The 57,516-nt window shown below is 59.2% G+C and carries 53 protein-coding genes (2 of these 53 cut by a window edge); 23 read left to right on the top strand and 30 right to left on the bottom strand.

The genetic code is table 11. The features are described from left to right. The 4 genes from ACU680_RS06270 to ACU680_RS06255 all read left to right on the top strand — a co-directional run. Positions 1–317, top strand: partial view of a cryptochrome/photolyase family protein gene (locus tag ACU680_RS06270; protein ID WP_448178961.1) — the 3' end only. 1,222 nt of this gene lie to the left of the window's left edge; the window shows 317 of its 1,539 coding nt (coding positions 1,223–1,539); its start codon lies beyond the left edge, outside the window; the stop codon is at positions 315–317. Positions 318–476: 159 nt separating this feature from the next. After that, positions 477–2,666 (top strand): ATP-binding protein, encoded by a 2,190-nt coding sequence (locus ACU680_RS06265; RefSeq protein WP_448178960.1) that lies wholly within the window; start codon positions 477–479, stop codon positions 2,664–2,666. Positions 2,667–2,725: 59 nt separating this feature from the next. Next, positions 2,726–3,169 (top strand): tryptophan-rich sensory protein TspO, encoded by a 444-nt coding sequence (gene tspO / locus ACU680_RS06260; protein ID WP_448179132.1) that lies wholly within the window; start codon positions 2,726–2,728, stop codon positions 3,167–3,169. A gap of 205 nt (positions 3,170–3,374) precedes the next feature. Then, entirely contained in the window at positions 3,375–5,780 is a 2,406-nt protein-coding gene (locus ACU680_RS06255) for a glucose/quinate/shikimate family membrane-bound PQQ-dependent dehydrogenase (RefSeq protein ID WP_448178959.1), read from the top strand. Here ACU680_RS06255 and ACU680_RS06250 read toward each other — a convergent pair. Next, positions 5,765–5,887 (bottom strand): hypothetical protein, encoded by a 123-nt coding sequence (locus tag ACU680_RS06250; protein ID WP_448178958.1) that lies wholly within the window; start codon positions 5,885–5,887, stop codon positions 5,765–5,767. The genes ACU680_RS06255 and ACU680_RS06250 overlap by 16 nt on opposite strands. On the opposite strand from ACU680_RS06250, the gene ACU680_RS06245 reads away from it, so the two are divergent. Together ACU680_RS06245 and ACU680_RS06240 are read left to right on the top strand one after the other, a co-directional pair. Continuing rightward, the gene (locus ACU680_RS06245) at positions 5,886–7,175 is read left to right on the top strand and encodes a carbohydrate porin (protein ID WP_448178957.1); all 1,290 of its coding nucleotides are present in this window, start codon (positions 5,886–5,888) and stop codon (positions 7,173–7,175) included. The two genes, ACU680_RS06250 and ACU680_RS06245, sit on opposite strands and share 2 nt — an antisense overlap. 164 nt (positions 7,176–7,339) lie before the next feature. After that, the gene (locus ACU680_RS06240; RefSeq protein ID WP_247841812.1) at positions 7,340–8,242 is read left to right on the top strand and encodes a bestrophin family protein; all 903 of its coding nucleotides are present in this window, start codon (positions 7,340–7,342) and stop codon (positions 8,240–8,242) included. Positions 8,243–8,292: 50 nt separating this feature from the next. Here the strand turns inward: ACU680_RS06240 and ACU680_RS06235 are convergent, their stop codons facing one another. The 3 genes from ACU680_RS06235 to ACU680_RS06225 all read right to left on the bottom strand — a co-directional run bounded on the left by ACU680_RS06235 (position 8,293) and on the right by ACU680_RS06225 (position 10,596). Beyond that, entirely contained in the window at positions 8,293–8,535 is a 243-nt protein-coding gene (locus ACU680_RS06235; protein WP_007967139.1) for a hypothetical protein, read from the bottom strand. 151 nt (positions 8,536–8,686) lie between these two features. Continuing rightward, positions 8,687–9,625: a LysR family transcriptional regulator gene (locus tag ACU680_RS06230; RefSeq protein WP_448178956.1), complete on the bottom strand. Its 939-nt coding sequence runs from the start codon at positions 9,623–9,625 to the stop codon at positions 8,687–8,689. Then, a complete protein-coding gene (locus tag ACU680_RS06225) occupies positions 9,622–10,596 on the bottom strand; it encodes a quinone oxidoreductase family protein (protein WP_448178955.1) in 975 nt (324 codons plus the stop codon). Before ACU680_RS06225 ends, ACU680_RS06230 begins: the two co-directional genes overlap by 4 nt. 321 nt (positions 10,597–10,917) lie before the next feature. Here ACU680_RS06225 and ACU680_RS06220 point away from each other — a divergent pair, with 321 nt between their 5' ends. Continuing rightward, complete coding sequence (locus ACU680_RS06220) at positions 10,918–11,187, top strand: hypothetical protein (RefSeq protein WP_448178954.1); 270 nt, start codon at positions 10,918–10,920, stop codon at positions 11,185–11,187. A gap of 178 nt (positions 11,188–11,365) precedes the next feature. Here ACU680_RS06220 and ACU680_RS06215 read toward each other — a convergent pair whose 3' ends face one another. The 4 genes from ACU680_RS06215 to ACU680_RS06200 all read right to left on the bottom strand — a co-directional run bounded on the left by ACU680_RS06215 (position 11,366) and on the right by ACU680_RS06200 (position 16,536). Continuing rightward, positions 11,366–12,400: a hypothetical protein gene (locus ACU680_RS06215; RefSeq protein ID WP_448178953.1), complete on the bottom strand. Its 1,035-nt coding sequence runs from the start codon at positions 12,398–12,400 to the stop codon at positions 11,366–11,368. An 83-nt stretch (positions 12,401–12,483) separates the two neighbouring features. Next, entirely contained in the window at positions 12,484–13,977 is a 1,494-nt protein-coding gene (locus tag ACU680_RS06210; RefSeq protein WP_103367087.1) for a DUF1254 domain-containing protein, read from the bottom strand. Positions 13,978–14,011: 34 nt separating this feature from the next. Then, positions 14,012–15,466: a DUF1254 domain-containing protein gene (locus ACU680_RS06205; RefSeq protein WP_448178952.1), complete on the bottom strand. Its 1,455-nt coding sequence runs from the start codon at positions 15,464–15,466 to the stop codon at positions 14,012–14,014. A gap of 398 nt (positions 15,467–15,864) precedes the next feature. Further along, positions 15,865–16,536 carry a lipopolysaccharide kinase InaA family protein gene (locus ACU680_RS06200; RefSeq protein WP_448178951.1) on the bottom strand — a complete coding sequence of 224 codons (672 nt, stop codon included), beginning with the start codon at positions 16,534–16,536 and terminating at the stop codon, positions 15,865–15,867. 456 nt (positions 16,537–16,992) lie between these two features. On the opposite strand from ACU680_RS06200, the gene ACU680_RS06195 reads away from it, so the two are divergent. Further along, positions 16,993–18,042, top strand: coding sequence for a 3-oxoacyl-[acyl-carrier-protein] synthase III C-terminal domain-containing protein (locus ACU680_RS06195; protein WP_103367080.1), 1,050 nt, complete (start codon positions 16,993–16,995; stop codon positions 18,040–18,042). A gap of 70 nt (positions 18,043–18,112) precedes the next feature. Here the strand turns inward: ACU680_RS06195 and ACU680_RS06190 are convergent, their stop codons facing one another. Beyond that, positions 18,113–19,543: an aldehyde dehydrogenase family protein gene (locus tag ACU680_RS06190; RefSeq protein ID WP_448178950.1), complete on the bottom strand. Its 1,431-nt coding sequence runs from the start codon at positions 19,541–19,543 to the stop codon at positions 18,113–18,115. A 122-nt stretch (positions 19,544–19,665) separates the two neighbouring features. Here ACU680_RS06190 and ACU680_RS06185 point away from each other — a divergent pair, with 122 nt between their 5' ends. Both ACU680_RS06185 and gabP read left to right on the top strand, forming a co-directional pair. After that, positions 19,666–20,568 carry a LysR family transcriptional regulator gene (locus ACU680_RS06185; protein ID WP_448178949.1) on the top strand — a complete coding sequence of 301 codons (903 nt, stop codon included), beginning with the start codon at positions 19,666–19,668 and terminating at the stop codon, positions 20,566–20,568. Positions 20,569–20,959: 391 nt separating this feature from the next. Beyond that, entirely contained in the window at positions 20,960–22,366 is a 1,407-nt protein-coding gene (gene gabP / locus ACU680_RS06180; protein ID WP_448178948.1) for a GABA permease, read from the top strand. Here gabP and ACU680_RS06175 read toward each other — a convergent pair. The 9 genes from ACU680_RS06175 to ACU680_RS06135 form a co-directional block, all read right to left on the bottom strand. Further along, the gene (locus ACU680_RS06175) at positions 22,357–24,216 is read right to left on the bottom strand and encodes an ABC transporter ATP-binding protein (protein ID WP_448178947.1); all 1,860 of its coding nucleotides are present in this window, start codon (positions 24,214–24,216) and stop codon (positions 22,357–22,359) included. The two genes, gabP and ACU680_RS06175, sit on opposite strands and share 10 nt — an antisense overlap. Before the next feature lie 107 nt (positions 24,217–24,323). Beyond that, a complete protein-coding gene (locus ACU680_RS06170) occupies positions 24,324–25,934 on the bottom strand; it encodes a gamma-glutamyltransferase family protein (RefSeq protein ID WP_448178946.1) in 1,611 nt (536 codons plus the stop codon). Between the two features lie 23 nt (positions 25,935–25,957). Next, positions 25,958–27,049 carry a polyamine ABC transporter substrate-binding protein gene (locus ACU680_RS06165; protein ID WP_448178945.1) on the bottom strand — a complete coding sequence of 364 codons (1,092 nt, stop codon included), beginning with the start codon at positions 27,047–27,049 and terminating at the stop codon, positions 25,958–25,960. Between the two features lie 20 nt (positions 27,050–27,069). After that, positions 27,070–27,849 (bottom strand): amino acid ABC transporter ATP-binding protein, encoded by a 780-nt coding sequence (locus ACU680_RS06160; protein ID WP_448178944.1) that lies wholly within the window; start codon positions 27,847–27,849, stop codon positions 27,070–27,072. Positions 27,850–27,851: 2 nt separating this feature from the next. Continuing rightward, positions 27,852–28,628, bottom strand: a complete 777-nt coding sequence (locus ACU680_RS06155; protein ID WP_007967116.1) for an amino acid ABC transporter permease — start codon at positions 28,626–28,628, stop codon at positions 27,852–27,854. An 11-nt stretch (positions 28,629–28,639) separates the two neighbouring features. Next, positions 28,640–29,446 (bottom strand): ABC transporter substrate-binding protein, encoded by an 807-nt coding sequence (locus ACU680_RS06150; RefSeq protein ID WP_448178943.1) that lies wholly within the window; start codon positions 29,444–29,446, stop codon positions 28,640–28,642. Positions 29,447–29,525: 79 nt separating this feature from the next. Beyond that, positions 29,526–30,194, bottom strand: coding sequence for a GntR family transcriptional regulator (locus ACU680_RS06145; protein ID WP_448178942.1), 669 nt, complete (start codon positions 30,192–30,194; stop codon positions 29,526–29,528). Between the two features lie 238 nt (positions 30,195–30,432). Beyond that, positions 30,433–30,741, bottom strand: coding sequence for a plastocyanin/azurin family copper-binding protein (locus tag ACU680_RS06140; RefSeq protein ID WP_007967109.1), 309 nt, complete (start codon positions 30,739–30,741; stop codon positions 30,433–30,435). A gap of 14 nt (positions 30,742–30,755) precedes the next feature. Further along, positions 30,756–31,724, bottom strand: coding sequence for a metallophosphoesterase family protein (locus tag ACU680_RS06135; RefSeq protein ID WP_448178941.1), 969 nt, complete (start codon positions 31,722–31,724; stop codon positions 30,756–30,758). Between the two features lie 153 nt (positions 31,725–31,877). Between ACU680_RS06135 and ACU680_RS06130 the strand changes: the two genes are divergently transcribed. Both ACU680_RS06130 and ACU680_RS06125 read left to right on the top strand, forming a co-directional pair. Continuing rightward, positions 31,878–32,390, top strand: coding sequence for a sigma-70 family RNA polymerase sigma factor (locus ACU680_RS06130; RefSeq protein ID WP_448178940.1), 513 nt, complete (start codon positions 31,878–31,880; stop codon positions 32,388–32,390). Next, positions 32,383–33,126, top strand: coding sequence for an anti-sigma factor family protein (locus ACU680_RS06125; protein ID WP_448178939.1), 744 nt, complete (start codon positions 32,383–32,385; stop codon positions 33,124–33,126). Before ACU680_RS06130 ends, ACU680_RS06125 begins: the two co-directional genes overlap by 8 nt. 31 nt (positions 33,127–33,157) lie before the next feature. Here ACU680_RS06125 and ACU680_RS06120 read toward each other — a convergent pair whose 3' ends face one another. Beyond that, a complete protein-coding gene (locus ACU680_RS06120; protein WP_448178938.1) occupies positions 33,158–34,072 on the bottom strand; it encodes a LysR family transcriptional regulator in 915 nt (304 codons plus the stop codon). A 101-nt stretch (positions 34,073–34,173) separates the two neighbouring features. Here ACU680_RS06120 and ACU680_RS06115 point away from each other — a divergent pair, with 101 nt between their 5' ends. The 5 genes from ACU680_RS06115 (at position 34,174) to ACU680_RS06095 (ending at position 41,453) form a co-directional block, all read left to right on the top strand. Further along, positions 34,174–35,034 carry a type 1 glutamine amidotransferase domain-containing protein gene (locus ACU680_RS06115; protein ID WP_448178937.1) on the top strand — a complete coding sequence of 287 codons (861 nt, stop codon included), beginning with the start codon at positions 34,174–34,176 and terminating at the stop codon, positions 35,032–35,034. Between the two features lie 165 nt (positions 35,035–35,199). Further along, positions 35,200–36,033 carry an oxidoreductase gene (locus ACU680_RS06110; RefSeq protein WP_448178936.1) on the top strand — a complete coding sequence of 278 codons (834 nt, stop codon included), beginning with the start codon at positions 35,200–35,202 and terminating at the stop codon, positions 36,031–36,033. A gap of 24 nt (positions 36,034–36,057) precedes the next feature. Then, on the top strand, positions 36,058–36,996 hold the full coding sequence (locus tag ACU680_RS06105; RefSeq protein WP_448178935.1) for an AraC family transcriptional regulator: 939 nt from the start codon (positions 36,058–36,060) through the stop codon (positions 36,994–36,996). Between the two features lie 176 nt (positions 36,997–37,172). Then, positions 37,173–39,794 carry a bifunctional diguanylate cyclase/phosphodiesterase gene (locus tag ACU680_RS06100; RefSeq protein WP_448178934.1) on the top strand — a complete coding sequence of 874 codons (2,622 nt, stop codon included), beginning with the start codon at positions 37,173–37,175 and terminating at the stop codon, positions 39,792–39,794. A gap of 348 nt (positions 39,795–40,142) precedes the next feature. Next, complete coding sequence (locus tag ACU680_RS06095) at positions 40,143–41,453, top strand: ArnT family glycosyltransferase (protein WP_448178933.1); 1,311 nt, start codon at positions 40,143–40,145, stop codon at positions 41,451–41,453. A gap of 134 nt (positions 41,454–41,587) precedes the next feature. Here the strand turns inward: ACU680_RS06095 and ACU680_RS06090 are convergent, their stop codons facing one another. Next, the gene (locus ACU680_RS06090) at positions 41,588–42,235 is read right to left on the bottom strand and encodes a hydrolase (RefSeq protein ID WP_123586383.1); all 648 of its coding nucleotides are present in this window, start codon (positions 42,233–42,235) and stop codon (positions 41,588–41,590) included. A gap of 179 nt (positions 42,236–42,414) precedes the next feature. Here ACU680_RS06090 and ACU680_RS06085 point away from each other — a divergent pair, with 179 nt between their 5' ends. Continuing rightward, positions 42,415–43,329, top strand: a complete 915-nt coding sequence (locus tag ACU680_RS06085; RefSeq protein WP_448178932.1) for a LysR family transcriptional regulator — start codon at positions 42,415–42,417, stop codon at positions 43,327–43,329. Here ACU680_RS06085 and ACU680_RS06080 read toward each other — a convergent pair. After that, a complete protein-coding gene (locus ACU680_RS06080) occupies positions 43,306–43,842 on the bottom strand; it encodes a P-loop NTPase family protein (protein ID WP_007967058.1) in 537 nt (178 codons plus the stop codon). The two genes, ACU680_RS06085 and ACU680_RS06080, sit on opposite strands and share 24 nt — an antisense overlap. A gap of 962 nt (positions 43,843–44,804) precedes the next feature. On the opposite strand from ACU680_RS06080, the gene ACU680_RS06075 reads away from it, so the two are divergent. The 4 genes from ACU680_RS06075 (at position 44,805) to ACU680_RS06060 (ending at position 47,626) form a co-directional block, all read left to right on the top strand. Then, a complete protein-coding gene (locus tag ACU680_RS06075) occupies positions 44,805–45,347 on the top strand; it encodes a redoxin domain-containing protein (RefSeq protein ID WP_367084505.1) in 543 nt (180 codons plus the stop codon). Between the two features lie 11 nt (positions 45,348–45,358). Further along, positions 45,359–45,898: a DsbA family protein gene (locus tag ACU680_RS06070; RefSeq protein WP_367084504.1), complete on the top strand. Its 540-nt coding sequence runs from the start codon at positions 45,359–45,361 to the stop codon at positions 45,896–45,898. Positions 45,899–45,996: 98 nt separating this feature from the next. Next, entirely contained in the window at positions 45,997–47,097 is a 1,101-nt protein-coding gene (locus ACU680_RS06065) for a low temperature requirement protein A (RefSeq protein ID WP_448178931.1), read from the top strand. 226 nt (positions 47,098–47,323) lie between these two features. Then, positions 47,324–47,626, top strand: coding sequence for a putative quinol monooxygenase (locus ACU680_RS06060; protein WP_025569629.1), 303 nt, complete (start codon positions 47,324–47,326; stop codon positions 47,624–47,626). Positions 47,627–47,715: 89 nt separating this feature from the next. Here the strand turns inward: ACU680_RS06060 and ACU680_RS06055 are convergent, their stop codons facing one another. The 3 genes from ACU680_RS06055 to ACU680_RS06045 all read right to left on the bottom strand — a co-directional run bounded on the left by ACU680_RS06055 (position 47,716) and on the right by ACU680_RS06045 (position 50,437). Further along, on the bottom strand, positions 47,716–48,699 hold the full coding sequence (locus ACU680_RS06055) for an LLM class oxidoreductase (protein ID WP_448178930.1): 984 nt from the start codon (positions 48,697–48,699) through the stop codon (positions 47,716–47,718). Positions 48,700–49,153: 454 nt separating this feature from the next. After that, the gene (locus tag ACU680_RS06050) at positions 49,154–49,540 is read right to left on the bottom strand and encodes a cupin domain-containing protein (RefSeq protein WP_448178929.1); all 387 of its coding nucleotides are present in this window, start codon (positions 49,538–49,540) and stop codon (positions 49,154–49,156) included. A gap of 72 nt (positions 49,541–49,612) precedes the next feature. Beyond that, the gene (locus ACU680_RS06045; RefSeq protein ID WP_367084501.1) at positions 49,613–50,437 is read right to left on the bottom strand and encodes an AraC family transcriptional regulator; all 825 of its coding nucleotides are present in this window, start codon (positions 50,435–50,437) and stop codon (positions 49,613–49,615) included. A gap of 195 nt (positions 50,438–50,632) precedes the next feature. Here ACU680_RS06045 and ACU680_RS06040 point away from each other — a divergent pair, with 195 nt between their 5' ends. Then, a complete protein-coding gene (locus ACU680_RS06040; protein WP_448178928.1) occupies positions 50,633–51,469 on the top strand; it encodes a PhzF family phenazine biosynthesis protein in 837 nt (278 codons plus the stop codon). A gap of 84 nt (positions 51,470–51,553) precedes the next feature. Here the strand turns inward: ACU680_RS06040 and ACU680_RS06035 are convergent, their stop codons facing one another. The 6 genes from ACU680_RS06035 to ACU680_RS06010 all read right to left on the bottom strand — a co-directional run. Next, on the bottom strand, positions 51,554–52,900 hold the full coding sequence (locus ACU680_RS06035; protein ID WP_448178927.1) for a glutamine synthetase family protein: 1,347 nt from the start codon (positions 52,898–52,900) through the stop codon (positions 51,554–51,556). A gap of 21 nt (positions 52,901–52,921) precedes the next feature. Next, complete coding sequence (locus tag ACU680_RS06030) at positions 52,922–53,479, bottom strand: helix-turn-helix domain-containing protein (protein ID WP_448178926.1); 558 nt, start codon at positions 53,477–53,479, stop codon at positions 52,922–52,924. Positions 53,480–53,502: 23 nt separating this feature from the next. After that, entirely contained in the window at positions 53,503–54,792 is a 1,290-nt protein-coding gene (locus tag ACU680_RS06025; RefSeq protein WP_448178925.1) for an NAD(P)/FAD-dependent oxidoreductase, read from the bottom strand. A 93-nt stretch (positions 54,793–54,885) separates the two neighbouring features. Then, a complete protein-coding gene (locus ACU680_RS06020) occupies positions 54,886–56,070 on the bottom strand; it encodes a DUF2252 family protein (RefSeq protein ID WP_007967039.1) in 1,185 nt (394 codons plus the stop codon). 62 nt (positions 56,071–56,132) lie between these two features. Further along, positions 56,133–57,461: an ATP-binding protein gene (locus tag ACU680_RS06015; protein WP_448178924.1), complete on the bottom strand. Its 1,329-nt coding sequence runs from the start codon at positions 57,459–57,461 to the stop codon at positions 56,133–56,135. Next, positions 57,458–57,516, bottom strand: the 3' portion of a protein-coding gene (locus ACU680_RS06010; RefSeq protein WP_448178923.1) for a response regulator. The gene runs 652 nt beyond the window's last position; the window shows 59 of its 711 coding nt (coding positions 653–711); its start codon lies beyond the right edge, outside the window; it ends in the stop codon at positions 57,458–57,460. Before ACU680_RS06010 ends, ACU680_RS06015 begins: the two co-directional genes overlap by 4 nt.

Here is a 57,516-nt window from a genome sequence, read left to right as displayed (position 1 = left end):
TGGGCATGGTCATGCATGCCGATGGCGGTTACCTCGGTTCCAAACCTTATTGCGCCAGTGGCCAATACATCAATCGCATGTCCGATTACTGCCGTGGGTGCGCCTACAAGGTCAGCGAAAGTACCGCGGACAATGCCTGCCCGTTCAATGCGTTGTACTGGCATTTTCTGATGCGCCACGGTGAACAACTGCGCGGCAATCAGCGCATGGCAATGATGTACAAGAACCTCGACCGCATGCCGCCAGCCAAGCAGGAGGCGCTGTGGCAACGCGGGGAGAACCTGTTGGCGCGCCTGGATAACGGCGAATCGATCTGAAATGAGCGCTCGCTTGCGCGGGTGGTGAAACTTAAGCACAACGCGCCCGGTCAACGGATGATCGGCGCTCGAGTCCCCCGCGAGCGCGACGTTCACTGCTCGCGTTGTGCCTACGCGCTCTATGAAGCCAGCCCCTGAACATTCAATAAAGCAGGTCACATGGATACCCTTGAACACCTTAGTCGCGAAGCGCTTGAGTCAGAGGTAAGGCGATTGCGCGCGGCGCTTCACAGCACTCAGGTCGACACACAGGTCGTTGACCTCGATCGCGACATGGCGGCGCAACTGCAAGCCAGTCGGGATGCGCTCGCCCGCAGCGAGGCACGCTTCATCACCATTCTGGAAACCATCGAATCGGCGTTCGCCATCGTCAAGGTCAAATTCGACGCCGAGGATAAACCCGTCGATTACTACTTCGTCGAAGCCAACCCGGCGTTCGAACACCAGTGCGGGGTCAACTTGCGCGGCAAGTGGGTGACCGAGTTCGCGCCCAATCTGGAAAGCTTCTGGTTTGAAACCTACGGCCACGTGGCCAAGAGCGGTGAACCGGCGAACTTCGAGAGCTACGCCAACACCTTCGAACGCTGGTTCGACGTGCGCGCGGTGCGAGTCGGCGATCCGGCCGACCGGCAGATTGCGATCCTGTTCAACGACGTCACCCAGCGGCGCGACGCCGAGGAGCGTTTGCGTGCCAGTGAAGCGCTGGCTCGGGAGAACGTCGAGCGTGTGCAACTGGCGCTCGCCGCCGGTGCGATCATCGGCACCTGGCACTGGGACCTGCTCACCGACCGTTTTGCCGTGGACGAAGCGTTCGCCCGGGTGTTTGATCTCGACCCGGCGCTGGGCCGCGAAGGGCTCAGCCTCGAACAAGTCATGGTGACTGTGCATCCCGAAGACCAGGATGGACTGACCACCGCGATCAACGAAGCCATCGGCCGTGGTGGCGCCTACTCCCACCAGTACCGTGTGCGCCGCACAGACGGCAAATATCAGTGGATCGAGGCCAACGGCCGTGTTGAGTGTGCCGATGATGGAACGCCGCTGCGCTTTCCCGGCGTGCTGATCGATGTCGAGGAACGGCGCAATGTCGAAGCTGAGCGCGACCGCGCCATCGCCGCGTTGCGCGCGCTCAACGATACGCTGGAGCAGCGCGTGTCATCGCGCACTTCAGAGCTGATGCAGGCCGAAGAGAAACTGCGCCAGTCGCAGAAAATGGAGGCCGTCGGCCAACTGACTGGGGGCCTGGCGCATGACTTCAACAATTTGCTGGCGGGCATTTCCGGCGCGCTGGAGTTGATGGGCGCGCGCATCAGCCAGGGCCGGCTGAATGAGGTCGACAAGTACATGGTGACCGCCCAGGGCGCGGTCAAGCGCGCCGCCGCCCTGACCCACCGCCTGCTGGCGTTTTCCAGACGCCAGACCCTCGATCCGCGCCCCACCGATGTCAACACGCTGATGACCGGCATGACCGAACTGATCCAGCGTACGGTCGGCCCCAGCATCGTTCTGGAAACCCTCGGCGCGCCGGGGCTGTGGCCAACGCTGGTGGATGCCAGCCAGTTGGAGAACGCGCTGCTTAACCTGTGCATCAACGCGCGCGACGCGATGCCGGACGGCGGGCGCATCACCATCGAGACAGCCAACCGCACGCTGGACTGCGAGACGGCGCGCACCCTGGACATGCCCGAGGGCGAATACCTGTGCCTGTGCGTGACCGATACCGGCACCGGGATGACCGCCGATGTCATCGCCAAGGCCTTCGATCCGTTCTTCACCACCAAACCGTTGGGCCAGGGCACGGGGCTGGGGTTGTCGATGATCTATGGTTTCGCCAAACAGTCCGGCGGCCAGGTGCGCGTGCATTCGCAGGTCGGCCAAGGCACGGAGATGTGCATTTACCTGCCTCGCTACCACGGCGAGCCCGTGCCGAATCAGGATCACAAGGACAACACGCCGGCCGCCTTGCCCAAGGCTGGCGAGACTATTCTGGTGGTGGACGACGAGCCTACGGTGCGGGCGCTGCTGACTGACGTGCTCGGCGATCTCGGCTACACCTTGATAGAGGCCGCTGACAGTGTGGTCGGACTGAAGATGTTGCGCTCGGACATTCACATCGACTTGCTGATCACCGACGTCGGCTTGCCGGGTGGCATGAACGGTCGGCAACTGGCCGATGCCGGCCGGGAAATCCGCCAGAACCTGAAGACCCTGTTCATCACCGGGTACGCGGAAAACGCGGTGATTGGTGCCGGTCAGCTTGGCCCGGACATGCAGGTGCTGACCAAGCCGTTTGCCGTCGACACGCTGGTGGCGCGGGTCAGCGACCTGCTGGCGATGAAATCCGAATGAGCGACCGTTGCGGCGCTGTAATCCCAGAGAAAGTGGCTGCGGCCAAGGAGTGATAAATGGTGACGTTTCTGATTTTTCTGATCGCGTGCGGCGCTGCAGCGACTACCGGGGTGATTTTCAAACCAGGGCCATGGTACGAAGCGCTGAACAAACCCGGTTTTACCCCACCCAATTGGGCGTTTCCGGTGGCCTGGACCATCATCTATCTGTTGCTGGCCTGGGCCGGTTATCGCTTGAGCCTGATTCCTGGCAGTCAGACGGTTCTGGCGCTGTGGGCCGCGCAAATTGCCTTGAACACGTTGTGGACGCCGGTGTTCTTCGGCGCGCATCAGGTGGCCGCTGCCATGATGATCCTTGTGGTGCTGTGGCTGGTGGTCGCGGCGATGGTGTTCTTGGCGTTGCGTCTGGATTTGATCACCGGGTTGATCCTGTTTCCGTATCTGGCCTGGCTATGTGTGGCGGCGGCGTTGAATTTCTCGATTCTGCGCAATAACCGCGGCTGATGGCGACAGCTGTCATAACTCGCATTTTTTCTGACAGAAAGGCTTATTTACAGGCACACAAAATATCTTCCAGCCCCTTGAAAGCGCAGGTCCCCGCTCAGGACGGGGATTTCGCAATGAACAACAGTTCATTACTGAATTAGTGATTTAACTAGGTAGTTACCTATCTATATAATGCACGCCTCATTTCAACGGGACATTCAACGTGAAGCAGAGTCAACGCCTCTCGGGCATATCAAAATTCATTCTGGTCGGGCTGGGGGTGATCATCGCCCTGCTCGGCCTGGCACTTGCGGCTGGCGGAGTGAAGCTGGTCAGCCTGGGAGGGTCGTGGTACTTCCTCGTGGGCGGTCTGGTGATGGCCGTTTCCGGTCTGCTGATCGCTCGCTACAAGACGGCCGGCGCCTGGCTGTTCGCGGCGTTTCTGTTGGGGACAGCGATCTGGGCGGTGAGCGATGCCGGGCTGGTGTTCTGGCCGGTGTTCTCGCGTCTGTTCATGTTCAGCGCCGTGGGTCTGGCGGTGACGCTGGTCTACCCGCTGCTCAAACGCGCCAATGGTGGCGTGCCGGGTCGCGGTGCTTATGGCGTTGCTGCGGTGCTGGCCGTGGCACTGGCTATGGCTGCCGGAAACATGTTCGTCGCGCACCCGACCGTTGCCGCCACCGGCACTGGCCCGGGGCTGACTCCGGTGGAGCCTGAGAAAGCACAGAAGGACTGGGCGCACTACGGCAATACCGAAGGCGGCAGCCGCTTTGCTGCGCTGGACCAGATCAACCGCAACAACGTCGACAAGCTGAAAGTGGCGTGGACCTACCACACCGGTGACGTCGCCGAGAGCGATGGCAACGGTGCCGAAGACCAGCTCACCCCGCTGCAGATCGGCAACAAAGTGTTCATCTGCACCCCGCACAACAACCTGATCGCGCTGGATGCCGACACCGGCAAAGAGCTGTGGAAGAACGCGATCAACGCTCAGTCGAAAGTCTGGCAGCGTTGCCGTGGCATGGCCTATTTCGATGCCACCAAGGCCATCGCTCAGCCAAGCAACTCGAGCATCATCGAAGCCAAGCCGGCCCCAGCCGCCAATTGCCAGCGCCGTCTGCTGACCAACACCATCGACGCCCGCCTGATCGCGGTCGATGCCGACACCGGCGAGTTCTGCCAGGGTTTCGGCAACAATGGTCAGGTCGATCTGAAGGCCGGTCTCGGCGATGTGCCGGACAGTTACTACCAGCTCTCCTCCGCGCCGTTGATGGCCGGTACCACCGTGGTGGTTGGCGGTCGCGTGGCCGATAACGTACAGACCGACATGCCGGGTGGCGTGATCCGTGGTTTTGACGTGATCACCGGCGCCATGCGCTGGGCCTTCGATCCGGGCAATCCGCAGGACAAACAGGCACCGGCCGACGGCAGCACGTATGTGCGCAGCACGCCGAACAGCTGGGCGCCGATGTCCTACGATCCGGCGACCAACACCGTGTTCCTGCCGATGGGCAGCTCGTCCACCGACATCTATGGTGTCGAGCGCAGCAAACTCGATCACACCTACGGCGCCTCGATCCTCGCGCTGGACGCCACCACCGGTGATGAACGCTGGGTGTTCCAGACCGTGCACAACGATCTCTGGGACTTCGACCTGCCAATGCAGCCGAGCCTGATCGACTTCACCAAGGACGGCAAAACCGTTCCGGCGCTGGTCATCGGCACCAAGGCCGGGCAGATCTACGTGCTCGATCGTGCCACCGGCAAACCGTTGACCGAGGTTAAAGAAGTCCCGGTCAAAGCCGCGAACATCCCGAACGAACCGTACTCGCCAACCCAGCCAAAATCGGTGGGCATGCCGCAGATCGGTGCCCAGCACCTGACTGAATCGGACATGTGGGGCGCGACCCCGTACGACCAGTTGCTGTGCCGGATCGATTTCAAATCGATGCGTTACGACGGCCTGTACACCGCGCCGGGTACCGACAAATCGCTGAGTTTCCCGGGTTCGCTGGGCGGCATGAACTGGGGCAGCATCTCCACTGACCCGGTGCACGGCTTCATCTTCGTCAACGACATGCGCCTGGGTCTGTGGATTCAGATGATCCCGTCGCAGAACAAGGCTCAAGCGTCGTCCGGTGGCGAAGCGTTGAACACCGGCATGGGCGCGGTACCGCTCAAAGGCACGCCTTACGCGGTGAACAAAAACCGCTTCCTGTCGGTGGCCGGCATTCCTTGCCAGGCTCCGCCGTTCGGCACCCTGACCGCGATCGACATGAAGACCCAGAAAGTCGCGTGGCAGGTTCCGGTCGGCACCGTTGAAGACACCGGTCCACTGGGCATCCGCATGCACCTGCCGATCAAGATCGGTCTGCCGACCCTCGGCGGCACTCTGTCGACCCAGGGAGGCCTGATCTTCATCGCCGGTACCCAGGACTTCTACCTGCGCGCCTTCAACAGCGCCAATGGCGAAGAAATCTGGAAAGCGCGTCTGCCGGTCGGCAGTCAGGGCGGCCCTATGACTTTCGTTTCGCCGAAGACCGGCAAGCAGTACATCGTCATCACCGCTGGTGGTGCGCGTCAGTCGACCGATCGCGGTGACTACGTGATGGCTTACGCCTTGCCGTAAACCGCAGCGTCCGTGTTGAACGCGGGCGCTTTCTTTTTGCGCGCGGCACCTGAGGGTGCCGCGCCGCTTTCCGATATCGCTACCGCTTTGAGCAGGAAGATCTCCATGTTTGGTTTTACTCGTAACGGCTGGGTCAACGGCGTGCTGTTGGGCCTGACCTGCAGCGCCACCCTGCCCGCCTTCGCCGATACCGATTCAAACCTGTTGACCCGCAACACCCTGACCGGTGACTGGGGCGGTCTGCGCCAGCAGATGGACCAGGACGGCATCAAGTTCACCGGCGATTACACCGGCGAAATGGCTTACAACGCCGATGGCGGCCTGCACCGCTCCGGCCGTTACTCGCAGAACATCAAGCTCGGCGCGCAGTTCGACCTGAGCAAGTTGTATGGCGTGGAGAACGCCGGCAAGGTGCAACTGACCATCAACGACCGCCGTGGCAACAGCGCTTCGGAGGATCTGGTTGGCAACCGTCTGCCGATCCAGGAAAACTACGGCGGCCTCTACACCCGCCTGACCGAACTGAGTTACGAGCGCAGCCTGTTCACCCCAGCGCTCAACGTGAAGCTGGGTTACATGGCCATGGGCAACGACCTCGGCGGCCTCGACAGCGGCATTCTGTGCAACTTCATGAACGCCGGTTTCTGCGGCCATCCGCTGAACATGTCCGGCGGCAGCGGCTGGACCAACTACCCCAACGCGCACCTGGGGGTGCGGGTGAAATACGACTTGTCGCCGTCCTGGCAACTGCGCGTGGCGGCGTTCAATGTCGACCCGGAAAGCAACGGCAACTCCAGCCGCGCCTGGCATCTGGGCCCGAAACACACCACCGGCACCGTGGTGCCGATCGAGCTGGTGTACAAGCACGCGGGCCAATTGCCCGGCGAATACAAGCTCGGTTACTACTACGACAGCTCCGACGTGAAACGCATTGGCAGCGACAAGGAAGTCTCCGGTCGCGGCGGTCATTACTCGCTGATCGATCAGGCGGTGTGGAGTTCGCCAACCTCCGAGGGCCGCAGCCTGCATGCGTTCGGCCAATACTCGGCGGCCAGCGAAGCGGCTTCGCCATTCAGCAAGTGGTACGGCACCGGTCTGGTGCTATACAAGCCGTTCGAAGGTCGCCCGCGTGACACCGTCGCCCTGGGCTACGGCCGCGCCGTGCCTAATCCGCGCAGCCGCGACTTGCAGCAGGACGCCGCCATGGCCAACGGCACGCAGTTTCCGAATCTGGACAGTGGCGAGCAGTTGATCGAACTTGGCTACGGTTATCAGGCCACGCCTTGGCTGACACTGCGCCCGAACCTGCAATACATCATCGAGCCGGGCGCTTTTTCCGGGCAGGACATCGACAATGCGTTGGTGTTTGGTTTGCAGGTGAAAGCCTCGCTCTGACTTCTGGCAGAACTGCAGGCAATAAAAAACCCGGCGTAATGACCGGGTTTTTTATTGCCTGAAAATTGTCGTAACCAAGATGCTCACTCGACACCGAACCTTTACCCCCAAACCTGCGTCCGAGCTAGGGCGTTAACGCTTACCGCTCGCCACGAGGTTTCCGTTTGAAAGCTGCCATCGTCAAAAAATACCGTCTGATCATCAAGACCATGGGCTACGTGGGCTGGTCGCTGTTCTGGCTGTTGCTCTGGGACATCGCCGTCACCGTCGACTTCATGTTGTTCCTCAACGCCAAGATCAACCTGCCGCTGATGCCGCTTACGCTGCTCGGTTCAGCGCTGGTGGTGTTGATCAGTTTCCGCAACAGCAGCGCCTACAACCGTTGGTGGGAAGCGCGCACCCTTTGGGGCATGATGATCAACAGCTCGCGCAGCTTCGCCCGGCAGGTGCTGACGCTGCTGGATGATCCCGATAACGAAGTGAACCCGGTGAAAGCGACGCTGTTGCGCCGTCATGTGGCCTACGTCAATTGCCTCGCCGCGCATCTGCAGGGTCAGCCTTGCCCGGAAGAAGTCCGCGCGTTCATCCCGGCGGATGAGTTCGCCCGCAGCGGCACCACCAACAACTTTGCCAACGACATCCTCACCGGTTCCGCGGCGTTGCTGGCCCGGGAATACAAGGCCGGGCGCCTCGACAGCATTCGGCTGGCACGGCTGGAATCGACGATGGTCGAGCTGTCCAACAGCCAGGGCGGGATGGAGCGAATTGCCAACACACCGCTGCCCTACCCCTATGTGTATTTTCCGCGCCTGTTTATCTCGCTGTTCTGCCTGATTGTGCCGGTGGGGCTGGTGGAATCGCTGGGTTGGTTCACGCCGCTGGCCTCGACGGTGGTGGGCTTCATGCTGCTGGCGATCGAACGCATCGGCACTGACCTGCAAAGCCCGTTTCGTCACAGCGAACACCAGATCCAGATGGAAGCCCTGTGCGAAACCATCGAGAAAAACCTGCAGTCGATGCAGCGTGATTCGTTGGGGGATGCGCGCAGGGTTGAAGAAACGGCTTGAAGATCGATTTGAGGGACGCCAGGGCGTAAAGCCCTGGCGAGTCGCAGGTATTACTTCTTCTTTTTCGCCGGCTTGTCAGCCTTCTTTGAATCCTTGGCCTTTTCCGGCTTGCTATCGGCTTTTTTTGCAGACTTTTTCGGTTCGGCGTCTTTCTTCTTGTCTTTCTTGTCGGAGGACTTGGAAAGCGCCGAAGCTGCCGCTGATTTCTTTTCCGGCGAGGACTTTTTGTCTTTCAAGTCCTTGCTGGCTTTCGAAGCATCGTCTTTTTTGCTTTTCTTCTCGTCTTTAGCCACGTTGACCACCTCTCGGAATGTGCCGGTATTGGCACCGAGCCTGTGCGATTGATCACAAGCTGATCGTTAGGCGTGGGCGTTCGGGCGGGGTTCAGATTATTTAGAGTTGGAGAGCGTTTAACCAAGAGGCCAGCAATTTTTGAAGTTGATTTCAATCAGGCCGGCAAATAGCCCATGGAGGCGCAGGGGTAAACTTTGACTCGATCCACTGTTTGAAAGCTATTACCACGGCGCTGGGAAACTTGGCTGACGGCCTGACCAGGTAAACCCCACCAGCGGTGTCGAGTTGCCAGTCCGGAAGAACGTGAAGCAATTTTCCTGCAGCAATGTCATGGCGCATCAGCCATTCGCCGGCGCCGAGTATCCCTGAATCAGCGCAAGCGGCGGCAAGTAACGATTCGCTGTCGTTGGCCGTGAGGTTTCCTTTTGGCGCGACTGTTTGCAACTCGCTGCCGCGAAAAAGCCTCCATTGCGGAAAAGACGCAAGGCCACTAAAGCGAAGGCAATTGTGCTTGATCAGATCGTGTGGATGGTCGGGCATGCCATGCTTTCCTATGTAAGCGGGCGAAGCGCCGAGGATCCGGCGGTGGTCACTTAACCGTTTGGCGATTAGTCGGTTGTCTTCCAGTTCTCCGATTCGGATCGCAGCGTCGAATCCTTCGTCGATGATGTCGACCAGGCGTTCGCTATAGTCTGCGAGGATCGAAACGTGCGGATGTTCCTTGAGAAACTCCGGCAACATCGGACCAAGCCAGCGCCGTCCCATGGCTGCCGGCAGTGCAAGCCGCAACGTTCCTCGAACTTCGCTGGCACCTTGCGTCGCCTGCTGTTGCGCTTCATTCATCAGGTTGATGGCCGAGCGCAGATGCTGCTCAAGCTTGGCACCTACTGGCGTAATTCGAACCTGACGGGTTGAACGCTCGACGAGACGCACACCGAGGCGCTTTTCCATGGCGGCCAGTCGTTTCGATACGACGGTTGGGTGTCGCTGCAGGAGCCGACCTGCAGCGACAAACGAGCCTTGGGAGGCAACGGCCAGAAACGCAGCGATTTCGTCACTGTGCTGACTATTCAGAACATCAAGATTCATGGTTTTAGAATGATCGCCCCCGATGACTGCCCCGACTCCAATGCCGCATGCGCCTGCAATGCATCTTTCAGAGCGTAGCTGGCCCAAATCCTGGGCTTGATAATACCTGCGCCTATGGCGGCCAGCACATCCTGCGCCCGTTCCTGGTACTCACAGGCACTGGCAGTATGTGCTGCCAGTGAAGGACGTGTGAGGAACAGCGAGCCTTTAGCATTGAGCGTCGACAGTTCTACAGCCGAGGGCGCACCTGACGAGGCCCCGAACGAAACCATCAGCCCGCGTGGCCGGAGACTATCCAAAGACGCCTGGAAAGACGCACGACCAATAGGGTCGTAGACCACGTCAACCTTTCTGCCCTGGGTAAGACGGCTGACCTCAGACGCCAGGTTGTCGGCATTGAATACCAACACCTCATCACAACCGGATCTCAGCGCTTTTTCGACGCTGGCCAGTTTTGAAACCACACCAATCACTGTCGCCCCCAAGTGCTTGGCCCATGGCACCATGATTTCCCCCAATCCTCCAGCCACGCCATAGATGAGAACTGTGGTGCCCTGTGCCACTGGATAGGTGGTTTTTAACAGGTACTGCGCAGTGATGCCTTTGAACATGACAGCTGCGGCATCATCGAACGACAAGGCGTCGGGTATCTTCACCAGTCGCTCGGCTGGATAAAGTCGGGCCGAAGCATATGAGCCAATGGGCCCAGTAGCATAAGCGACCCTATCACCAACGTGCACATTGCTGACGCCCTCACCCACGGTGACGACTCGCCCGGCCCCCTCCAATCCGAGTCCGGATGGCAGCGCAACAGGCACCGCACCCTTGCGTTGAGTCACATCGAGGAAGTTGACCCCGATGGCGTCCTGTTCAATCCAGACCTCACCTGGCCCGGGCAGTTGTTCGCTCAACGTTTCCAGACTCAACACATCAGGCGCGCCGAACTGATTAAAGCGGATAGCGGATACCATGGTCGTTTCCTCTAAGGTCAGAAGTCTTCCAAACAGATGCCGCTAGTGTGAGAACTGACTTGCCGACGAACAAGACGGGCTGACTGCACGACATTAATGCATGATTTGCAGCAATAACATCATGGAATGGAGCGCTGCATCAGTTGCGGCGCTGTAAGTACCAACGGTTCAAAATTGTCAATAGCACAGTTGTGCGACTGTTCTGGAGATTGCGCAGTGATAGGCTTTTCTGGCGTGACATACGCGAATGCCCGATCTGTTCAGAAGGCAGGTCGGGGCCAATGTTTAAGCCCGCTGTCAGCTAACTGAAAGGATTCGAAAATGAAAAAGTCCATGACTACTCTGGCCATCGCGGCGACACTCGCTCTCGCCGCAACGGTCACAAACGCTGCCGTGCATCCAACCACCATCACTGCTCCACAGACGGTCAAGCAGGTGACCGCTTCGATCAACACGCCTTTCGCAACACATAGCAAAGCCGGAGAAATCCAGACGGCCAGCCTGGCCAGAAGTTGCTCTGATGAGCGCTATTCCTGGTGGGAATTCAGTGGCTGGGAAATAATCGCCTGCCTCGGAAGCGGTCAGTGGTAATTATTCAAACGAGTCTGGTGCGTGACTTGAGTGCTGAGCGCGCACCAGCACCTGTAGGTGCCAACACGACAGACCTTACGGCCGCCGATTGACCCACTGCCGTAACCGCGTCTCTACCCCGCCCCACAAATCCTCCGTTCTGATGCGCGCACATGCACGCCCCGGCTTGGGGTAATCCTCAAAACATAAAGGTAGGTATGACCGGAATGAACGACAGCCGGAAATTCCAGCGGCTGCTGATCAGGTCATCCGGATGTATCGCCGAGTACTGAATTTCCCCGGAGATCCTCACCGGCAACTTGCCGAAATTGAAAATTCGCCCAGCGCCGATACCGATGGGAAACGTGACTTTGTTGCCGCCCTCGGCCTTCCAGTTGACCGTGACGTTGGGGGTCATGCCGATGCGCCACTGTTCCGGCCCGGGAATCGCCCGCTGAATGAAATACTGCACATTGGTCAGGCTGACGTCCTTGCGCTTACTATCACCGCCAACCGACCACCAGTGCTGCGGGAACACGCCAAGGGTCCAGTCGGGGCCGAGGTACGCGGCGACGAACGCCGGGCCCAGCGAATATTTGCCCGTACCAAGCACGTCTTCTTCGGCAGTCGGAAACATCGCGGTCGGGCCGAAGCCCCAGACCATCTTGCCACCCCCGGCAAAGCGGATCGGCTCCTTGGGCGAAAACACGCCGACGTAGGCCAGGTCGCCGAAACCGCTGGTACGGTCGAACGGGTCCTGCACGACCGAGGTGAAGTCACCGCGATCGTGCAGAATCTCGTTGGGGCCCATGCCAATCAGGTTACCGGCCTTGCGGTTGACCGGGGCGCTGACGTAGCTGATCGGCAGGCGGTTGATCAGGTTCCAGTCTTCGCCAAGAGAGATCGGAAAAGTCGGCATGAAACTGTATTTGCCGAGCATCCGTGTGCCGTTGCTGTGCGGACCTTTGAGCGCGGTGTAATCGTACTGGTTGAACAGCAGGACAAGGTTGCCCACCGGGTTGTCCATCAGTCTGGATATCTGTTCGGTGGACGGTTCGCAGCCGGCCTTGACCACTTCTTTCAGGTCAATGTCGAAGTCCTGTTGAAGCTGGTGGCACTTTTCCGGATCGACCTTGGCCCCTGCAACTGACGGGGAACCCAGTTTCGGCAGAGGGCTGGCGGCACAGGCCAAGCCACTGAGCACCGCCCCGCAGAGTGTCAGACTTGATCGCATCCTTATCGATGGCATCGATTTGCACTCCATTTCACTAGGCGTACTGAAGGCGCAGGGTCCAAGTGTTCACGTCCGGGGCGCTTCTATTGTTTGATCAGATCACTTGGCTTCCAGCTCTGGTCAAAAAACGCCTGCTTCGGCCCATACAACCGCACGATCACCAGGAAGCCTTTCTCCGGTACGGTCTTGATCCAGTTCTTGCCCTCGCCCGGCGATGTCGGGCCGAAGTAGATGTCAGTGGAGCCGTCACTGTTCTGCGCCGGTTTATCCATCTGATTGAGGGACGGGAACGGCTGGCCGTTGTCCAGACCTGACGCGGTCAGGTTGTCGTAGGCGGTGACCGACCAGAACAACGCCGCCGGGACATTGGCCGGAAGGTTGAGCTTGTAGGTCTGGGCGCCGTCGAGGAACTTGCCCTCGGCGTCTCGGGTAGTCGCGGGATACTTGGCACCGGCGCCGACCATGTTCATGACCATGCCCGGGCTGTCGGAATAGGCCGAGGTGAAGAACGCCACGCGCTGCTCAAGATTGGTGAAACTGCCGCTGGATTGAAACTCGGTGTTCTCCCCGGCGAAGGTGTTCACGTACTGGCGATCCTTGTAGTACAGACCGCCCGGCTCTTTGTACAGCAAGTGACTGGTCACCACCTTGCTCATCTTGAACGCGGTACGCGCGGCGTCATCCAGCAGCTTGCGTCGTTCGGCATCCGGGGCGAAGGGCTTGCCCTTCTCGATGCCCAGGGTGTGCAGGAAGCCGCGCATATCCATGTCCGCCGGATCGACGGCTTCGGCGTCGATGAAACGCGAGAGCATGTCGAAGTAGCGACCGTCTTCGGGGAACAGCATGTTGATCGGTGCGCCGGTGGCGTCGGGGAATTGCATCGGCAGCGCCGAGTCCTTCTTGCCCAGCGGATAGATCTTCGTACGCTCGACTTCGGCTACCGGCACGCTGAGGTCTTTCGGATCCTTGAAAAAGGTCCGCCAGAACAGGAAGACGTTGTTGGTGCGCGAGCGATAGACGAATCCCTCGGTCGGCTCCGGCCCTTTGTAATCAGGCGGGAGCAGCACATAGGTGCCGCCCTTGCCCTTGTCGGGACCCGCCAGGCCAACGTCACCGCGCCAGGTTCTGCCGTCGATGGTCGGCCCGACAATCGGCCGCTGGAAGAAATCATCGAACATGCCCTGCACGCCGGGCGGTGCTTCGACCACCAACGGGCCGTACTTCGCCAGATCCAGATAACTCATGGCGTAGACCAGATCGGAGTTTGGCGTGGTCACCAGGGTCTTGGCGTTGATGCGCTTTTTCCAGGTCGGCAGGATGTTGTAGCCCGCGCCGAACTGCTTCTCCGACGCTTCCTTCATCGACCAGATATTGATCGCCGGCAGAGCCCACAGATACGACTGCACGGCGCGCTGGAACACCAGTTCGTCAATGAGGCTGCGCGCGGTCGCTTCGGTCGGGAAGCCTTTTTCAAAAGGCTGATTGGCCAGTTCTTCATAGCGCGTCGCGGCATCGGCGAGGCCGCTTAGGGAGAGACTTACGGCCAGGGCCGTCAGTGAGGTGCGCAAACGGTTCATGGGCTGTCCTTATGAACGCAGTTGGGAAATCGGTTCAGTTGACCTTGACCACCGCCGGTGGCGTCCACTGGCCATTCATCGCGGCCGCTTCCGGCCAGTAGGCGCGAACGTAGAGCGAGAAGTCCGCGCCCTTCGGCGCCGGGAGCCAGTTGCTTTCCTTGTCGGCGCCCGGCGAATCGCTTTGCACATACAGCGTCAGCGAGCCATCGGCGTTGGACTTGAGCGACTTGTTCTTGGTGCCGAGGGAATAACGGCCCAACGGGTTTTCGGCGAAGAAATGCTGCTGGTTGTACAGCGTCAGCGACCAGAAACCCTTGACCGGCGGCAGCGCGCCTTTGGGGAAGGTCACGCTGTAGCGTTGGGCGCCGTTGAGTCGGGTGCCGGACTCGTCCAGGTCCTGATAGAAGTACTTGGTCTCGATCTGTTTGTTGACGAAGATGTTCGACCGGGCAACCGCCGTACGCAGGAAGTAATCAGTGCCAAACGCTGCGCCGTTGTCGATGGTGCTCCAGTGATTGGGCAATTGCTTCCCGTAGTTGCGGAACTGCAACAACGGCTTGACCACGTCTGCATCAGACTTTTGCGCCTCGTCGATCATGGCTTTTTTCAGCTCGGGATCACGCTGGGCAATTTGTGCCAGCACCGCCAATTGCGCATAGCGCGCCTCTTCTCCCGGCAGCGGTTTGGCGTCCTTGAGAATCGCCGGCACCTCATCGAAGAACTTTTCCGGCAGCACCCAACGCGTTTCCTCGTCACCCGAGGCCTCGGCGGGGAATTTCGGCGACTGGCTCCAGTCACGCTGCTTGAGTTTGCCGTCGTATTTGGACAGCGGGTACATGTCGATGCCTGACAGATAGTGCTGAATAGCCTTGCGGTCCTCGGGCGTATCGTCCTGGAAGACTCGCGGAATCACGAAACCGGTGTTGGTCTTTGCACGAAACACCTGGGTGATGCCCTCAGGCACCTTGCCGTTCCAGTCCGGCCCCACCAACAGATAGAAGCCCGGTTTGGTGGCGTACATCTTTCCTAGCTCGGCGAAGCTGTCGGAGCGCAGGTCAACCACCTGATAAACCCAAAACCGGTCGCCAAAGTCCGGCACCTGAATCACCACCGGTTCGATATCCAGCGCAATGCTGCCCGCACCGTAGACCACATCCTGATTCGGACAAGCCACCAGGCGTTCCCCCGGTGAAATGTAGTCGGTGAGCATCGACAGATGGTTGATCGGCGCCACGGGCACGATGCCCCCCATCAACCCGGCCTGCGGCAGATCCTTGAACTTCAGGCGGCGATTATAAATATTGGCCATCGGCCAACCCCAGAAATACGCCTCCCGCGCCATCATCCGTACGTAGGTTTCGGTCACCTTCACATCGGCTTCGGGGCCGGATACCTGCACTACTGGCGAGGTCTGTGCCTGCACGGCAACTGCGCCGAGCAATACCGCGGTAGCGAGCAGGCCGCTGGCGAATAAAGGTGTTTTGTTCATACGGAAGGCATCCTTGCTTGGGACGGTTTTTCGGCAAACGAATCTACTGATGGAAGATTGTTCGTTAGAAAAACCTAGCAGAGGAACAGCGATCAGCCAGAAAAAGGCATGAGAATTTACGATTATATTTCCATTTCTGATAACCGCTTCTCACCGGGGTCTATCCATGAAAGCCTGCTCTTGTACGACTTTGAAGGGTCGTGATTGGCCGAAAATCAATCATTCATAAGCAGTAAGCTTTTTGTTCACTTACTGCGCAGACCCCGCTTGTTACACCCCCCAACGATTGCAATAAAAAACCATCAACCCTTTGCCAGTGAACCTTCTCCTTGAAGTTGTTGCAGCCCCAAGGAGAGATAACAATCAGCCCGCCTGCCGAATGCCACAGGCACACCTGCTTACAGGGTTCTACCACTGGCTTGCTCATAGCTCGAAAGGAAATGCCGCCACTGCGACTCATCCCAGAAAGAATGCCGTCTGAGTTGTGGAATGTCGTGACGCGCCGCGCCCATTGCCGTAGCACGACCGCGAGATTTCTCCAGGTCAAGCAGCGCCAGTTCGAAATCGAAGTCTGTGTCGGTAATCGACGCCTTGATAAAGATGTGTTTGGAACGCATGCAACCGTGCTGCCATTTGCCCGAGTGCATCCGCGCCAGCATTTGCGCCAAACGTTCAAGAAGTCGCAGATGTTGTTCCGTGGTCAACAGGCTTGCAGCGCCCTGGCTATACCAGGTATCCAGATCAATGAAGCCGCCCAGATCATTGGTAACCAAGACCCCCTGCCATACGCCATCGACTTTTCTCGCACCATAAAATACCGGTCTTGGCGCATTCACACCCAGTTGCTGGAGTCTAGAAAGGGCAATGCCTTCACGCAATGCGGTGGGTCGGCCAGTGGGGTAACGGAGGCTGCGGAACAGATGGCCAGTCTGGCGCTTTACGAAAAACGTCTTGTCACCTTGAACGATCAACTGGACACCGCTGGTACCGCTGCGGCGCACATTCGGCGGTTCCACCCACGACCCGGACGTACTCCACCAGAAATCAAATTCATCGCCTGCCCTGCCCATTGTGCGCTCCATTTATTGTAGAAATCGTTTCGTGCGACGTTTGCATGAGGGTCGCAACAGCAGCTCAGTCTGTTGGTGGACGTTAATAGTTCCCTCGGTGTTCGAGGATTTTAGGGGCAGCTTGGGGCTTTTACGCAACCACGTGACGAAAATAGGCTATTGAGGGGTGTTTATCCCTTCAGGTGTGTCCTTTTCGCCGTTAGCCGACGACATCAAACACAGATGCCAACCGTGTCGCGAGGGTCCGCCCGACCGTTTTTTCGATCAACTTGAAAGCTCGTTAAATTGACCCAGATCAGGATTTAATTCGATTGATGGAAATAACGAGCAACGTCCTTGATCCGCATTTTCTTTGTGCTAAAAGTATTGCCGCCAATGGCTCCTTACAGGGATGAGTAAGGGTTTGCTCATCCGCAGCCATTGCCCACGGATGCATACTTTCAACAAGGAAGTCATATGAAAATAGTTGGGCTGTCCGGGATTCTCCCGTCACGCATTGTCAGCAATCAGGACGTCATTAACCTGGTCGAGGAACACTCTAAGGATACCTTCCAGGAAGACTTGCCTAAAACATTGAAGACCATCAGCAAGTTGCTTGAAAAAAGTGGCAGCGGCACGCGCCACTGGCTGGGCGCCGACGAAACGCCGATGCAACTGATGGAGACTGCATTCAACTCGGCGCTCGCCCAGGCCAATATCGACAAGGCCGATCTGGATCTGTTGATTTACCCGAACGTCACCCGCGGCTTCATCGAGCCGGCCAACAGTACGTTCATCGCCAAGGCGCTGGGCCTGAGCTGCAGAAACTTCGATGTGGTCGACGCCTGCAACGGCTGGGTGACAGCCATGGATGTCATCAACAGTAAAATGCAGGCCGGCGAGATTCGCTACGCGGCGATCGTCAATATGGAATTTGGCATGTCTGCCGGCGGGCCGGTGATGCCCAAGAACTTCTCTTTGCAGTCGTCGGCAGAACTGGCTTACAAGTTCCCGAGTTTTACCATTGGCGAAGCTGTCACCGTCACCATCCTCAGTCATGAGGCACCGGGCAACTTCAAGTTCTCGTACATCAACCGGCCGGACTTGAGCGACTTGTCGACCATCTCCCTGCCGGACTGGAAACTGTTCTGCAATGAGGAGGATATTCCTCGTATTTCACCAACGGGTGGGCAGTATCAATTCAATTCCTACGCGGCAGCCTTGCATGAAGATGGCCGCAATGAAGCGATAAAGGTCTTTAATCTGCAAAACATCTCTGCAGCAGATGTTCATAAAGTGTTTATTCATACCGGTTCGCCAAAGATGTGGGAGCACATCGGCCAACTGATCGGTATCGATCACAAGCTGCACCACGTCGGACATAAAACCGGCAACATCATTACCGCGTCCATCCCCTACGGCATCTTCGATGCGATGAGTCGGGGCGAAGCCGAAAACGGCCAGTTTTGCATGGGCTGGGCAGGCAGTGGCGGGATGGTTTTCTCCGCGCTGTCGTTTACCTTGTAGGGCCTGTTGCAACTTGCCGTCCTGAGGCGGCAAGTTGTTCGACCCTGTTGACGACAGGAACCTGAACCAGTCATTTCAACGTGTCATGGCTGATCAACGTCTTCGGCTCCAAATACGCGCTCATCCCCCACCTACCCATTTCGCGCCCAAGGCCTGAATGCTTGAATCCACCGAAGGGAGCGCGCGGTTCGTGGGTCAGGGTGTTGATGAGCACGCGTCCCGCATCGATCTGACGGGCTACGTTCATACAACGTTCAGCGCTTTTTCCCAGTACCAGGGCGCTCAGCCCATAGTTCGTATCGTTGGCAATGCTGACCGCATCGGCATCATCCTCGTAAGGAATGATCGTCAATACCGGCCCGAAGATTTCCTCACGTGCGATGCGCATCCGGTTGTTGGCATCAGTGAAGATCGTGGGCTTCACAAACCATCCGGCATGCAAGCCTTCCGGGCGACCTTCGCCACCCGCCAGCAACCTTGCGCCTTCTTCCTGGCCGATACGGATGTAGCGCTGCACCCGGTCCCATTGTTTCTGACTCACCATCGGTCCGATATCGGTGTCGCTGTTGCGCGGATCGCCCGATCGGATCTGTGAGACGCTCTCCTGCGCAATCCGCTCGAATTCTGTCAGCCGGCGGCGCGGCACGAGGATGCGAGTGCCCGCGATGCACGCCTGACCACTGTTGAGAAATCCGGCTTGCAGCACCATCGGCATGACCGCCTGCAGATCAGCATCATCCAGCACCACGGTGGGCGACTTGCCGCCGAGTTCCAGCGTCACACGCTTCATGGTGTCGGCACCGGTTCTGACCAGATGCTTACCGACAGCAGACGAGCCCGTAAACGAGATCTTGGCAACGTCGGGATGACCGGCGATCTCCTCGCCAACCACATCACCCCGTCCGTTGACGACATTGAATACACCCGGTGGCAACCCCGCTTCGTGCAACGCACTGACCACGACCTGCGTCTGCAACGCGCTCATCTCGCTAGGCTTGATGACGGCGGTGCAGCCGGTCGCCAGCGCGGTGGCCAGCTTGTTGCAGATGAAGCCCGCATTGCTGTTCCATGGTGTGATCAGACCGGTCACACCCACGGGCGTCGGAATGACCCTGGCCGTGCCGACCTGTTCCTCGAAATCGAACGCCTCCAGAGCATCGATTGCCTGCGCAATCACGTCGGCCGGGTAAGTCGCCATCCAGCGCCCGCGAGCCACAGGTGCACCGTATTCCATGACGATGGCTTCCAGCAGTTCTTCCTCCTTTGCTGCCACGGCCCGGTGCATGCGGTGCAGTGCCGCAATGCGCTCCTCCCGGCTAGTACGGGCCCACGCCGGGAATGCAGCCTTGGCGGCTGCGATCGCACGCTGTGCGTCCAGTGCATCGCCCAGCCGAACCTGACCGATGATTTCCTCGGTGCTCGGGTTATGAAGGTCAAACCATTCCTCACCGTTGGGAAGAACGAACTCGCCGTTGATGTAGATATGTTCAATGCGTTGCATGGCGACTCCTCGCTCAAAACGACTCGTCTGAATCGAGCCTCTGTGATGAAGTCTAAGAAGGGTTCATTATTCCGATAAGCCATCCTTTGGCTGATGAAGCATCCTTATATTCAGGACGATCCATGCACAGAACAGGAATGACCGAGCTGGAAGTGGTGTTGGCCGTGGCGCGGCGCAGCAGTTTTCGCGGTGCCGCACAGGAGCTGGGCATGTCCACTACGGCCGTGAGCAGCGCGGTGGCCGGTCTGGAAGCACGCCTGAAAGTGCGGCTGTTCAATCGCTCCACGCGCAGCGTTGCCCTCACCGACATTGGGCAACGCTATGTGGCACGCATCGCACCTGCGTTGGCACAGATCAAAAGTGCCGGCGAAGAAGCCAGCGTCGGCCCCGATGAACCGAGCGGCACATTGCGCATCAATGCACCGCATGGCGCAGCCTACCTGCTGCTGGATCCGCTATTAAAGAATTACGCTCAGCGCTATCCCGACGTACGTATCGACATCGTCAGCGAATCAAGCATGGTCGACATCATCGCCGGTGGCTTCGACGCCGGGATTCGTCTGGCGGAGTCCGTGCCGCAAGACATGATTGCCGTGGCACTGTCAGGTGACATTCGGATGCTTGTGGTCGCACCCCCCGAGTACCTCGAACGCCACGGCGTGCCCGAACATCCGCGAGATCTACTCACCCACCGAAGCATCGGCATGCGCATGGCCCATGGTGGGCTCTACCAATGGGAATTGGAGCGCGATGGCCAAAAGTTGCAAATGGATCTGCCGGTGAGCTTCGCCTCCAACGAAATGCTCGCAATCAAACAGGCGGTGTTGTCGGGCCTTGGCATTGGTTTCATTTCCGAGTGGTTCATCCAGCAAGAGCTGGCGAGCGGCACCCTGGTGCCGGTGTTGATGCCGTGGTGCCCGTCATTTGGCGGACTGAGGCTCTATTACTCGGGCCACCGCTTCGTGCCCGCGCGGTTGCGCGCATTGATTGAACTGGCGCAGGAGTTGCGGCCCACTTTGGTTTGATCCTGTTTTGCCCACTGGATAGCCTGACTTGTGGGGCCCAGTTTGGCTTCACCGTCGAATTCACCCACCCATCTCAAAAACGAACATGACTTGGTCAATCTGGATTTTGATTGCCAGAGCCTTGCGTGACCGACAGGTCTCCAATACGACCGCATGGTATTCACATGTCGATATCAGACACGGTCATGGCGCAATCAGGCTATTGAATCTGCTGCAAGGCCGGCTAAGGTGCCGTGTCTTCCTATCAAAACAATCCCGGTCAGATCATGGGATTGATAAGAACTGCGGCGGTTGGACGGGCTTCTCTCGGGAGTTCAGCAGGCAACGATGGTGACCGATCGTGTGCCCGTTCAATTGCTTGAATGTCGATCAGCAGAGAACAAAAAAACCAATGATCAGCCCGAACTCCATGGATTCGAGTAGCCAATTGGCGCAGGGCTTCAAGCCTCGTCACGTCACAATGCTGTCCATCGCCGGGATTATCGGCGCCGGTTTGTTTGTCGGTTCAGGACACGCGATTGCCGCTGCAGGGCCGGCGGTGCTTCTCGCCTATCTGTTTTCAGGTTTGCTCGTCGTGCTGGTCATGCGCATGCTCGGCGAGATGGCGGTGGCCAATCCGGACACCGGTTCGTTCTCGACCTATGCCGACCAGGCCATCGGCCGCTGGGCCGGTTTTACCATCGGTTGGCTGTACTGGTGGTTCTGGGTGTTGGTGATTCCCATTGAAGCATTGGCGGCCGGGCATGTGCTGCACCAATGGTTCCCCCAGGTCGATGCCTGGCTGTTCGCGTTGGGATCGATCATTGCGCTGGTGGTGACCAACCTGTTCAGCGTGTCCAAGTATGGTGAGTTCGAGTTCTGGTTCGCCATGGCCAAGGTCGTGGCGATCATCGGTTTCATCGGGGTCGGTTTTGCCGTGTTGATGGGCTGGGTGCCCGACCGCGAAGTCAGTGGGCTGAGCAGTCTGATGGCCACGCACGGCGGTTTTGCGCCCAACGGTTTGTCGGCAGTGGTCGGTGCTTTCATCACGATCATGTTCAGCTTCATCGGTACGGAAGCGGTGACCATCGCGGCCGCCGAATCGAATAATCCGGCGCAGAACATTGCCAAGGCCACCCGCTCGGTGATCTGGCGCATCGGCGTGTTCTACCTGCTGTCGATCTTCGTGGTCATCTCCGTGGTGCCCTGGAATGATCCGTTGCTGGCGTCGGTGGGCTCGTATCAGCGCGCCCTGGACATCATGAATATTCCAAACGCCAAGTTCATGGTCGACATCGTCGTCCTGATCGCCGTGGCCAGTTGCATGAACTCCTCGATCTACATTGCCTCGCGCATGTTGTACTCGCTGGGTCGTCGCGGCGATGCGCCGAAAGCGCTGAAGGTGACTTCCGCGGCCGGTGTGCCACGGGCCGCCGTGATCGCCAGCACCGTGCTGGGCGCGTCGATCACCGTGTGGAGCTACTTCATGCCCGCCGGGCTGTTCGAGTTCCTGCTGGCCAGCTCCGGGGCGATTGCCTTGCTGGTGTACCTGGCGATTGCGGTGTCGCAGCTGCGCATGCGGCGGATATTGCAACAGCGCAAAGTCGAGCTGACCTTCCGCATGTGGCTGTTCCCGTGGCTGACGTGGCTGGTGATCGGCTTCATCTGCGCGGCGCTGGCGGTCATGATGATCACTCCGCAGCATCGCACCGAAGTCACCACCACCATTGGCCTGGCGCTGGCAATCTCCTTTATCGGCCTGATCACGTCGCGTCAGCCTGCATCGGCCGCACAGGCAACGTCGGTGGGTCAGGCCTGATCCATCGCCTCGACCACGCCTTTGTCCTCGCCCAGAAAGCCGCCGCTCTGATGCGCCCACAGCCGCGCATACACGCCGTTCTTCTCCAGCAGTTCGGCGTGGGTGCCCTGCTCGATGATGCGCCCGTCGTCCATGACAATCAGCCGGTCCATCGCTGCGATCGTCGACAGTCGATGTGCGATCGCAATCACGGTCTTGCCCTGCATCATGTCATCGAGGCTTTCCTGAATCGCCACTTCGACTTCCGAGTCCAGCGCACTGGTGGCTTCGTCCAGCAGCAGGATTGGCGCGTTCTTGAGCATCACCCGGGCAATCGCCACCCGTTGGCGCTGGCCGCCGGACAGTTTGATCCCGCGCTCGCCCACCAGGGTGTCGTAGCCGGTATGGCCTTGGCGGTCGCTGAGTTGGCTGATGAACTCGTCAGCCTGAGCGTTGGCAGCGGCGCGGCGGATCTGCGCGTCGGTGGCATCGGGGCGACCGTAGGCGATGTTGTCGCGAATCGAGCGGTGTAGCAGCGAAGTGTCCTGGGTGACCATGCCGATCGCGCTGCGCAGGCTGTCCTGGGTCACGTGCGCAATGTTCTGACCGTCGATACGAATCTCGCCGCTGTCGACGTCATAGAAACGCAGCAACAGGTTGATCAGCGTCGATTTGCCGGCACCTGAGCGCCCTACCAGACCGATTTTTTCACCGGGACGGATGCTCAGGCTCAGGCCATCGAGCACCTGACGCTCGCCACCGTAGTTGAACTTCACCTTGTCGAACGTCACCGCGCCGCCGGAGGTCACCAGCACGCCGGCATCCGGTGCGTCCTGCACTTTGGTGCCCTGGGTCAAAGTCGCCATGCCGTCCTGAACGGTGCCGATACTTTCGAACAACGACGTCATTTGCCACATGATCCAGTTCGACATGCCATTGATCCGCAACGCCATGGCGGTGATCGCGGCCACCGCACCGGCGCCGACATCGCCCTGGTGCCACAGCCACAGGGCATACCCACCGGCAGACATGATCAATGCCACCACCAAGGCCTGATTGACGATCTCGAACAGACTGACCAGACGCATCTGGCGAAAACCGGTCAGCTTGAAATCTTCCATCGCCGCCCGCGCGAAGTGCGCTTCGCGATTGGAATGGGAGAACAGCTTGACCGTGGTGATGTTGGTGTACGCGTCGGCGATACGCCCGGTCATCATCGACCGCGCATTGGCCTGCTCCTGGCCGACCTTGCCCAGGCGCGGCACGAAGTACCACATGGCCAGACCGAACAGCACGACCCAGGCGAGAAACGGCAGCATCAGTTTCAGCGCAAAGCCGCCGGCCAGGGCAATGATCGCGATGAAGTACACGCCAATCCCCGGCAGGATCTCGATCATGGTGAACAGCACGTCGCGCACGGCAAGCGCCGTCTGCATGACCTTGGTCGTGACCCGGCCGGAGAATTCGTCGGAGAAAAACGAAAGGCTTTGCCGCAGCATCAGCCGATGGAAATCCCAGCGCAGGCGCAACGGCAAATTGATCGCCAGAATCTGGTGCTGAACCATGGTGCGCAACGCCACCAGCCCGACGCTGAGCACCATGACAATGCCCATGCCCCACAACACGCGGCGCTCCTGCGCGGCCGCCTCACCACCGGCCTGCCAGGTCGAGAGCAGATCCACGACCTGACCGAGGAAGGAAAACAGCCACGCTTCATAAATCGACACAGCGGCACTGAGCAACGCCAGCGCCAGCACGTAGCCGCGTGCACCTCGGGTGCAGGCCCAGAGAAATTTAGCCAGACCGTTGGGTGGCGGTGGCACCTCGTCAGGCGGGAAAGGGTCGAGTCTTCGTTCAAACACACGAAGCATGGTGTTCTCCTGAACTTACAAGTCAGGGAGATTCTGCCACCGATCGGATCCCGGGAGGTCTTTGTGAAAAAGTGTGTGCTCCTGACCTGGACGAGTGCCTGCCGTCTCTACCAGACTGCGATATGCGAATCCGCCCGCGGCTCAGTCCCGCCACACAGTACGCCCGTCACCGGATCACGCAGAATAATCTGTCCTCTGCCGTAATCCGTCAGGTCACTGGCGATCTGCACCTCGTGCCCGCGACGCGCCAACGCATTGGCCAGATCCCGTGAAGCGCCCTGTTCGATGCCGACCTTCATGCCGCCGAGCCATTGCCAGCGCGGCGCGTCCAGTGCCGACTGCGGGTTCAAACCGAAATCCACCAGGTTCATCACCATCTGCACATGGCCCTGCGGCTGCATGTAGCCGCCCATCACACCGAACGGCCCTAGCGCCTGGCCATCCTTGGTGAGGAAGCCGGGAATGATCGTGTGAAAGGTCTTTTTCCCCGGTGCCAACGCGTTGGCATGCTCGGGATCCAAGCTGAATTCCTGGCCGCGATTCTGCAGGGCAATGCCGCTGTCGGGCAGCACCACGCCTGAGCCGAAGCCGTGGTAATTGCTCTGAATGAACGAGACCATGTTGCCCTGCCCGTCCGCCGTGGCCAGATACACCGTGCCACTGGCATGGGGATCGCCCGGTTTCGGCGGTTGCGCCTGTTCGCCGATCTGCACGCGGCGGCGGGCGCTGTACTCGTCGCTCAACAGATCGGCCACGGCCACGCGCATGTGCAGCGGATCGGTGATGTAGTGCAGCCCATCACTGTAGGCGAGCTTCATCGCCTCCAGTTGCCGGTGCCAGGTCTGTTGGCTGTCACGGTGATCGAAGTCGAAGCCTTCAAGAATCTTCAGCGCCATCAGCGCCACCAGGCCTTGCCCGCTCGGCGGGATTTCCCAGACATCCACGCCCCGGTAATTGACGTGGATCGGCTCCACCCACTGCGCGCGGTAATGCTCAAGATCGGTGGCGCGCAGATAGCCGCCCGTTGCTTGTGAATGCGCATCCAGGCGTTGCGCCAGTGCGCCGCGATACAAACTTTCGCAGCGGCTCGACGCCAACTCTTCAAGGGTTCTTGCCTGTGCCGGGTTACGGAAAACCTCCCCGGCCTTCGGCGCGCGACCATCTATCAGGAACGTATCGAACCAGGCCTGCAGCACTTCATCACGATGCGGGCCGAACTCGTCCAGCGCGATCTGCCATTGATGGGCAACCACCGGCGACAAGGGAAAACCGTCTCTGGCCAGACTGATCGCCGGTTGCAGCAAATCGGCGAACGGCAACACGCCAAAGCGTTGCGACAGCTCGGCCCAGGCGGATGGGCAGCCGGGCACCGTCACTGGTGTCCAGCCATACAGCGGCATTTGCTCATGGCCGGCCGCTTTCACCGCATCGATGCTCAGACTGGCCGGGGCATGGCCGTTGGCATTGAGGCCATGCAACTGATCCTTGAACCAGACCAGCGCAAACGCATCCCCGCCCAGGCCGCAACCCGTAGGCTCGACCACAGTCAGCGCCGCCGCCGTGGCGATGGCGGCGTCGATGGCGTTGCCGCCCTTCTGCAGCATCTCGATGCCGGCCTGTGCGGCCAAAGGCTGAGACGCTGCAACCATGCCACGACGGGCGAACACGCTTTGGCGTTGCGACGGATAGGGATATTCGTGAGCAGAAAATTTCAACATGGCAAAGGCTCTTCAAATCAAATTCATTGGCCGGACTTGATCCGGTTCCATTCGCGGGTAATCAGACGCTGGATGTTTTCCGGCAGATCGGCGGAGACGAAGGCATGGTTGATCACCTCGTCAGTCGGGTAGATCCCCGGGTTGCCGCTGACTTTGCTATCCATCAGCGCCGTGGCGTCCTTGTTCGGATTGGCGTAGCCGACGTAATCGCTGACCGGCGCAATCACCTCGGGGCGCAGCAAGTAATTGATGAACGCATGGGCGTTGGCGACGTTGCCGGCGTCCTTGGGGATCGCCAGCATGTCGAACCAGAGGTTCACGCCTTCCTTGGGAATCAGGTAGCGGATATCGATGTTTTTGCCCGCCTCGCGCGCCCGGGTCTGGGCCTGCATCACGTCGCCGGAATAGCCGATCGCTACGCAGATATCGCCATTGGCCAGGTCGGCGGTGTACTTCGACGAGTTGAAATAGGTCACCGAGGGCCGCAACGTCATCAGCAACTTAGAAGCTTTTTTGTAGTCGTCCGGCTTGACGCTGTTGGGGTCCAGCCCGAGGTAAAGCAGGGCCTGGGGGATGATCTTCACCGGAGCATCGAGAAAGGCCACGCCGCAGCTCTTCAGTTTGGCGAGGTTCTGCGGGTCGAACACCATCGACCAGGAATCCAGCGGCGCATCCTTGCCCAGCACGGCGCGGACTTTCTCCTCGTTGTAGCCGATGCCCACCGTACCCCACATGTACGGCACGGCGTATTTATTACCCGGGTCGGCAGCCTGCAGGCGCTGCATCAGACGCGGATCGAGGTGCTTCCAGTTATCCAGCAAGTCGCGTTGCAGCGGCTGATAAGCACCGGCGCGAATCTGTTTGGACAGAAACTGGCTCGACGGCACCACCACGTCATAGCCCGAGTGCCCGGAAAGCAACTTGGCTTCGAGCATTTCATTGGTGTCGAAGATGTCGTACTGAACCTTGATCGTGCTGTCTTTCTCGAAATTCTTCAGCGTGTCGGGACCGATGTAATCGGACCAGTTGTATACCTTCACCACCGAGTCGGCGGCTTGAAGCATGGGCACCACAGCGGCGCAGCACAGCGCCGCGAACAAGCTCGATAAACGCATCGTCAAATTCCTTGTGAAGTTCACAGCACGCGGCTGAGAAAGGCCTGGGTTCGGGGATGGGTGGGACGACTGAAAATCTGTTCCGGCGGGCCTTGTTCGATCAGTTCGCCCTGATCAAGCACCACCACCCGGTCGGCCACCTCGCGGGCAAAGCCCATTTCGTGGGTGACCACGACCATGGTCATGCCCTCCTCGGCCAGCTCCTTCATGACCTGCAGGACCTCGCCGACGGTTTCCGGGTCGAGGGCGCTGGTGGGTTCGTCGAACAGCATCGCTTGGGGCTTCATCGCCAACGCTCGGGCGATCGCCACCCGTTGCTGCTGACCACCGGAAAGCATCGACGGGTAATGCCCGGCCTTGTCCGCCAGCCCGACTCGCTTGAGCAATGCGTGCGCCTGCTCCAGCGCAGCCTGGCGCGGCACGCCCAGTACCTGAATCGGTGCTTCGATGATGTTTTCCAGCGCGGTCATGTGCGGGAACAGGTTGAAGCGCTGGAACACCATGCCGATGTCGCGGCGCTGACGGGCGATGTTGCGCTCCGAGTCGCGCACCAGACTGCCGTCCGCCTGGGTGCGATAACCCATGGGCCGGCCGTTGACCCGGATCTCTCCGCCCTGAATGTCTTCGAGCAGATTGATGCAGCGGATAAACGTGGTTTTGCCCGAACCCGAGGCGCCAATCAGCACCACCACTTCACCGCGTCGCACTTGCAGGGAAATGCCCTTGAGAATCTGCAGGTCACCGAAGGCCTTGTGAATGTTCAGCGCCTCGATGATCAGTTCGTCACTTTGCTGCGCCATGATTAACGCCCCCTCAGCAGTTTCAGCGTGCTGCGACCGAACATCCGGCTGGAGGCCGGCGGTGGCGCAGAAGGTCGGTCGGACTGGCCGAAACGGTTCTCCAGCCAGCGCTGAAAGAAGCCCCACAGCGTGGTGAGCAACAGGAAATAGATCGCCACCACCAAGTACAGCTCGAACACCCGAAAAGTCGCCGAGGTGACCATTTGCGTACTGAGCAACAGCTCCTGCACGCCGATCACGCTGACCAGCGTGGTGTTTTTCAGCATCACGTTAAACTCGTTGCCCAGCGGCGGCACGATCACCCGAAACGCTTGCGGCAGGACGATGCGGCGCATCAGTTTGGCGAAGGTCATGCCCAGCGAACGGCCGGCCTCGTATTGGCCCTTGTCCACGGCGCCGATCCCGGCACGGATGATCTCGGCCATGTACGCGCCTTCGTTGAGGCCCAGGGCGATGATCGCGGCCTGAATGTTGCCGGGCACCACCAGCCCGAACAGCTCAATGTCTTCGAAGCGAAAAATCCCGCCCGCCGCCAGCGCGGTGTAGAGGAAAACGATCTGCACCAGTAACGGTGTGCCGCGCATCAGCCACACATAAAAACGCACCGGCAGATGCAACAACGGATTCTTCGACAAACGCAGCAGCGCGGCGGCCAGCCCCAGCACACAGCCCAGCAACATCGCCAGCACACTGATCAGGCACGTCAGCCACAGGCCGGTGAGGTACACGCCGCTGGGCTGCAACAGGTACTGCCAGAACACATCCCAATTGAAGTTCATCAACGCTTACCTCAATCGAGTGTGTCGCTGGAGACGAGCCACTTGTTCAGGAGCTGGTTGTAGCTGCCGTCGCTGCGCATGTCGGTGATGATCTGCTGCACGGCGGCGCTCAGTTGCGGATCATCCTTGCGAATGCCCAGCCCGGTGAGGATCCGGCTGAAGGCTGGCACGCCTTCCTCGAACAGGTCCGGCGCCATCGCCGCGTAATAGCCGGCGGTTTCTACGGTGGTGCCGTAAGCGTCGACCTGACTGATGCGCAAGGCCTGGAAGGCATCGGTGTCGGTGTTGTAGACCACCAGTTTCATCGGCGGCTTGCCGGCCTTGCTCAGGCTTTCATTTTCGGTGTCGAGCAAGGTCTTGATGGTCGAACCGTTGAGCACCGCGATCTTGTGCCCACTCAGATCCGCCAAGGTCTTGAGCGCCTTCGGATTGCCCTTGGGCACGACGACCGCCTGGCTGGAATACATGTAGTTGACGATGTCGATCACCTCGCGGCGCTCGGGCTTGTCGAACAACTGGTCGACGATCATGTCGCACTGTTTGGCGAGCAGGGCCGGGAGCAATCCGGAGAACGGAATCACCCGCCAATCGACCTTCTTGTCGCCCAGACGTTTGGCGATTTCCAGGCCGAGGTCGACGGTCAGCCCTTTGGGCTTTTGTGCTTCGTCGAAGGACACCAGTGGCGGCGAATCCATACCCGAGCAATAGGTCAGTTTGTCGACCTTGACCAGACGCTCTGGCACCGTGGGTGCGGCAAGCGCCCACTGCGTACAGAGTCCGAGGGAGATTGCAGCCAGTAACAGGCGAGACGTATGCATGACCAGACACTCCAGTTCGGTTAGTAACGGGGCAGTACTCAAAGTCAAAACATCGGCGGACTCGTGTTCCGCTCTGTGGTTATTTTTCCGATTGCAGAAACTTGATCAGTTCGGGGACCGTGCCTTCGATGTGCTCGCGGACCACGGCTTCGGCCTTGCTGGCATCGCCAGCGCGAATCGCATCGAGGATCATCTGGTGTTCCTGGCGCGCACTCAGGGGCTTTTCGATGTGCTGCAGCCACAGGCGCATGGGGGCTTCGATCAGCGCGTATAGGGCGCTGATCTGCTTGAGCAGCCGTGGCCGATCGCTGAGGCTGCACAGGTATTCATGGAACTTGCGATGTCGGCTGACCCACGCCGCACTCTCCTCGCGGTAGTCATCCATTTCATCGAGAAGGCGCTCCAGCGCGGTCAACTGACGCTCGCTGATCTTCGGCACCGCGATGCGAATCGCCAGGCCCTCCAGCGCACTGCGCATCTCGAACACTTCGTGCATTTGCTCGACATCCAGACCGCTGACTACCGCGCCGCGATTGGGCCGCAGCGTCACCAGGCCCTGCGCATCGAGGCGGCGAAAGGCTTCGCGCACCGGCATGCGGCTCATGCCGATTTCACTGGCGATGTCCTCGGCGATCAACCGGTCGCCCTTGCGGTAACGACCGCCGCAAATGCCTTCCAACAGAAAGTTGTAGGCCTCTTCCTCGGCGGTCATCGGTTGACGCTGGTCGTAGGCGGGAGCGAATTGCATGGCAGCACCTTTTGTCTTTTTGTATCCAATTATCCACGGATACAAAAAAGCACGATGCATGCCAGATTTCTCCGCACCGTGCCAAGCGCTTGATTTGAATGATTTAAGAAAACAACAGCGAGCAGATCCTGCAGCTCGAAACTTGAGTGGTGCTACCCGATGGCCCATGGCGAGCCCCGCAAAGGTGCAGATTGGTAGCTGAGTAACACTCGGCTCAACCGCACCCTTGCGGTATGCATCACTGCGTCACCACCACCTTGCCGATCATCTGCGGATGCAACACACAAAAATATTCAAACGCCCCCGGCGTATCGAACACCCAGGAAAAGCTGTCATTGGTGTCCAGCGCCCCCGAGCGAAATACCTTGTGGGTTTCCGCCACCGTGTGCGGAATCTGATCGTCATTGACCCACGTCACTTTGGTGCCGACGGCCACGGTCAGGTCCTTGGGGGCGAACATGAATTCCTTGATGTCGATCCTCACTTCCGCGGCCCACACCGGCATCGCCAGCAACAGGCCCATCAGCGCCAACAGTCGCGTTTTCATCGGTTCGCCCTCGGTTACACCAGTGTCGAATCAATCAGGGCCAGCGGATGCTCGCCTTGGGTCGCGCGCACGTCGGTGATCCCCAGGTAATTGCGCAATTGATCGGCCGCCACCGTCATCGGCCCCGGCGACGGTGCCGCGCCCGGTGCCGGCTGCGGATAGGCCGTGCCACGGGCGGTGTGAAAGGTGATATTGCCTTCGACTTTCTGGATCACTTGATGGATGTGCCCGTTGAGCACCGTCACTGAACCGTACTTGCGCAGCATCGCTATTGCTTGATCGCCATCCTCGGTGCCCCAGCCCCACGGCTGATAAATCGTCCACAGCGGGATGTGGGTGAATACGACGATCGGCGTACTGGTGGAAACCGCACGCAGGTCATCCGCCAGCCAGGCCAGTTGCTCGGCGCCGAGGTTGGCCTCATGGCCGGCCTGGAAATTGAACACATTGATCAGCGCGATGAAGTGCACGCCATGGTCATCGAAACTGTACCAGCCGTTGCCTTTGGTGCCCTTGCCGTAACGCTCCAGGTACAGCTTGCCGCCGCCCTCGTCGAGGGTGTCGTGTTCACCGGGTATGTAATGCACGGTGGACGGCAGGCCCTTGAGCAATTGCGCGGCGGTGTCGAACTCCTCGGGCTTGGACAGGTGAGTGATGTCGCCGGTGTGCAGGATCAGCGACGGCCGTTTGGGCAGCGCGATGACCTTGTCGATCGCCACCTGGAGGGTCTTGACCGGCTCCGGATTGGCCTCCTTGTTGAAGCCGATGTGCGAGTCGCTGATCTGCACGAAGTGAAAGGTGCTGGCCAGCGCCTTGGGGTCGCTGACGTTGCCCGCTTCGTCGAGCGCAAAGGCTTTGGGAATGCCGCCACTCAAGGCCCAGAGGACCCCGGCCCCGGCCCACGCCGAGCATTTGAGCAGGGTTCGCCGATCGGGATCGAGCGGGCCATCGGGGCGCTGTGGATGTTTTGCTTGAATGTCCATCGGTGTGTCCTCGCGGGCGAACTACAGTGAGGTAGCTGACACGAGGTAAACCTGGCGGCGCGAGGCTTTATTCCACGGCAAAAAATAAATCTTTTGCCGCGAATAAAACCTGCCGCTGCACGGTTATTGGGGTGTGACGGTGCGGAACCGACCATGAAGCGATTTGAGGAACTGATTGCGCCCCATCTGGACGCGGCCTACAACCTTGCGCGCTGGCTCACCGGCAACGACAGCGCCGCGCGCGACGTCGTGCAGGAAAGCGCCCTGCGCGCCTTTCGGTTTTTGCAGCGTTTCGCCGATGGCAACGCCAAGGCGTGGTTTCTGACCATCGTGCGCAACGAAAGCTACACCTGGCTCAAAGCCTCGGCCGGACGCCATTGGGTCGCCATCGATGACGACACGGTGACTGACGACGGCCCCCTGAGCCATGGCCAGACCCCGGAACTGCTGGCCATTCATACGGAAAACGCCGCGTTGCTGCAGCAAGCGCTGTGCGCCCTGCCGCCGGTGTTTCGCGAGGTGATTGTGCTCAAGGAACTCGAAGACCTGCCCTACAAGGACATCGCCCTGGTGGTCGATATTCCCATCGGCACGGTGATGTCCAGACTGGCCCGGGCGCGGGCCCTGCTCAAGCTCGAACTACTGAAGTTGCACGATCATGAATGAACTCGACTGCACGGTTTGCCAGACACAGCTGCACGGTTACCTGGATCAGGAGCTGGATCCGGCCACGGCGGCGCAGGTGGCCGCGCACCTGAGCGCCTGCGCCGAGTGCGCGCGATTGCACGAGCAAGCCAGGTTGCTCAAGGTCAGCGTGCAGCGCCATGCCCCCTGCTACCGCGCCCCCGCCTCACTGACGGCCAGCGTATTCGCCACCGACACACCTGCGCCGGGGTTGATCCAGCGCTGGCAAAAATGGCTGGCTCCGGCGTTTTCCGCCGCAGCGCTGGCCCTGGCGATGGTGCTGTATGTCGCCACTCCGGGCAGCGAGCAACCCTTGCTCGACGAGGCCGTGTCCAGCCATGTGCGCTCATTGATGGGCGGGCATCTGAACGACGTGGTGTCTTCGGACCGCCACACCGTCAAACCGTGGTTCACCGGCAAACTCGACTTCTCACCCCCGGTGTTCGACTACTCGGCGCAGGGCTTTCCCCTGCTCGGCGGGCGGCTGGATTACCTGCAACACCAGACCACCGCTGCCCTGAGCTATGGGCATGCCAAGCACATCATCAACGTATTCATCCTGCCCACGAACGAGGCCGACAACGCCGTGCAGAGCCAGAGCCTTCGCGGGTTCAACGTGGTGTCGTGGCGATCCGCGCACATGCGTTTCGTGCTGGTGTCGGACGTAGAGAAAACCGAGCTGGAGGCACTGGGGCAGTTGCTCCGGAATGGCTCCTGATCCGGGCGGCGTGCCGAGTCGGCATCACGTTTCAGAGCGTTTCGTCTGCCACCTCCTGGGTCAGAAAGTCGATCAGCGCCCGGGACGCCGCCGACAGCTGGCGATGGGGCGGGTAAATCACCGAGAACGGTCGGGATCGACCTGCGGCGTGTTCGAGTATCGGGATCAGACGTGCGCTTTGGATCCGCTCCCGGACAATAAAGTCGTAGGTCTGGCAAATGCCCATACCGTGCTCGGCCAGGGAGACAGTGCCGAGAACGTCATCAGACACTTGCACACTCGCCTGCGGTATCCACTCGCGGTCAATGCCATGCTCGCGGAAGAGCCAAGGCCCGACCCGGCCGGTGCTGGGCATTACAAACGACAGGCAGGCATGCCCGGCCAGCTCATCGACGCTGCGAGGAATGCCGGCACGCTGCAGGTAATCCGGCGAGGCGACCACGCACAGACTCGCGTCCTCAAGCTTGCGTCCAATCAGGCCGCTATCCGGCAATGGCCCAAGGCGAATAGCCAGGTCATACCCTTCGGCGACCAGATCCACATTGCGATTGCTGATGCTCAGTTCGATGCGCACCTGCGGGTAGTGGCGATTGAAACGCGAGAGCAATGCCGGCAACCGGTAATGCCCGTAAGTGGTCGGGACACTGAGTCGTACCCGACCGCTCAACGTACCTTCCCGCCCGAGAATCGCCCGCTCTGCGTCATCGATCAACGAAAACGCCGCTCGCGACTGTTCGAGGTACAGCAAACCCGCATCAGTCAGGCTCAGGCGTCGCGTGGTACGCCGCAGCAACTGAACGCCCAGACGCGTTTCCAGACGCGAAATCGCCCGGCTGACCACCGATGGCGTTGTGGCCAGTGACACGGCACCCGCGCTCAGTGAGCCTTTCTCCACCACGGTGACGAAGACCTCAACATCCGCAAGATAATCGAATCGCCGGCTCACCTTTACCTCCAAAGAACAAGTGATGTTCGCGCGAGCCAGTTTATCGTCTGTATGGGCATGAATACAGTTGTCGCCACTCTCATCCACTTCGCGGAAATCCCATGCGCCCCATTACCCGATTCGCTTTGGCATTGACCCTTTGCACTGGCGCCTTCAACGCCCAGGCCAGCAATGTGCTGGTCGTGTTGTCTGACGCCGACCACCTCGACCTCAAGGACGGTAAAGTCTTTGCGACCGGTTTCTACCTGAACGAATTGATGCAACCGGTGAAGCTGCTGCTCGACGCCGGGCACTCGGTGACCTTTGCGACCCCGACGGGAAAGGCGCCTACGCTGGACCCGTCGTCAAATGACAAGATGTATTTCAACAACGATGTCGCGGCACTGAAGGAGCACAAGGCGCTGCTGGAGAAACTGCGGATCACCGCGCCGGGCGAATCGCCGGTCATCAGCCTGTCGCGCGTCGAACAGATCGGCTACGAACATTTCGATGCGGTCTACGTACCGGGCGGCCACGCGCCCATGCAGGACCTGCTGCACAGCGCGGCGTTGGGTAAGCTGCTGAACAACTTCCACGCCAACAACAAGACCACTGCCCTCGTCTGCCATGGACCGATTGCCTTGCTGTCGACGCTCAACGACCCGACAACCTTCACCCGCCAGCTCGAGACTGGCAGCCAGACCACGGCCGCCGGTTGGGCCTACGCAGGCTACCAGTTCACGGTCATCAGTAATCAGGAGGAAGAACTCGCCAAGGGACTGTTGAATGGCGGCGCGATGAAGTTCTATCCACAAACGGCGCTGGAAAAAGCCGGAGGCATCTTCAGCAGCAACACCGCGCCATGGACGTCTCACGTCGTCACTGACCGCGAGTTGATTACCGGCCAGAATCCTGGCTCGGCGCTGGAGGTGGGCAACGTCATCCTCGAACGGCTCAAGCCCCTTGACCCAGCGAAGGGCTGATTCTTCTGTTACCGCGCCGCTGAATGAGCGGCGTTGTTATCTGGTAGAGCGCCATTTCCCCACCGGCCTGCCAATAGAAACAGGCAATCCTCGCAGATAAACCGGCATACCCCTCTCGCCCCAGGCTGCCTACCATGGCCTCTCACTTATCCGTCGGAGATTGCCATGCACAGCAGCAAAACCCTGTTTATCACCGGTGTCAGCAGCGGCTTCGGTAGCGCGCTCGCACAGGAGGCCCTCAACGCCGGTCACCGGGTGATCGGTACCGTGCGCAATGACGCCGACCTGAAGTCATTCGAGGCCCTGTCAGAAGATCGGGCACACGGTGTGTTGCTCGACGTCACCGATTTCGAACGCATCAACGGGGTGATCGCCGACGTCGAAGCCACACTGGGTCCGGTCGATGTGCTGGTGAACAACGCCGGTTACGGACATGAGGGCATTTTCGAGGAGTCACCGCTGGCGGAGATGCGGCGTCAGTTCGACGTCAACGTGTTCGGCGCGGCAGCGATGATCAAAGCGTTCGTGCCGTACTTCCGGCAACGGCGCGCCGGGCACATTCTGAATATCACCTCGATGGGCGGCACCATCACCATGCCCGGCATTGCCTGTTACTGTTCGAGCAAGTTTGCCCTTGAGGGGCTCTCCGATACGCTGAGCAAGGAATTACAGCCGTTCAACATTTTTGTCACGGCGGTGGCACCTGGCTCGTTTCGTACCGATTGGGCCGGGCGTTCGATGCAGCGCACGGCGCGCAGCATTGCCGACTATGACGCCAGTTTCGACCCCGTGCGCAAGGCCCGCGAGGAGAAAAGCGGCAAGCAGTTGGGCGATCCGCGCAAGGCTGCGCAGGCCATGCTGCAACTGATCGCCAGCGCCGCACCGCCCGCACACTTGCTATTGGGCAGCGATGCGCTGAATCTGGTGCGCGATAAACTGCAACGCAGCCTCAGCGACATCGAGCAATGGGAAACCCTGACCCGCTCCACCGATGGCTGAGTCCCGGCACAGAGATCAATGCCCATGAGTCCATCCGATCCGTACACCGCGCGCATGGTGCAGTTGCTCGAACAACTCGCGCCGCTGGAGGGTTACAACCTCAGTGCGCTGGAGGACGTGCGGTTTCTGCGTTCGAATCGGCCTTTGAGCAACACCCCGGTGCTGTATGACCCGGGCATCGTGATTATCTGTCAGGGGCGCAAGCGCGGCTTTCTGGGCGATGACGTCTACGTCTATGACGCCCAGCATTATCTGGTGGTCTCGGTGCCGGTGCCGTTCACCATGGAAACCGAGGCCAGTGTGGCTAAACCGATGCTGGCGGTGTATATGCGCCTCGACCTGCAGTTGGCCAGCGAATTGATGCTGCAGGTCGACGAGGTGTTCGGCCCCAGCGACGCTCCGCCCAAGGGCATGTACGCCTCACCGATGGATGATCCATTGCGCGCCTCGACCCTGCATTTTCTCGAAGCGATGAGCGATCCGGGCGACGCGCAGATCCTCGGGCCGGCGCTGGTTCGGGAGATCTACTACCGGATCCTGACCGGTGCCCAGGGCGGTTCGATGCGTGCGGCGCTCCAGCAGCAAGGGCATTTCGGCAAGGTCAGCCGGGCGATCCGGCGGATTCACAGCAGCTATGAGCAACGCCTGGATGTCGAGTCCCTCGCCGAGGAAGCGGGGATGAGCGTACCGAGCTTCCATGTGCATTTTCGCAACGTCACTGACTCATCGCCGATGCAATACCTCAAGGCCACGCGCCTGCATCAGGCGCGCTTGCTGATGCTGCGTGGCGCCATGCCGGCCGCGACGGCAGCGTTCAACGTCGGTTATGAAAGCGCCTCGCAGTTCAGCCGCGAGTTCAAGCGTTTCTTCGGCCGCACGCCGCTGGCCGAGATCGCGTGGATGAAGGCCACGTATGCCCTGCCCCAGTCCGCCACGCCCTCCCCGTATGTTTCTTCGCACTGAGCACTGAGCACTGATCGCTCCCGGCCATCGCATGTCCGCCGCGCGCTCAAGGCAAAAACCCCACGCATTCACTACGCTTGAGAAATCCGCCGCAGCGCAATCGCCAACAGCAGATTGAACATTGCGCCCAGGCCGCTGTTCCAGATGAGCAAACCCAAGCTACCAAGGACGAGCATATGGACAGTTTCGCTCCTGCTACGCCGGTTCCGCCTCAGCAAAGTGCAATCACCCGCCGCCTGGCGTTTGCGGTCGGCACGCTGTTTATCGTCGGGGTGATGGCCGCCATTGGTACCTTGCTCGGCATTGCCGCTCGCCTGGATCGCGAGGATGTCGAGCAAACCCGCTTCTATACGGCCCGTGCGCTGGAAAATCGCATCGCCGCCTCCAAAAGCTACATCACCAGCTACGCCGACTGGACCACGGCTTACGAACACTTGCATACCCAAATCGATACCGACTGGGCTTACACCCAGCAGAACATCGGCAAGACCCTGTTCACCAGCGACGGCTATGACGGTGTGTTTGTGCTGGATCGGGGCCGCACGAAGTACGCCGTCGTGCAGGGTCAACTCGACGACGTGGACATCAACGCCCTGCTCAAGGTCTCTGCCGCGTCACTGATCGATCAGGTGCAAAACCAGACCGATCTGACGGTGCCGATCAGTGCTTACTCGCTGTTCGACGGCGCGCCGGCACTGGTCACGGCCGCGGCGATCCTGCCCAACGACGAGCGGCCGCTGGGCGATCCGAAACAGACCTCGGTGCTGGTGTTCGTCGACAAGCTGACGCCGAGCAAACTGCAGGCGATCGGCACTGCCTACGGCCTGCAGAACCTGAGACTTGCCCCGGATGACACGCTCGCCGAGGAACAGCCTCGGGTGCCGCTGGACAGCACCGGTTACAGCCTCAGCGCGGACCTCGAACGCCCCGGCCGGCAACTGCTGTGGTCGCTGTTGCCAACGCTCGGCGGGGTAATGGCGGTGCTGATGCTGTTGACCGGGTATTTCTTGCGTCACGCCTTGCGATCTTCGACCTACGTCGACCACAGCTTCAGCACGCTGCAGGCCTCGAATCAGGCGCTGGAAGCCGCCAATCATGCGCTGGAAGCCAGTGAAGAACGTTTTCGCGCGGTCGCCGAAGCGGCGTCGGACTGGATCTGGGAGGTCGACAATCAACTGCGCCTGACCTATCTCTCGGCGCGCTTCAGTGAAGTGACCGGTTACCCGCAAACCCAGTGGATCGGCCAGAGCATCGGGCAATTGGTGTCATGCGATACCACGCCGCTGGAGCTGTGGCTGAAGAAACTTACCGAAGACAGCAATGCCAGCGACCTGCGTTGCACCTATCGCGATCACGCCGGGCAGCAACGTCATTGCCGGTTGTCGGCACGCCCGATCCTCGACAAGCACACCGTGAGCGGCTATCGCGGAACGGCCAGCGACATCACCGACGAAGTCGCCGCCCATGCGCAGATCCAGCACCTGTCCATGCACGACGCCCTCACCGGCCTGCCCAATCGCAACCAGTTGGCGCGTTATCTGGATGACGCGCTGCAGCTCAAGGAGCATGCGCCAGCGCTGTCGCTGCTGGTGATCGATCTTGACAACTTCAAGCCGATCAACGACTCCCTCGGCCACCCGGCCGGCGATGCCGTGTTGCAGGAAGTCGCCAGTCGCCTGCGCGAATGCACCCGTGAGCTCGACATTGTCGCGCGCCTGGGCGGTGACGAATTCGTCGTGGTGCTCAATGGCATGGACACTCGGCAGGAGGTCGACCGCTTTTGCACCCGGCTGGTCGAGAGCCTGCATCAGCCGATGGTCTTCGAGCACCATCCGTTGCACGTCGGCGCCAGCATCGGCATCGCCCTGAGCCGGCGTCAGGGCTTCGTGCCCAGCGAGTTGATCCGTTGCGCCGACATCGCGCTGTATCAGGCCAAGTCCGAGGGCAAAAACACCTGGTGCTATTTCGAAGCGCACATGAGCGACCAGATCCAGACACGCCGGCAGATGGAAAGCGATTTGCGCGGTGCGTTGAAGAACGACGAATTCGTCCTGCACTACCAGCCGCGCTACACGGTCGACGGCAAACACATCGTCTCGGTCGAAGCCCTGGTGCGCTGGCAGCATCCGACCAAGGGCCTGCTCGGGCCGGACGTGTTCATCGGCTTGGCGGAGCAGACCGACCTGATCGTGCCGCTGGGACGCTGGGTACTGCGCGAAGCCTGTGAAACCGCCCTCACCTGGCCGGCGGACATCCTGTTGTCAGTCAATCTGTCGCCGGCGCAGTTTGCCCTCAGCGATGTCGTCGAAGACGTGCGCGAAGTACTGGTGCAGACGCGTTTCCCGGCCAGTCGCCTGGAATTGGAAATCACCGAAAACGTGATGCTGGTCGACACCGATGGCGCGCTGGCCACGATGAATGCGCTCAAGCAACTTGGCGTGCGCCTGAACATGGATGACTTCGGCACCGGCTACTCGTCCCTCGGTTACCTGCGCGCCTACCCGTTCGACGGGATCAAGATCGACAAGCGTTTCATCGCCTCGATCAGCCACGGCGCCAATGACCGCGCGGTGGTCCAGGCGATCATTGGCCTGGGCAAAGCCATGGGTCTGACCGTGACCGCCGAAGGCGTGGAAACCGAGGAGCAACTGGAGATTCTCGGCAAGGATCAATGCAACGAGGTGCAGGGCTATTTCATGAGTAGGCCGATCGACAAGAGCGCGTTTGCGCAGTTGTTGAAAAGCGCCAGGACCGAACCGACCGATCATCCGTCGCCAAAGAAAGGACGCGTCATTTAGCCGGCCTTGCATCGCTGGCAATAATCAATCATCGAAATGCACACAGCCCGGCTCGACACGCTTCGTTAATACGGTGTTCGTGTTGACTTCAATGGGTTTTGTTCAGGGTGTGTTTAGGGCCGTCATGCTTGAATAGTCCTCGCCGCGGGCCAGGCCAACGTCTATTTCGCGCCACACACAAGTTCAATGCAGGCGTCACCGGACTGTCAGGATTACGGTCAAGAGAACAACTTCACTAAAGGGTTAACGATGGATCGATATGATGCCCCGCTCGTTGTAGAACGCACTTCGCGGGCTGGAATGTTGACGGGATTGATTACGAGAAATCCATGCCTGAGCATTTTTTTCATGACACTGGCCGTGTTCATGGCGTTGCAGTACAAACCCGCTGTCCTCAACTACACAACACGCTTTGTCGACTTTGCCGAGTACATGTTGCAGCACGGCGTCACGCTGTTCCCGATTGCCGACGATCTCAAGCCTTATCCCGACTACACGGTCCTCAATACCTTGTTGGTCTATCTGGTTTCCCTGCCGTTCGGCCGGGTGTCCGTTCTTTCCATGGGTATTCCGTCCTGCGTAGCCGCGTCGCTGATGCTGGTATTCATTTATCGGCTGGGGGCGCTGCACAGCAAGAAATGGGGTGCGTATGGCGTGCTTTTCAGCCTGCTGACCTGGGCCTTTCTTGACGGCGTCAACTCGCTAGCCCTGGATATCTATCCGGCGCTGTTAACGGTGATGTGCTTCTACTTTGCCTATTCGGCGGAAATGAAAAAGGACCCGCGGCGCCTGGTGTTTCTGTACCTCGGCCTGGCGCTGGGATTCGCGTTTCGTGGGCCTATTGGCTTGATCGGACCGGCGAGTGTCATTGGCGCTTATTACTTGCTGAGCCGGCAGTGGCGCATGTTGCTACTGTTTTCATTGCTCTCGGGCGTGATTCTGGCGGTCGGGGTTGTGCTGTTGGCATGGGCGGCCTACTTGCAAGGGGGGCAAGCGTTCCTCGACGACGTGCTGAACATGCAAGGCATCGGACGTTTCGGTTCCGACCACGCGCCACGCTATTACTTCTACTTCTCCGCAGGCCTGTTTACCTACGGCATCACGGTGTTTTATGCCATTAATGTAATTTTCAAGAAGTACCAACAGTTCCTCCGCTCGACCCGCGATAAAGACATCGACCTGCTGCTCTATCTGAGCGGGTGGCTGTTGGTGCTGCTGGTGCTGTTCACAATTCCAAGCTCGAAGAAAGCGCGCTACATCCTGGCAATCACCCCGGCGATTTCGCTGCTGGCCGCTTACCTCTTCGTCAGCAAGGAAGCCAGCTTCGTCCGCGCCAAAAACGGCCTGATGAATTTCTGCCTGAAGTTGCCCCTGCTGGGGTTGGGGATGCTGGTTGCGGTGCTGGTCTATAACAACTTCGCCGAAGTCCCGTTACAGCCCAACTACCTCGGCGCAGGCCTGGGGCTGTCTGCGTTGTTGAGCTTCTACCGTGTTAAACAGGAGTACTTCGTCGAACATCCCTATCGCGAGTTCATGACGCTTTCCTTTGGGGTAGGAGCCTTTTTGATACTGGATATGTTTTTCTTCAACCCGATCACCTACCACCTGGAACTCATGATCGAACCCACGCCAAAGTTTCTGCCATATTGGTTTTGGTGAAGCCTCTTCCTGACACATGAGTTAGCGACACTGAATCGGCGATAGGGCCGACACAAAAGCAGTCGTCTGCAGCAGGAAAAAAATAAAGGTGTCGCTCGCTTTCGCATGCGACACCTTCATCCGCTGCCCGCTAATCAAGCCTTGTTGTTCGCCTCTTCCAGCGCTTTTTCAGCGTTGAACCCATCGAAGTTCTCGAATACGCCCAGAAAGCCCGGCACGGTCACTTCCCGCGCCCAGTCGCGCTGTAGTTCGCAGTACATTTGCACCCGGCTGATGAGCTTCGCGCCCGCCTGTTCCATTCGGCGCAACGCCGCCTCGTGCGCGGCGAGCGATGTGCCGCCGACCGCATCGACCGGCACATAAACGTCATAACCTTCCTGGATCGCGTCGAGCACCGGGAATGTCAGGCACGCTTCGGTCCAGAGTGCAGTCATGATGAGCTTCTTGCGCCCGAGCGCTTTGACCGCCTGCTTGAATTGCGTGTCCTCCCAACTGTTGATCGATGTGCGGTCATAGGTCGGCAGATGGCCGAGGACCTTTTGCAGCTCCTGGATCGGCGGCTTGTTGCGGCCGGTCGCGACATTGACTGTCGAGTGGATGATCGGAAGGTTGTAGTTGACCGCCGCCTTCGCGACGCTGGTTATGTTGAAGACGAGTTCATCACGCGGCATCGAGCGGATCGAAGAAACCTGAACCGGCTGATAATCGATGATGATCAACGCCGAGTTTTCCGGGGTCAGTAGCTGATCGGTATGGGGGTTGCGGAGAGTCTCGCTTGCCATTGGCAAATCCTTTTCATGGGTGACGCACGTTTGTGAATCAGGCCGGAGCCTGTGCGGGTGATGGGTTCCGGGACACGTGCGAATGACGCCATGCCCGGAAAATCCATTGTGCTGTTCCCATGTTCGACGCAGTAGTAGCATTGCGCGACGTGCTGTGTCGCGAAAAGAGGAACGCAAGCGTGGACATCGAAGAACTGCAGACCTTCGTGAAAGTGGCTGATGCCGGGGGCATTTCGCAGGCAGCCCTGCGGCTTGGCGTGTCTAAATCGATCGTCAGCCGCCGCCTGGCTCGGCTTGAAACCGAACTGGGTGTGCAACTGCTGGCCCGCTCCACGCGCGGGGCGGCGCTTACCGAGGCCGGTGCGACGTTCCGGGACTACGCCGCCAGGGTTTGCACCGAGATCGACATCGCCAAGGAAACGATCCTGCCTGCCGGCGCCCTCCGCGGCCGCTTGCGCGTGGCCGTGCCGCTGTCGTTCGGCCCGAGTCACTTCGCCCCGATGCTGGCAGAAATGGCGCGTCGGCACCCGCAGCTGCACATCCAGACCTGTTACAGCGATCGCTTCGTTGACCTGATTGCCGAGGGGTACGATTGCGCCATCCGGGTGGGCTATATGCAGGACTCCAATCTGATCGCCAGACGAATTGGCCCGGTCTACGGCAAGCTCGTCGCGAGCCCCGCCTACATCAACGCGCACGGCGCGCCCGAGACGCCGGATGAACTGATGGCCCATCAGGCGCTCATGCAGGGCACCGAAGCCTGGCAATTCATGGATGGCGACAAAGTCATCACGGTTCGTCCGCAAGGCCGCTTCAAGGCCGACAACGGCATTGCCCTGGTCGCCGCCGCGACCGCAGGCCTGGGTGTCGCCTACCTGCCCGACTGCCTCACCCATGAACACGTGGCATCCGGCGCATTGGTGCCGATCATGACAAACCATCCTCCCCCTCCGGCCGGTGCCTACATCATCCGCCCGCCGGGTCCGCATCCTGCGCGTAAAATTCGTGTGCTCACTGAACTGCTGATCGAGTTTTTCGGCGAAACGCCACACTTGGCGGTGCAGCCGCTGTCACATCAGGCAGACTTCAGGTGATGCGGGCAAGCTATCCAGAAATGCGCCAATCTGGCGCTTGCATCGCAAGTGCACCGTCGGGACCTGCGGGCCAATGGCCTGACGCACGGCCTCGATACCAGGGCGATAACCACGATCGAAATTCCATACAAAGTTCAGGAAGGTCAGGAACGCCCGATCAAGCTTCTCCGTACAACCTGCAGCAAGGTCTGCACGAGGTCGATTCAATACGCTGCGCAAGATCACCCGAGTGAAGCAGGTGAACCGCGGCGTATCGAGCCAAATGACCAGATCGGCACGAGGCAGGCGCAGGTCGAATGTGCGCCGGGCATAGTTGCCCTCACAGATCCAGACATCTGCTGATATCGCTTCTCTGACGCGTGCGCGAAACTGCTCGGCGTCTGGCTCGATCCAGCCGGGTTCCCAAAACAAAGTGTCCAGATGCACCACGGGCAGATCGAGACGCCTGCCCAAGGCGCGGGCAAGGGTAGATTTACCGCTGCCGGCATTGCCAAGAATTACAATCCGTTGCATGGGAACTTCCTGTCGAGAAAAAAGCCGGCAATTGTGCGGTTTTTGCAGGGTCAGTTAAAGACTGATAGATAACCGCGCCATCGACGTAAGTTTTTGCGGGCTGTTTTGTTTTTTGCAGGTCGGGCAACGTGCCGCCATCGTTGAGTGGCTGCTTTCGGCCAAAAGCGGACGTCGGCAGGCGACCGCTACCGGCCAGTAGCGGACATCCGGGAACTACTGCTTCCGGCCAAAAGCGGTCAGTGACAATATTCGCATAGGCTACCGCTCAGCTTCCCGAAGACCGATCTCGACTATTCGTTAGGTACAGCACCATCGCTGCACGAGCCGCATCTTTGATTACCTTCAGCCTCAACCAAGGTGATATTCGCGCCTTTATCAGCCACGTGATACGCCAGCGAAGCGCCCACGATGCCGATACTAATGACAACGACTCGTTTGCCCAGAGCATTCCCATATCAACCTTCATTCTGTCGACCTGAAGGCGGTTCATTGTCTGCCTCTGGTCGATTTCTGCTTGTCGTAATGGGCAGCAGTTGTCGTCCAGAAAGTAGATGTAGATTTGTCTGAAGTGGCGAAATAACTGCCAAAATCATCGTGTTAAAACGCCGCCTGAAATGGCAGCAAGATAAGTGCGTGAGTGTTGTTGGCACTGGAGGGTATCGAAAATTCGTTCAGCGACTACGGCAAGCGTCATCAACGACTATAGTCATTGGTGAGCCAGAGCGAATCTGACCATTCCCCTGCCAACCTGGCCTAATCCAATTCCGCGATTACACGGCGGATCTTCTTGTGTTCCTTGATGCGGAACGTGAATGTTTCGCTGCCGAAATCACTCAGGCTCAGGCTGAGATCGAGGCAGCGTTGTCTTTTTTGAACCCCTTGATGGTGGATGGAGTTATCCCGCCGGGCACGTCGCATCCCACTGAGCACGTCCCAACCACCCATCTATCAAGGTTCAAGCAATGAATACTTTAGAGTTCGATGATGCACAAAAAACCAATGGCGACCTGGTTCAGGGTCCGCTGCCGGCCGGCACTGTCGCGCCCGACTTCACTCTTCACGCAACCCCTGATCAACAGTTGTCGCTGCGCGAGTTAAAGGGGAACCCCGTGATACTGGCGTTTTATCCCGCTGACTGGACTTCGGTGTGTGGTGACCAACTGACCTTGTACAACCAGTTGTTACCCACCTTCAGAGAATACGGTGCGGTGCTATTGGGTATCTCGGTTGACAGCGCCTGGTGTCATCAGGCCTTTGCCAAAGATAGGAATTTTCACTTCAGCCTGCTGGCCGATTTCGAGCCCAAAGGGGCGGTGGCACGACAGTATGGAGTGTACGAGTCCCAGCTCGGAGTTTGTAAGAGGGCACTGTTCGTGATTGACAAGGAGGGGGTGGTCGCCTGGAGCTACGTCTCACCAATGGCAATCAACCCTGGGGCGGACGGCATTCTGGATGCGCTGGATGCTCTGGCGAATTCGCCACAAGGCACGCCAATCAAAAATTAACAGGTGATTACATGGCCACTCTCAAAGTCCCGGTAAGTGCCAACGACCATCGTCAGGGAAGTGTGCATGCCAAGGTCACCTTGGTGGAATTTGGCGACTATGAATGTCCCTATTGCGGTGAAGCGTATTGGATGGTCAAGAATCTGCAGCAGCATTTTCGCGATGATTTGCTGTTCGTGTTCCGTAACTTCCCTCTGACCACCGCTCACCCCCATGCATTGGGTGCAGCGGTCACCGCTGAGTATGCCGGGAGTCGAGGATTCTTCTGGGAGGCCCACGACGAATTGTACGAAAATCAGGATCGATTGGGCCTGCCGCTGTATCGCGCCATCGTTCTCAAACACGGCCTTTCCAGGGAGGAATTCGATCTTGCAATGCAAGAGGACACTTACATCCCCAAAATACAAGCCGATTTCAATGGCGGTGTACGCAGCGGCGTGAATGGCACCCCAGCGTTTTACATTGACGGGCTTCGCTATGACGGAGTTCCAGAGTTCATCGGGATGAGTCAGATGATTGAGCTTTTGTTAGTGCGTGGACGAAATCGCTAGAGAGCCAAATCGGCTTGGCATCACCCACATCGGAGCCGAGAAAAAACCAACGTTAGCTTCCTTTTACATTAAAGAGGTGGACACGGAGCCGGCAACTAATGAAATCTTTGAAGTATTATGAAGAAAATCGACACGCCACATGGTTGGAGTTGTTTTTTGACCTGACTTTCGTTGTTACGATAGGCCAGGTTACGCACACGCTCGGACATGTTCATGACGGGCACTTTGAACATAAGCAATTATGGACATTCTTACTGCTTTTTGTACCGTTGTGGTGGATCTGGTCCAGTCACACGATTTACTCCAACAGGTTTGATACAGACAGCAATCTTCACCGTTTGGCAACATTATTCATAATGCTCCTGCTCATTGTGCTATCGGCACGGATCGGGGAAGACCTGGAAGTGAACTACCCGCTTATTATTGCCTGCTATTTTGGTATACGTGCGATCATCAGTGTTATGTATATTTCGTCCATTAGTAAACTCGATTCTCGCGGCGAGCTTTCCTCAAGGCTCGGCTTCGCCCTATTAGTTAGCGCAGTTATTAGCCTTTCATCCGTTATTTTTGACCCGCCCTTGCGTTACCTTGTTGCTTATATTGGGATTGTTCTTGATATTCTGTTTCCTGTATTTTTCTGGACTAAATTAAAACCGTTGCCAGCACACACAGAGCACTTGGTTGAGCGCATAGGCCTACTCACCCTAATCTTATTGGGGGAGTCAATTATTAGCCTTTCCGGAGGCTTATCTAACATTCATTGGGGTTATTACAATGTGATGGCGGCCATCACCGGATTCATCATGATTTGCAGTATCTGGTGGATCTATTTTGATAGTTTTTACTTATTGAACAAACATAAAAGCAGTATGAGTGGGCACGCCTTAATCTACTCGCACCTTTTTCTTTTTATGGGGCTGGCACTTCTGGCAAATTTGATCAGGCATGCGATCCTGAACGACATTGCGATGCGCGATTTCCAGATTATGTCGATCACCGGCATGGTCTTGTTTTTCCTGGGGAAGCAATATGGCTATTTCATAGCTGTGAGTCGAATAAGGAAATACATACTGCAAAACACCTTGATCGTGTTTTCTTTAGGTGGGTTAGTTATATTTCTACCACGTGTCGAGTACATATTGGTCGGCTTGACAGTCACCATGATTTGTTATGTTCTCCTGAATTTCAGATATCGTTGAGTCTTGATTATCAGGCCACAGCTCGGGAAAAGTGATCACGCGGCTGGTCTGCGGTTTGCGCGCTGCCTACTACGTCATTCTCAGTGTCCGAGCGACATGCGACGCTACCCTTGGTCTCTTTGGGTTTGTAATCCTGGTGTCGTCGACCATAGTTAATAGCCGGATGCCCCTTTTAGCTATTGCGACCAGATAGCACCAGCCGCATCGTAACAACAGGAGCCACGTCATGGTCAAAGTAGCGTTGTTCGTTCGTCTGGAAGCAAAACCTGGGAAAGAGAAAGAGGTGGAGCGCTTTCTCTTGAGCGGCCTTCCTTTAGTGGAGGAGGAGCCAGCCACTACAGCCTGGTTTGGAATCCGCTTGGGGCCGTCTACCTTTGGCATCTTTGACGCATTCCCGGATGAAGCGGGCCGGCAGGCTCATCTTTCGGGCAAGGTCGCGGCGGCGCTTATGGCAAACGCTGCCGAGCTGTTTGCCGAACCGCCATCAATCGAGAAGGTTGACGTCCTTGCGGCCAAGCTGCCCGGTTAAGCAAATCCAACTGGAAGTTCCATTCAGTTCGGGGAGGCTCACGATGGTTTCGTCAAGTGAGCATCCGTCGGCGTAGCAGTGACCGATATTCAATGCGCTGCCGGACGCGGCTGCACTCCGAACTGCGCAACGATGTGCGTACCCAATTCCTCGATAACCTCCGCCGCAGGGCGCTTGCCATATTTGAGATTGAGAATGACGTGGTCCACGCCGATTTCCTCAAGCGACTCCAGCAAAAACCGTAGATGGTAACGTCCCAGTCTGAAACCCAAATGGATACGTGTGGGTGGCGTGGACGGATTCTCATCGAGATCGATGTACAGCGACTGAGTAAAGGGCTTATACACAGAACCACATTGTTTCGTGACCTCCAGTCGCCAATCTTCCACGACCAGCCGCTGCATATTCGGTATGCGTGGATAGTTGATCCATCCGTTGCTCTCACGCGCGATCCAATCCAGTGACTGGCGACTGTTGCCGGTCACCAGCATTGGAATGAATTGGGTGGTGGGTTTCGGAATCAGGTCTGCGCCGTGCATTTCGCCAGTGCTCCAGTGGATGGGCTCAAAACTGGTGCTGTGGGCTTGCCGAATCACTTCGTAGTGTTCTCGAAAGATTTCTCCACGCCTTTCGGGATCGACACCAAAAGCCGAAAACTCCACCGGCCGATCTCCCGAAGCCACCCCCAGAATCAAGCGACCTGTGCTCAACTGATCGACGCTGGCTGACGCCTTGGCCGTGTGCAGGGGATGGTGCAAAGGGATGGCAATGGAAGCGGTGCCAAGCGCAATCTCCGAGGTATGGGCAGCCATATAGCCCAGGTACACCCAGGGGTCGAAGACTTGGCCGACATCGCCGAAGCCTGGGTCGCGAAGCGGCACGTCGCGAAACCAGAGCGCGCAGAAGCCCAGCGCCTCGGCTTGTTTAGCCAGTGTGACCTGGTTGAGCATGCTCGGAGTGTCCCCGTCGAACGCCTCCATGGGAAAGAATAATCCAAGGCTCAAATGCCCCTGAGTGAAGGTTCGGCTAAACCCTAGATGCTGCTGGTAAGGAACCGTGCTCGGCCGATACATACGGATTGACCTCATGGCAGAACGTGAACAGCGCCCCCGTTTCCAGAGGTGCTGCGGCATCGGTCGCTTTTGAACGACAGGTGGGGGACTGGGTCTGGCTTTTACCCGTTGCGCCGTACTGCTGGTCGTGTGGACCGGATTCAGGGGGCAGTTGCTGGCGATAGGCGCGGGTCGGTCCGGGTGGGTGTTAAGTGGACGGTCAAAGGAAGTCAGATCTCTCGGCTCTATACCACCAGATGGGCAAGGTGTTCGAGGAATCATTCTATAAGCGTAGGCGGTTTTGCAGCTCTCCGCCATATTCTTACAATCGAGCCGCTGTCGGGCGAAAGTCGCGTATCGAAGGCAGTTATCGGTCGTTTCCTGCCATTCCAGAACGGCCGCTATTGGCCGATAGCAGCCAACCAAAGCCCACTATTTTCAACTCGACGCAGACCTTGCCCGGGATGGCGCTGGTTTATATCCAGACGTCGTTCAACGCTGTTCTTTCGCCCTCTTCATGCCCGGTGTTCAAAATCCCTCGTGGCTCGATCATCATCAGTTTTACTTCACCTTTGGCAGCCGTGCGATGTTTAACGCCACGGGGCACCACATACAGTTCACCCGGATTCACATAGACGCAGCCTTCCGGCAGGTCGATGCGCAAGGTGCCCTCCAGGACAAGAAATGCTTCGTCGGTCTCGGGATGTGAGTGCCAGATGAATTCGCCTTCGATTCGCACAACCTTGAACTGGTAGTCATTCATTTCCGCAACAACTCTGGGGCTCCAGTGCTGTTCGATGAGCGAAGCCTTATGTGCCAGGTTTACAGGAAACGATGTGTGTTGCTGATGCAGCTCTGACATGACAAATCCTCTGTGGTTGAAGTCGCCAGCCTATAGAGCACTGAGCAGAGGGTTCTTGTACGATCCTGCAAGTCAGCGTGCAGCTCGCAATCGTTCCAGCCAGCGCATGGGCGGTATTCCGTAGCAACGGGTGAAGTGTCGCGTCATATGACTTTGATCGTGGAAACCCGCGACGAGGGCCGCATCCACCAGGGTGAACCCTTCAAGCACCAATGCGCGGAACCGATCCAGGCGGCGCAGGGTGACAAATCGGTAAGGGCTGGTACCGTAAAGTGTTCTGAAGTCGCGTGACAGGCTCCAGCATTCGCGTCCACTGGCATGCTCCAGCATCTCCAGCGTAATGGATGAATGCAGATGTTCCAGGATAAACGCTCTGGCGCGCTCGGCCGCGCGGTAATCCAGGCGCTTGCGCCCGCGCGGCTTACCACCGACGGCACGCAATGCCATTGCCAAGTCATAGAGCGCGTCCTGCTGCTCCAGTGTTTCCAGTGGATGATCCACTGCTTGTACGAACGCCGCACTGGCATGGAACAGACGCGGATCACTGGAAATTCCCCCCGCGATAAAGGGCAACGGTTCTCCCCCCAGGATGTTCTGGATTAATGCCGGATCAACGTAGGCCATACGATAACGAAAGCCTGCATCGGTGCCGGCCATACCATCGTGGAGTTCATCGGGGTGCAGCACCAATGTGTTGCCGGGAACACCATGGCGCAGCGAGCCTGCATAGTGGAAGCTCTGGACGCCCGCCAAAGTACGGCCGATCGAGTAGGTGTCGTGTCGATGGGGATCGTAGCCGTGGCTGCCGAACCACGCTTCAATACACTCGATCCCTTCGGATTGAACACTGCGGATGATCCAGTCGGCGCCGCCAGGTTGGCCTTTTTTCTGATCCATGAATTTGTCGCCTCCCGCTTCTGCACGGTGCTGGTGAAGACCCTGTCGAGAATATACAAGTGCAGGATTTGGATGTCTGCTTCTGGCCGAAACCCACCTCTCAGAACCCACGCATTCTTTAATTATTACCGTGCAACGACTAGCCTTGGCCGCCGAGTTCAGATGTGCACCGCCTCTACCTGTGAAGGATACTTAATGCCGCTCTCTTTGCCGTTCGAACAAGTCGATGTATTCGCTGATCACTCTTGCGAAGGTAACGCGCTGGCCGTCGTGGCGGATGCCGATGAGCTGACAACCGAGCAGATGCAGGCGTTTGCCCAGTGGACGCAACTCAGTGAGACCACTTTTCTGTTGAAACCCCAAACGCCGCAAGCGCAGTACCGCGTACGGATTTTTACTCCGCTGCGCGAGCTGCCCTTTGCTGGCCACCCTACCCTGGGCAGCTGCAAGGTATGGCTGGCCCGAAATGGAAATCCCGGGCAAGTCGAGATTATTCAGGAATGCCCGGCAGGCTTGATTCGGGTACGCAGGCAAGGCCCTCACTTGGCGTTTTGCGCGCCGCCACTGGTGCGCAGCGGGCCGCTGGATGCGATGACGTCAAACCTGATCGAACAAGGGCTCGGACTCGCCGCCGGGCAGATCCGGGCCAGCCAGTGGGTAGACAACGGCCCCGGCTGGGCGGGCGTGTTGCTGGGGAGCCGCGAAGAAGTGCTGGCGATCAAACCCGATTACGCGGCGCTGCAGGGGTTGAATGTCGGGGTTATTGCGCCATGGAATGGGCCGCAGGCCGAAACCGACGTGGAAGTCAGAGCCTTCATGGGGGAAGAATGCAACGAGGACTCGGTCACCGGCAGCCTCAATGCAAGCCTGGCTCAGTGGCTGATCGGCGCGGGCATCCTGAACGACCGCTACAGCGTGAGCCAGGGCAGCGCCATCGGGCGCCGCGGGCGACTGCACATCGAAAACGTCGACGGTACCGTATGGGTTGGCGGAGCAGTACAGCACTGTGTTTCGGGGCGGGTGGTCTTTTGATGAACCATGGAATTCACCGGTACTGAATTCCATCCGGTCATCGCGGCCCCCGCACCTGACTCAAGTGTGGCGCTGAACCAGTGATCACAAATACCAGCGATACTCCCGCGCACTGATCTCCTGCATGAATGCCAGGTGATCCTGACGCTTGTTCTCGCAATACACGTCGACGAACTCGGCACCCAGTCCCGCACGCAGTTGCGGCTGGTGCTGCAGAGCGCGCACCGCGTCGAGGATTTCCGTCGGAAAATCGATACCGCTGTTGCGATCGTCGTTGAGTGGCGAGATCGGCTCCTTGCCTGATGCCAGACCATGTTCCAGACCCACCAGAATTGCCGCCAGCACCAGATACGGGTTGGCGTCGGCGCCGGCCAGCCGGTATTCGATGCGCAGGTTTTTCGTGTCCGATTCGGGGATGCGCAGGCAGGCGTCGCGATCCTCGTAACCCCAACTCGCCTGGGTCGCGGTGTTCACCGTGCCGCTCAGGCGGCGCATGGCGTTCTGGTTCGGGGCGAAGATTGGCATGCTGTGCGGCAGCAGATCCAGGCAGCCGGCCACTGCATGGCGCAGCGCTTGCTGGTGATTGGCCGCCAGCAGGTTGTTGCCGGCGGCGTCATACAGGCTGACATGCACGTGCATGCCGCTGCCCGGATGTTGCACGTAGGGCTTGGCCATGAAACTGGCGCGGTAGCCGTGCTTGAGCGCAACGCCACGGGTGCTGCGACAGAACAGCGCCGCCCAATCGGCCGCGCGCAGGCCGTCGTCCAGATGGCCGAAATTGATCTCGAATTGCCCAGGCCCCAGCTCGGCGGTGATCACCGTGGCGTCGATGCCCTGAGCCCGCGCTGCTTCCACCATTTCATCGAGCACCGGGGCGAAGCGCGACAGGCGTTCGATGTGCATGTTCGGCTGATCATCGGCATCGTCGGTCAGTTCGTCGCGGGGAAATTGCGGCAGGCCGTCGCGCAGCTTCTTGTCGAACAGATAGAACTCAAGCTCGAACGCCACGACCGGGTGAATGCCTTTGCCCGCCAGTCGATTCAGCACTTGCGCCAATACTTCACGGGGTTCGAATTCGATCGGTTTGGCGGTGCCGTCGGAGGTAATCAGCATCTGCCCCAGCGGCTGCGCTTCCCAAGTCACCGGTTTGAGTGTGCCCGGAACGAGGCGGCGCACGGCGTCCGGGTCGCCGTCGTTGAAACAGTAATCGCCGATCTTGAACAACCCGCCCTGCACGCCCAGCAGCACGCAGTTCTGCGGCAGTTTCAGCGCACCGCCCGCCGCGACTTTTTCGAGCATGTCGACCGGATAGCGCTTACCGTAGAAGTGCCCCGGAATGTCCAGAGAAATCAGGTCGACATAACGCACCTCGGGGTAGCGTTGGCGAAACGCGCGCACTTCGGCGAGCAGGTCAGAGCAGACAGCGTCCATCTTGGATTTCCTTTGTTGTTGTCAGGTGTAGACCCACAGCACGCGGGTGAGCTGCTCGCTGAGGTTGCCGTAACGGCAATGGGTGTGACTGTCGAATTGAAAGCTGTCGCCGGCTTTTAAGGTCACCGGCTCGTCGTCGTTGCCCAGCCACAAGGTCAGTTCGCCTTCGAGCACGTAACCGCCCTGCTCCGAGCTGTCGCTCATGTGGCGGTCGCCGCTGCTCGCGCCCGGTTCCAGATGACTTTCGAGCATGGAAAACGAGGCGCGCATTTGTGGCGACACCAGAATGTCAGTGATGCCGTTGGCGTAATACAGCGTGCGGCGCTCGTCCGGGCGGGTGACCCACGGCACTTGCTTGGCTTTGGGCAGGCTGTAGAAATAGGTGGTTGGCACGCCGAGGGTTTCGCTGATCGCGGTGAGATCGGCCACGGTCGGGCGCGACAGCCCACGTTCGACCTGCGAGAGAAAACCCACCGAACGGCCGATCTTGTCGGCCAGATCCTTGAGGGTGTATTTCTTGTGCTTGCGCAGGTCGTGGATCAGGATCGCCAGCGCAGCGATTTCTTCTTGCTTGTTCATGCCGGGGTTCCCAGAAAATTTCGTCAAATGCTGTCGCGCAGCCGATACCAGGCCTTGCCGATGGCCTCCAGCGGTGCGGCGAAGTGCTTGCCACCGGGGAAACGGCCATTGCTCAGGCCCTGGTACAACGCCAACTCATCATCCTTGCCAAGAATCGCATCGGACACCGCACGGGCGGCGGCCAGCGTCGGCAGCACGCCGTGGCCCGAATAGCCCTGAAGCCAATAACGATTGCCCTCGCCGCCGACATCCGGCGTACGGTTCATGGTCAGATCGATATGCCCGCCCCAAGCGAATTCCACCTCGACGCCCTTGAGTTGCGGAAACACCCGTTCGAGAAATGGTCGGGTAGCCGCCGCAATGTCCTTGGGCATACCGCCCAGATAGGTACAGCCACCGCCGAACAACAAGCGGTTATCGGGTGTGCGACGGAAGTAATCGAGAACGAACTGGTTGTCAGTCACGCAAACGTTGCTCGGCAGCAGCGCGGTGGCTTGTTCCGGTGTCAGTGGTGCGGTGGCGACCTGATAGGTGCCGACCGGCAGGATGCAGCTTGAGAGTTGCGGATCGAGTTGATCGAGATAGGCGTTGCAGGCCAGCACCAGCACGTCGGCCTTCACCGAACCGCGCTCGGTGTTGACCCGAAACCCGCCTGCCTCTTCCCGGTAATTCAGCGCTTTGCTTTGTTCGTAGATAAGCCCGCCGGCCCGCTCGATGGCGGCGGCCAGCCCGAGCGCAAGTTTCAGCGGATTGAGGTGTGCGCCTTCAGCGTCGTAGAGGCCGGCCTGATAACGATCGCTGGCGACCCATTGCGGCAAATCTTCGCGAGGGATGAACTGCAGACCGTCATGGCCCCACTTGTGACTGGCTTCGTGTTGCCATTCAGTCAGCAGACTGACCCGGCGCGGCATCACCGACGTCCACAAATGGCCGGGGCGATAGTCGCAATCGAAGCCATGCCGCCCAGGCAATTCACGCAGCTCCTGCGCGGCCCAACGCATGCCGTCCCACAGACGCCGGGCGCGCTCATATCCGAGCGCAGCTTCCAGCGGCGGCATGTCGCACGACCAGCCCAGAATCGCCTGCCCGCCATTACGCCCCGAGGCGGCCCATGCCACGCGACTGGCTTCCAGTACGGTGACGCGCTTGCCGGCCAGCGCCAGTCGTAACGCTGTGTGCAAACCGCTGAACCCCGCGCCGATGATCACCACATCGCAGGCCTGCGCGCCTTCGAGTGCAGGTCGGTGACTCAGGATATCGGCGCAACTGTGCGCGTAATAGCTGTCGACATGGCGCTGGGAGTGCTGAAACATTTGCCGCCTCGTGAAATTCTGTTCTTGTAATTTCATGAAAATCTACAGAACAAATTTCATATCGGCAACCGACAACTGTTTCACGCACGCAAATCAGTGCTCCAGCGCATAGCGCCGACAATGCTCCAGATAGCCCTTTTCATGGCTGCCCACCAACTGCACGACACTCGTCCACAGCCACGACGGCGCATCCAGTGTTTTCGAGCGACAGGTCTGCAATTCACGCATCCATTCGGCGCGGGTACTCATGTCCATCTGCCGCGCATGGGCCAGCCCCACGACCCGGGCCAGATACCCGGCGGCGAGCATCGCGTCAGTCTGGCTCAACTGATCCAGTTCCAGTTTCATGTCTTGTGGCAGCAGTTCGCGGATGAAGAAACCATGGTCGAGCACTCGGGTCGCAATCATCCGGTTGCCCAGTCCCGGCGAGAGGAAACGCGCGCCTTCGACCACACGTTTGCCGTTGTCGCGGGGCATCGCTGCTCGCGCCACCCGGGGGGCGGCGGCAGCAACTGCCTCTTTGATATCGAGCAGGCAATATTCCTGATCATCGCCCTCGCCCACCCCCAGCAACACCGCATAACGCTTGAGTCCCAGCGAACTGCAGCCTTTGACCCAATAGGCTGAATCGAGCATCTTCACCCGATCATCCTTCGAGCGGCCCTTCAGGGACGTCACCAGCGTATGGACGTCAGGCGTTGCGCAAAGCGATTTCAGCGCGCTGCGTTCTTCCCGTGACAGCGACCAGAAATGCTTGCCCAGCGGAATGGTCGGTTTGGTGTTCTCGATGCGCTCCTGCGCCAGATGCTTCCAGGTGCGCTGCACCGCGCTGCGCATGCCGGCCTTGACTTGCGCGGGTCTTGGCGGCTCTTTGTCGACATCGTCTTCGAATGCCTGCTCATAGCCGCGCATCATCTCTTCGAGCATCCGTGCCGTGGCCACACCCGGCAGATCGGAGCCACGGGCGGCAGTCGCCAGCGATAGTGCCAGCCGGACCAAGTCATGCGCAGGGTTGCCGATAACGGTCTGATCAAGGTCGCGGATGTGGATGTCGATGCGCCCCTTGAGATCGCCGGTCGGCCCCAGATTGCCGGCGTGACAATCGCCGCAGATCCACACCGCCGGCCCTTTCGGCAGGCTGCGCCCGGGCTGGCTGTGCAGCCACTCATAAAACTGCACCGTACTGCCGCGCACATAGGCATGCGCGGAACGGGCCATTTTCAGATTGCGCAGTTGCGACAAGGGTTCAAGACGTGCGGAGGGCCGTGGGGTTTTCATGGACGCTTCTTGCAGTGAATGTGTCCTGTTGACCGTCGAGCGCTTGTAAATGTTGCAAAGTATTACAGCGGCAATTCCACCCGGGCCAGCAAGCCACCGCTGCTGCGATTGCTCAACTTCAGTTCACCGCCCTGATCACGCACGATGGCCCGCGCCGCCGACAGCCCAAGCCCGACCCCGCCGGTCTCGCGATTGCGTGAAGTTTCGAGACGGAAAAACGGATCGAACACCTGCTGCAATGACGCCTCGGGAATCCCCGGCCCGTCATCGGTGATGTCGATACAGACGCCGAGGCCATCACGGCTCAAGGCAATCGCCGGCTGCTGCGCGTACTTTTCGGCGTTTTCCAGCAGGTTGACGATCACCCGCTTGATCGCCAGCGGGCGGCCCTCGTAGACCAGATGCGCGGGACCGCTGAAGTCGATAGCGATGTTCTGGTCGCGATAGTCGTCGACGATCGTCTGCAGCAGTTCCGACAGGTCGAACGCGGTGGTGGGTTCCGGCTGCGTGTCCTCCCGGAAAAACGCCAGCGCGGAGTTGATCATCAGGCGCATTTCTTCGATGTCGCGAATCAGTTTGTCCTGATGATCGAGATCCTCCATGAACTCGCTGCGCAGGCGCATGCGGGTCAGCGGTGCCCGCAAGTCGTGGGAAATCGACGCGAGCATGTGCGTGCGCTCGCTGATGTAGTGCTGAATCTGCGCCTGCATGGTGTTGAAGGCGATGATCGCCTGACGGATCTCGTCCGGGCCTTCGATCTTGATCGGCGGCGCGCGCAGGTCGCCGCCAAAACGCCGGGCGGCGCTGGCGAAACGTTGCAGTGGCTGGGCCAGTTGCCTTGTGGCCAGCCAGGCCACCAGCACGGTAGCGATCAGGCCGAGGGCGATGATGATCGCGATGCGCGTGCCAATGTCCAGACCCCAGGAGCGCTCGGGCGAAGAGAACAGCAACCAGCTGGCATCCGGCAATTGAATCAGCGCCGCATAGCGGCCGAGCGGGCTGCCACTCGGCCAGTCACCGGGGTTGAACACCCGAATGTCTCGCTCATAGCCAAACAACTGATGCAAGCCCGACGTCTTGTCGGCCACAAGCTGCGTACCCGCCGTTGGCAATCCGAACTCGGCCCGTTGTGCATGCCACATCACCTCCAGCGCCGGGCCGGTTGCCGCTTGCGCCAGTTTTGGGCGTAAAGGCGCGGGCGCAGCCTCGATCACCTTGACGGTCGCGGCGATCTGCTCCAGCAACCCGGTGCGTTCAATCGGTGGCCGCGCCCAGGTTCCGGCAACCTCCACGAACAGGAAATTGAGTGCCAGCGAAGCGAGCATGGCCGCGACGATGGTCAGGGCAATCCGCCGACTCAGCGGATCACGGCGCAGGAATCGACGGATCATGTGCGACTGACCTTGGCGGTGAACATGTAACCGCCGTTGCGCACAGTGCGGATCA

The organism is Pseudomonas sp. LF020, assembly GCF_053456425.1.
This window is presented reverse-complemented; position numbering and strand designations above follow the sequence as displayed.

Coding starts and splice junctions, on each gene's coding strand:
- ACU680_RS06265 (WP_448178960.1), top strand. CDS start 477: ATGGATACCCTTGAACACCTTAGTCGCGAAGCGCTTGAGTCAGAGGTA.
- ACU680_RS06245 (WP_448178957.1), top strand. CDS start 5,886: ATGTTTGGTTTTACTCGTAACGGCTGGGTCAACGGCGTGCTGTTGGGC.
- ACU680_RS06250 (WP_448178958.1), bottom strand. CDS start 5,887: ATGGAGATCTTCCTGCTCAAAGCGGTAGCGATATCGGAAAGCGGCGCG.
- ACU680_RS06230 (WP_448178956.1), bottom strand. CDS start 9,625: ATGAATCTTGATGTTCTGAATAGTCAGCACAGTGACGAAATCGCTGCG.
- ACU680_RS06225 (WP_448178955.1), bottom strand. CDS start 10,596: ATGGTATCCGCTATCCGCTTTAATCAGTTCGGCGCGCCTGATGTGTTG.
- ACU680_RS06220 (WP_448178954.1), top strand. CDS start 10,918: ATGAAAAAGTCCATGACTACTCTGGCCATCGCGGCGACACTCGCTCTC.
- ACU680_RS06215 (WP_448178953.1), bottom strand. CDS start 12,400: ATGCGATCAAGTCTGACACTCTGCGGGGCGGTGCTCAGTGGCTTGGCC.
- ACU680_RS06210 (WP_103367087.1), bottom strand. CDS start 13,977: ATGAACCGTTTGCGCACCTCACTGACGGCCCTGGCCGTAAGTCTCTCC.
- ACU680_RS06205 (WP_448178952.1), bottom strand. CDS start 15,466: ATGAACAAAACACCTTTATTCGCCAGCGGCCTGCTCGCTACCGCGGTA.
- ACU680_RS06200 (WP_448178951.1), bottom strand. CDS start 16,536: ATGGGCAGGGCAGGCGATGAATTTGATTTCTGGTGGAGTACGTCCGGG.
- ACU680_RS06195 (WP_103367080.1), top strand. CDS start 16,993: ATGAAAATAGTTGGGCTGTCCGGGATTCTCCCGTCACGCATTGTCAGC.
- ACU680_RS06190 (WP_448178950.1), bottom strand. CDS start 19,543: ATGCAACGCATTGAACATATCTACATCAACGGCGAGTTCGTTCTTCCC.
- ACU680_RS06185 (WP_448178949.1), top strand. CDS start 19,666: ATGCACAGAACAGGAATGACCGAGCTGGAAGTGGTGTTGGCCGTGGCG.
- gabP (WP_448178948.1), top strand. CDS start 20,960: ATGATCAGCCCGAACTCCATGGATTCGAGTAGCCAATTGGCGCAGGGC.
- ACU680_RS06175 (WP_448178947.1), bottom strand. CDS start 24,216: ATGCTTCGTGTGTTTGAACGAAGACTCGACCCTTTCCCGCCTGACGAG.
- ACU680_RS06170 (WP_448178946.1), bottom strand. CDS start 25,934: ATGTTGAAATTTTCTGCTCACGAATATCCCTATCCGTCGCAACGCCAA.
- ACU680_RS06165 (WP_448178945.1), bottom strand. CDS start 27,049: ATGCGTTTATCGAGCTTGTTCGCGGCGCTGTGCTGCGCCGCTGTGGTG.
- ACU680_RS06160 (WP_448178944.1), bottom strand. CDS start 27,849: ATGGCGCAGCAAAGTGACGAACTGATCATCGAGGCGCTGAACATTCAC.
- ACU680_RS06155 (WP_007967116.1), bottom strand. CDS start 28,628: ATGAACTTCAATTGGGATGTGTTCTGGCAGTACCTGTTGCAGCCCAGC.
- ACU680_RS06150 (WP_448178943.1), bottom strand. CDS start 29,446: ATGCATACGTCTCGCCTGTTACTGGCTGCAATCTCCCTCGGACTCTGT.
- ACU680_RS06145 (WP_448178942.1), bottom strand. CDS start 30,194: ATGCAATTCGCTCCCGCCTACGACCAGCGTCAACCGATGACCGCCGAG.
- ACU680_RS06140 (WP_007967109.1), bottom strand. CDS start 30,741: ATGAAAACGCGACTGTTGGCGCTGATGGGCCTGTTGCTGGCGATGCCG.
- ACU680_RS06135 (WP_448178941.1), bottom strand. CDS start 31,724: ATGGACATTCAAGCAAAACATCCACAGCGCCCCGATGGCCCGCTCGAT.
- ACU680_RS06130 (WP_448178940.1), top strand. CDS start 31,878: ATGAAGCGATTTGAGGAACTGATTGCGCCCCATCTGGACGCGGCCTAC.
- ACU680_RS06125 (WP_448178939.1), top strand. CDS start 32,383: ATGAATGAACTCGACTGCACGGTTTGCCAGACACAGCTGCACGGTTAC.
- ACU680_RS06115 (WP_448178937.1), top strand. CDS start 34,174: ATGCGCCCCATTACCCGATTCGCTTTGGCATTGACCCTTTGCACTGGC.
- ACU680_RS06110 (WP_448178936.1), top strand. CDS start 35,200: ATGCACAGCAGCAAAACCCTGTTTATCACCGGTGTCAGCAGCGGCTTC.
- ACU680_RS06105 (WP_448178935.1), top strand. CDS start 36,058: ATGAGTCCATCCGATCCGTACACCGCGCGCATGGTGCAGTTGCTCGAA.
- ACU680_RS06100 (WP_448178934.1), top strand. CDS start 37,173: ATGGACAGTTTCGCTCCTGCTACGCCGGTTCCGCCTCAGCAAAGTGCA.
- ACU680_RS06095 (WP_448178933.1), top strand. CDS start 40,143: ATGACACTGGCCGTGTTCATGGCGTTGCAGTACAAACCCGCTGTCCTC.
- ACU680_RS06090 (WP_123586383.1), bottom strand. CDS start 42,235: ATGGCAAGCGAGACTCTCCGCAACCCCCATACCGATCAGCTACTGACC.
- ACU680_RS06080 (WP_007967058.1), bottom strand. CDS start 43,842: ATGCAACGGATTGTAATTCTTGGCAATGCCGGCAGCGGTAAATCTACC.
- ACU680_RS06075 (WP_367084505.1), top strand. CDS start 44,805: ATGAATACTTTAGAGTTCGATGATGCACAAAAAACCAATGGCGACCTG.
- ACU680_RS06070 (WP_367084504.1), top strand. CDS start 45,359: ATGGCCACTCTCAAAGTCCCGGTAAGTGCCAACGACCATCGTCAGGGA.
- ACU680_RS06065 (WP_448178931.1), top strand. CDS start 45,997: ATGAAATCTTTGAAGTATTATGAAGAAAATCGACACGCCACATGGTTG.
- ACU680_RS06060 (WP_025569629.1), top strand. CDS start 47,324: ATGGTCAAAGTAGCGTTGTTCGTTCGTCTGGAAGCAAAACCTGGGAAA.
- ACU680_RS06055 (WP_448178930.1), bottom strand. CDS start 48,699: ATGTATCGGCCGAGCACGGTTCCTTACCAGCAGCATCTAGGGTTTAGC.
- ACU680_RS06050 (WP_448178929.1), bottom strand. CDS start 49,540: ATGTCAGAGCTGCATCAGCAACACACATCGTTTCCTGTAAACCTGGCA.
- ACU680_RS06045 (WP_367084501.1), bottom strand. CDS start 50,437: ATGGATCAGAAAAAAGGCCAACCTGGCGGCGCCGACTGGATCATCCGC.
- ACU680_RS06040 (WP_448178928.1), top strand. CDS start 50,633: ATGCCGCTCTCTTTGCCGTTCGAACAAGTCGATGTATTCGCTGATCAC.
- ACU680_RS06035 (WP_448178927.1), bottom strand. CDS start 52,900: ATGGACGCTGTCTGCTCTGACCTGCTCGCCGAAGTGCGCGCGTTTCGC.
- ACU680_RS06030 (WP_448178926.1), bottom strand. CDS start 53,479: ATGAACAAGCAAGAAGAAATCGCTGCGCTGGCGATCCTGATCCACGAC.
- ACU680_RS06025 (WP_448178925.1), bottom strand. CDS start 54,792: ATGTTTCAGCACTCCCAGCGCCATGTCGACAGCTATTACGCGCACAGT.
- ACU680_RS06020 (WP_007967039.1), bottom strand. CDS start 56,070: ATGAAAACCCCACGGCCCTCCGCACGTCTTGAACCCTTGTCGCAACTG.
- ACU680_RS06015 (WP_448178924.1), bottom strand. CDS start 57,461: ATGATCCGTCGATTCCTGCGCCGTGATCCGCTGAGTCGGCGGATTGCC.